The following is a 42762-nucleotide window of genomic DNA, read 5'->3' as shown; positions in this document are numbered from 1 at the left end:
CCGTGCCCGAGGCCGCGTTCACGCACGAGCGCAGGTGTTCCTCGCGCTGTGCCTCCGAGTAGTCGTCGCGATCACCAATGATGAACGAGGAGACAACCCCGGCCGCGAGATACTCACTGCATGAGACGGTTTCTATGACACGCTCTTCTCCCGAATTATCTCTCATATTCCACCTCATCGATACATATCTGAAGCAGCTCAGCGTTCGTTTCAGCCTCCAAGTGCACCGTCGCCACCTGTATATCCTTGTAGAGACTGTCATCGACCTCAGCGCGGAACTGTCTCATTGGTTCAGCTGGTTATATAATCTCTCCAAGCATGAAACTTATGTCTAGAACAGATCGAATAGATTGCATTAATCGAATACTTACTACGAGTAGGATGATTCGAATGATGAGATCGGCGGACGGATCAGCAACTAACGCCTCAAGGAAGCAAACGAGATCCGCATGCAAATCAACCAGCAACGGTGAAATTCATGTATAGGCCGCTTATCAGTAACTTTGTTTTCCAGCCTTCGGGAGAGGATGGCTTGTACCACAGAGGCGGTTTCACACCTGCAAACAGCTACTGAACCTTGAGTTCAGATAATACCTGGTTGGCAACTCTCTTGCATTCACCGCATTCGATTATTAGTGGCACCAATGTTTGGGGTGCTCAACTCCAGTACGAGGTCGAGGTCGAAGAACCGGACCCCCGGTTCGCGAAAATGCTCCAGCAGGCCATCGGCGGGGCCGAGGGCGAGATGCGCGTCGCGCTCCAGTACATGTTCCAGGCGTTCGCGGTGCCCGCAGACAAAATGGAATACCGACAACTGCTGATGGAGACCGCTACCGAGGAACTCGGTCATATCGAAATGCTCGCGACGGCCGTCGCGAAGAACCTTCAGGACGCCCCCGCGGGGCTGATCGAGGAAGCCCGTGGCGATCCAGTTATCGCTTCGATGCTCGACACTGGCCAGCCCCGACAGGCGCTCTCAGCGGGTCTCCACGCGATGCCCGTCGACTCGAACGGTGTGCCCTTCAACGGTGGCTACGTCGTCGCGAGCGGCAACCTCGCGGCCGACATGTACGCGAACGTCATGGCTGAGTCCACTGGCAGATTGCTTGCCACTCGACTCTACGAGATGACTGACGACCCTGGCATGAAGGACATGCTGTCGTATCTCATCGCTCGGGACACCATGCACCAGAACCAGTGGCACGCCGCGCTCGATACCATGGACGATCACGTTCCCGTCCCCAACAGCTTCCCCCAAGAAAAGGAAAACCAGGAGTACAACTACGAGTTCATGTCCACCTACAGGGACTCCCGACCCGACCCCGAACAGCGTTGGACCCAGGGTGAGTCGCCTGATGGTGAGGGCGAATTCTCCTACGGCGACCAGCCCGGTGGCGGCATGCCCGACCTCGATGAGGTCATCGAGGCCATGCATAACGAAATCAACTGAGGCTCAAACCCTCGAAGGCGACTTTCGGAATCTATAGGATCCTTACCCCTCGAATAGCGTGAACAGATAATACTACAACATCATGAATCCAATATCTGGTCTCAAGGAAGGAGTTGTGGGCGGAGCTTTCGCAACAGTCGTAATGACACTGTTTCGTGCACCGACCGCTCGGTCGTTGCCACCAACAGCTGAATTTATCGCTCTACTCACCGGTGGCGACCCCGAAGAGTATCACCTGTCTTCACTGTCTCTCCACTGGCTGTACGGAACGTTAGGTGGTGTCCTGTTTAGCCTCCTCTTCGGGGAGCGCGTCAACGAGACGAGCGAGCCGGAAACCGTCGGATTACTTGCTGGGGCCATATACGGGACCGTTTTATCTCTTTTCGGTGAGCAGGTTGTTCTCCGGGACGTGCTTGGGATGGACCTCGAAACGGACGAGTCAGCGATTTTCCACACTGGACATCTCATTTATGGATTGGCACTAGGAGCCTGGGTCGGCTCACGCCACGAGTGAAAATTGCGAGATTAAGGAGCTGTCTTAGGCTTCGAGTTCGTCCTGGGCCTTCTCGGTGAGGTCGGTCTGCTCGATGTAGCTCGCTATCGAGAGGATCGTCGGTGCCCAGAGCCCAACGAAGATCCCCTGCGTTCGCTTGCCCTGTATGTAGAACAGGTACAGCGAGTAGAGCACGGAAAGTCCCGCCGCCACGATTGCTCCGGTTGATGCTTTTTCTTCTGAGTCCATCTGTTGGTCTGCCATCGGCAAGAATGAAAAGGCCTTAGAGAACATTATTAGATAGCTTGCAGATGTGACATAAAAGGGGGTGGGAGTGATAGGGGTTCGATACGATTCATTAGGTGAGCTACTCACGGATAGGTATTCCCGGAAACGGTCACGTTCGCCGTTCCAACGGTCGTCCCATTGACTGTGTTCGTTGCGATGATTTGAGAAGAGCCCATCGGAAGTGGGAGCGTAACGCTCGTCTGTCCCGCATCAAGCGATGTCGTATAGAATGAACTCCCATTGGCCGTGACAACCGAGAGGTCCGTTACTCCTTCACTCGTAGTCGCCCCTGGCGCGAGAGTGACCGACGTCTGGAGTGAGGATGTTCCCCAAGAGTCGCCCGTCGAAATACTCTCGAAAACCGCTGGATCCGTCGTCGTCGAATCAAGCGTCGGTTGTGTCGTTATACAGCCTCCACACGCAACTGCTATTGCGAGCAGGACAAGAACGCTCCTGCGTCGGTAGTTTCCCGTCATTGTCTTACGGTTTCGACCACGTTGGTTTCATTCCTCCGACTACAGATCGCTGATTCAGCGGCTAATACATGTGGAGCGGCCTATATTGCCGGCACAGATGTGAAGACACAAAACCCTCTCTTCCTGATGGTGATCCACATGACCACGGACCAACCATCGGAGTATGAATACTACACGCTTCGCCCACCGCGAGAAGCGACCAAGAAAGAGGCGAGCGACCCTATTCAGGAACTCAACCAACTCGGAGCGGAGGGTTGGGAACTCGTCAGTACTATCGAATACACTGGTGGAGGCACCAAGTTTCTCGTCCTCAAGCGGCCACGCGGGGAATCAACGGATTCTCAATGAGCGACGCCGCCGATACTATCGATACCCAAGAGGAAGATACTGAGCTCGACCAGGAGAGCACCGAGGACATTGGGACTGCGAACACAATGCGCGAGCGCTCGGGAGAGAGCCGTCTCAAAGTCTGGCTGTTCCTCAGCGGTCACCGATTAGCCGTAACGAGCCTGCTGGGCCTTTTGATCTTCGGGGTGTTCGTCCTCGGTGGGACTTACTTCTACCAATATCTCCTTACCGACGCCTTGACTGCGGATACCATTGAGACGCTGTTCTCGACGATGATCTCGGCGATCATCACCGGCGTCACGCTTGTGTTGACGATCACTCAAATCGTAATTAGCCAAGAGAATGGTCCACTCGGCGAGCAGCGTGAGCGCATGAGTAATACCATGGACTTCCGGGACTACACCGAAGAACTCACCGGAGCCCCCTCACCCGCTGACCCATCGGCATTCCTTCGAGCGCTGATCCTCGAAAGTAAGGACCGCGCCGAAAAGCTTCGAGAAGCCGTGGCTAGTAGCGACAATGAGGATCTCCGAGGCGAGGTGGACGAATTCACCAACAGCCTGATCGAGAACGCCGATACGGTCTCAAGCGAACTCGAAGACCAGTCATTCGGGTCATATACCGTCCTCTCCGGTGCGCTCAACTACAACTACAGTTGGAAGGTATTCCAAACCGAACGCATTGCTGACGACTACCAGGACGACGCTTCCGAGGAAACCTTCCAGGCGCTCGACGAGCTCAAGACAATACTCACGATGTTCGGGCCAGCTCGCGAGCACATCAAGACCCTCTACTTCGAGTGGGAGCTCATCAGCCTCTCCCAAAACATCCTCTACCTCTCAGTGCCGGCGCTGATCGTTGCCGGGTTCATGACGACCTTCCTCGGTGGAAGTTCGCTCTCGGGGGTCGTCCTCGGGGTCTCGGTGCTCGTCTGGGTGACCTCCATCGCGTTCGTCGTCACCTGCCTGCCCTTCCTCCTCCTAATCTCCTACATTGCACGCGTGGCGACGATCGCAAAACGTACCCTCGCTATCGGGCCATTCATCCTGCGGAGCTCCCAGCGCTGAGAACTAACTCAATAAAAAATATACGAAATACTCGGCAGGACGAAGCCTTCCTCGAAACTCCTCACTGAGATTGGCTATATGTCTACCGTGTGCTACTAATCAAGACTATCGTTTCTATCGAATCGAATTGCCGGCTCTCAACGAAACAGCAACATAGTTACCCCAACGAGCCAAGAACCGCTATATCATATGAGGCGATGTCGCTTGGGCTTTCGAGAACGATGATTTCGAATTCCCAGGTCGAACCCGCAGCGACATCGTATGTGCTATCGAGATATCGACCCAGCTGGTCACCGTCGCTGTTGTAGACCCGTGCACGAACCTCGATCAGTTTGACCGACTGGCGGCTGGTGTTTTCGACACTCCCCTGCACCACTGCACCTCGATAATCATCCCGAACGGACATTTCATGATCTCGAAGTTCCAAGGCATCAAGCTCAACTGCGTAACTATCACTTTCGAGCTGGGCACGAGCCGCTGCGGCGTTCGCTGCACTCGCGTTCGATGTGTTCGCGCCGCTGGTCGTCGGGAGGTCGACGTCTTCTCTCTCCTGATAATTCGCCTTCCCATTCCCAGTGCTACATCCGGCAACTCCGAACGAAACACCTGCGCCGAGGAGGCCAAGCACTCGACGCCGACTGAGCGAGCGGTGACCGGTCTTCGTAGGTCGGTTCATTGGTTCTCACCAGTCCCGATCTCATCGGATCGTTGTGACTTTCGGAGAATGAACGGGCCGATGGCGAGCGTTCGCTGGGCAATCGTACCAAGCCGGAGGATGTACGCTACGAGCAAGAAAAACGGCAGAGATGCGATGGCAACCGCCGCACTGATGGCGAACACGAGATTCGCAATTCCCAGCGTCGATCCAACAAACGAGTTTGGGTCGAAATACACCAGTCCCAATATTGTGATTGCGAGGGCAGGAATACCGGCATAGAGCATGTTTCGCGAGAAATCCACCAGCTCTCGCCTGAAATAGAGCGTCTTGAAGTGTTCACGAGCCGGGGCGAAGAGAGTCAATACCTGAATGAGCTCGTCGAATGCATCCCGCTCACTCTCGCTTATCGATTCTGCGTGTTCGGAACGAAGCCGTCGTGCCGAGTATATTTTCCATGAATAGTCATAGTTCAAGATCGCTGGGATCACCTCAAATCCGCCGAACTGTGCATCAGAGAGTTGATCCTCGGCCTCGTCTGCCTGTATTCGTATCTGGTCACTGAGTGCCGTCACGCTGTCGCGGAATTCGTCATCGGAATTGCCCTTTGTTGCTTCTTGAAGGCTGTCCGCCCGGTCCCTGCTCAACCGCATGAACACCTGCATAAACGAGGCAGGTTCGGGAGGAACGACTGATCCAGTGAGCTCCTCGATATATTGACGAAAGCTCATTGCATCCGACATCTCCTTGCGCTTTTCGCCGAGTGGCCCGAGTTCGCGAGAGAGAACCAGTTGGTTGAGTGTGACAACCAATGTGATTCCTGTGATGATCGACATAATAAACACCTGAAACAACCGCTCGATGTGGGTTCCGTTGCGGATAGTCATTCGTAGAGGATAGACGTTGACGACACTGACAGCCACCAATACGACAAAGAGACCGACCGTCAATAGCCCCGCGATGAGGGTTCGGTCTGCAGTGAGCAACACCCAGAGTCGAAGCCGACCGCCACCAGTTCGTTCGCGTATCGTAGATTCTGGTCCGGTGTCACTCATAGCCATATGCATTCTTTGAGAGTGACTGACTCTGATATCACATTGGTGATTTCGTCTGGCAGCTTGAAGTCAGCAGAAGGTGTTGTGATGGTCCCTATCAATAGAGAAAGCGATTAGGAATAGTGCTTGCTCCTGAAAGCACTCTGTTCAGCGGTTCAAAAATAGCAGGGTTCAAATGGGTTATCGGACTTTTCTTTAAACACCCTAGTTCTTCAACACCGTCGGTAGCGCGGAGTCCCCTTCCTCAAGGAGCGAGCGAGTAGGGAGGGGAGGAGAGCGTTCGTATAGCTGGGCACAAACACCGGAACCGCAAGACTTAGGCCTTGATAACCCGTATCTTCGGACAACCACCGACGGGCACCAGACAGCCCCGTAAGGGGTGCCCGGCCACGTTTCCGAGTGGCCAAGGACGGGTTATCTCGGCGGTGGCGGGCACCAGTCACCGTGCCCCCGAAGGACGGAACGACGACGACCGAACACCTTCCCGAACGCGGTGTGGGACGGAAGGCATGAAGGTCCGAGGACACGTCCAATTAAATTGCCGCTGCTGGCCGACCGCACCAGCAAACAAGGGCGAAGGACGCTACAAAGCCTCCAACGTCCGCCATGCAAGCCCCAGCCTCAACGAGCGCGTCAGCGCGAGTAGGCCGGGGTCGGTGACAACCTCATAAACGTTAGAAGCCTATCCCACCGGTGAGGTATCATTTTGTTTGCCATGTTACGAACGGGACGAACAACGCCACAGCTCTCACACATTAACAGTTGACTCTCAGTTAGTTCTATATTCGTTATAAGGGAATGGACACGAAGGGTGGTGGTTGGATGATGTCAGAGAAGTTTGGAACTCTAAACCGCCCTCCAATTCCAAAACTCTCTGTCCCTCCGCGCCTCATTGGATAATCTACACGCAAAGGAAAGAACGGAAGACATGGATAGTAATGGAGGTCGACTGTTCTTCGACCAATAATAGAATATCCCTCGGAATCAGTGCTGCGAGTTATTCTCTCGAGAGGAGCCTGACTCCAGTATCACTGGCAACCTCCGTGATTTCGAGTTGGAGTCTTCGGTTGTTGGCGTTACCAGTTTGGAGGTCGTAGCTCCCACGAACGGAAACATCGTTTTCGTCTGCCTTTGCAACGAGCTGGTGGAGTTGCTGTTCGAATTCATTGCCGTCCATGAATGGTACCATATAGAGGAACAAACCCGTCTGAGTTCAGATCCTGTTGAATCCGAACGCGAGTGGCGTCAGCCCTCGAACGAGGAGACAAACGAATACATGGCAGTGTCTTGTCCGGTGAGGGTGGCGAGTCGGAGAATCGAGGACGCGAGCACGACGATTGGCGCAAGCCCGATAGTGACGATAAACGGGATGGCAACTGCGAGCACCGCAGGAGCAATCGACGCCCGCGTCGGGGCGGTGAACAGGAGCATGAACCCAATCGTGCCGAGAAGCGCCGGCAAGCCGATGTAGAGCAACCGTCGTGACAGACTGGTCAGCTCGGACTGGATGTAGGTTGTCTTGAATATCCGTCGGGCAATGCCAATGTGCTCTATCATGTTTCTGGTGCGTTCGATGGTGTCGCCGGTCGCCTCCGGCAGTTGCTCGCCGTGTTCGTACTGGAGTCGCCAGATCGTCTCGATGTAGCGCTCGTAATCCGCGCTGAGCGTCGTGAACAGCGCGAAGATGAGGCCCGCGTCCGATTCTTCCAAGAGTTCGACGATGCCGACGATGTGGTCGTGGAGGTCCGAGAACGTCTCGTCGAACTCCCGCTCGACGTGCTCATCGTCGAGCGTCCACTCGTGGTCTTCGAGGGAGCGAAGGTCCTGCTGGAGGCTGCGAAAGAGCAACAGGAAGAACTCCGCCGGTCTGACCGGTGTAACGGGCTGGTGAATGGTCTCACGGACCTTCTCCCGGTAGCTGCGCATGCTGTTCATCTCGTCGTCGATGTCGCTTGGTGATTCTAGGTGGCGCGTCAGGATGAGCTGGTTGAGCGAGACGACGATCGTAATGAGCGTGATGTTCCCGGAGGTGAGGGCGAAGAGCAGATACAGCGTCGCCGTCTGATCACGGAGCGGAACGAGTCCGCTCGTGACGCCACCCCAGAATCCCACGAAAAGGACGAGCAGGGTCACGCCGGCGATGAGGAGTCGGTTGCCGCTGAGAAGCAGCCACCAGCGAGGATGGTTCCGCAGATCGTGCCACTCCATCTCGACGTAGAACTTCGTGTCTTTCCATTTTTGTCTCACACCGTTGCTGTGCGCGGAAACGATAAATGGTGCTTCTCTGCTTGAGCAGGCTTTATGCTCCACCGGCTGGAGACCGGTGAGCGAATGCGAGAAATATCGCTCACCAACCACAATTATGTCGGTTCTCTTTCTATAGTGATTTCTCTCCTTTCGGTGGCTTCGATAGCCTGCGCGACGAAATCGTCGATATCTACCCCTTGGTGTAGCATTCGAATCGCTCTTGTTCGATTTCGGGTGCTGGCGAGTCAGGTGCGAGTGACCGACAGGCCGCAGCCACGGTCACTCTCTCGAACGTACCGACCTCCTTGGCGCGTTCGGGAAGCATCACCGTAGCGATGCTACTGGCCGGTTCGTCGTGGGATAGTTTGCCCGCCTAAGTGAATGGCTCGGCAGTTGCTCAGTGTTGCTGCTCGGTCATATCGACAGGCTCGAACAACGAGTCGAACTCGTTCGGGAACTGCTCGCGGGCGTCGTCGAGTTCGCTGCCGCTTACCGCCTCACCGAGGACCGTCATCACACCCCGAATGTAGATCTCGATAGTGGGAGCGGTGATGTCGCTTTGGGTCGCAATCCGAGCGCCGACCCGTTCGACGAACTCGTCGGGTGAGAACTCCTCGGCTTCCGCGTTCTTGCTCAGCAGTACGTCGTCGATGTGAGCGGGCAGTTGGGAAGCGATGTTTTCGGCTTCGCCTTCGGTGATGCGCTGGCCGAACACGCCGAGCACTGCGCTGGTGATCGTGTACGCTTGATCGCGCGACTCGAGACCTGTACGTTGCTGGACGGCGTCAAGGAATTCGTCTTCTTGCATGAGTACATCACTGGCACGAGGCGTCGTGCCGTGGCGTGGCAGTAGCTTCGTCACTTGGTTCAATCTTGAGCTTTAAATAGCAGACCAGCAGACTTCCTGTCGTTGATAAGGAGGGGCTCATGGACCAGCTGGACTGTGGAGCCAAGTGCATCCGCATCGTCTGTTTGACTAATGAGACCGAACAGGATCAGCACCAAATGACAACCGAACAACAAACAGCGCTGACCGAGGCAGCGAAAGCAGGCTATTATGAGATTCCACGTTCCGCTACTGCAGTCGAAGTCGCGGAACAGCTTGGGATATCGCATCAAGCGCTCTCCGAGCGCCTTCGACGTGCGCACAGCCAACTAGTGGATACTCATCTTCGTATCGATGACGGAACTGACTCCCACGAAGGAGGTGAATAGATGGCCAAATCAGATCTAGAGAGAAAGGATGAGATCATAAAGGAGTGTAGAGTGTGTGGTGAGCCGGCTCTTGTCGCCTATCTCGAGAATGGGCTGTGTCCCACCTGCCAAAACTCGGGTTAGTGAAAGACTCTTGGGAGGAGTGGTCTTCTCTGGAGTGACTCTGTCGGTAGTCCAGCCTGTTCATCCAGACGCAACTGCGGGGTCAGTCTCATCAGTTCCACCTGCGAGCTCAACATCAAGGCGAACCCGACAGTGAGTAACGTAGGGACGTTTTGTCTGGCCCTCGTTGACGACGAAGATGAGGCCATACCGATCGAGCACTCCCCCATCGTCGTGAACCGGGCGGTAATCGCGGTCGAGAGCATCCGCGAGCGCGGTGATTGCCGAGTGTTTCATCGTTATGGGCGTTGTCGTAACGCACGATTTCGCCTTCTTCAAGGTGGTAGTACTGGAAGCGACAGAACCACCCGCCAGGATAGCCTGCATCGAGAATCGCGAACATCCTATGGAGGGTTGTCGTCTTCTCTCAGCATCTCCTGTTCGCACCGTTCGCACGCATGCAACAAGTACTCGCCATCAATTGGTGACACTGTGTACCAGTCATGTCCAAAAATGATACAGCGAATGTTCACTTCGATCCCTCCTTAGAACTTCGTGGCACTCACTGTAAATCTTCTTTGAATATTCCAAGATAACAGTCTTCTTAATTGTTCAAATGATAACTACTGAAAAACAGATTCCTACGGACCGCTGATGGAGCCCTGATTCGCACCGAATTCATCAAGTCGGCGGCACGTCCGCCGTTCGTTTCGCGTGCCGCCCGCTGAACTCTCGTTCGCTGGATGATCGCGCTCACGAGGTCGTTGCGAAGTAGTAGGGTGCAACTTGGGTCATCACGTTTTTGTATACCGTATCTTCAACAGTACGAACCGCCTTTCGGCCCGCTGAATCGGTCGTCTCAAGAATATGAGAGGCCTTAGGTGGACTGAGTACTGACATCGGGGCGTGATTGATGACCGATATCGGGAACAACAGAGAGTCATCAGAACTAGAACATCTATTCGGAAACTAGTCTCTAATCAGATCAGACCAATCTCCAGACATTCGAAATGTCACTGATAGAGCCTCATCTTTCGGAGCGGGTTCTGCAGGCGGGAACGCCCACTCCAGATGGAAACGGGACGAACGTCTCTGATGTTATTTCGAATCCAGAACTCGGACCAGTCGGCGCATTCCTTCACAGTCTGAATGTTCCCTATTACAAAGTAGTGGGTGCGTTAATCACGTTCATTGCTGCAGCATTCATCCTTTACTCACTCGGCCGGATTTTTGCAATTCCATTCGTCAATCGATTGCTCGACCGAAGGGGGCTCGATAACCACGAAAAACGCCCGCTTCTTCGATTAGGTAAGCTCCTGGTCGCGTTCATCAGCATCGGAATTGCGTTCCGAGTTGCGGGCTATCAGGGGCTTCTTACCTCATTAGCGGCGATTGGAGCTGCTGCAACACTCGCTATTGGGTTTGCACTACAAAACACCCTCTCGAACTTCGTTGCGGGCGTATTTATCTATACAGATCGTCCGTTCCGAATCGGCGACTGGATCGAGTGGGAGCACGGAGCGTATGCGGGTGTCGTCGAAGACATCTCCTTCCGAGTCACCAGAGTATGTACCTTCGACAACGAGGTCCTCACCGTGCCGAATTCAGTACTAACCAGCGACGTGATCAAGAATCCAGTTAAGAAGGGCGAACTCCGACTTCAGTTCACGTTTGGAATCGGATATGACGACGACATCGAACGTGCAACCGAGATTATCGTTGAGGAAGCCCAGAAACATCCGGATATCCTTGATGACCCCGCCCCGACTGTTCGAATGAGTACTGATGGAGCGCTTGCGGACTCCTACGTTGGCCTCACTTCCCGATTCTGGATCGCGGACCCGAACCGAGCAGACTTCCTGAAAACTCGCGGCGAGTATGTGACTAGTGTCAAGCAGCGCTTCGATGAGGCCGGTATCGATATCCCCTATCCCCAAGCCGATCTCTCCGGAGCGTTCAAAATCAACCGAACATCCCAATTGAACGAGTGAACTATCCTTCTATCTTCTTTCAGCGAGAGAATCCCGCCGTTCTCCGGCGGGCGTGAATCACGTAAGCTGTGCCGGATGTTCACATTCACCGTGGATACCGCCCGCTTGTACGCCCTGCCGCCCAAGACGGGAGTGTCGGAGGCGGCACGCCCGCCTTCAATCGGACAGTTTCCGACGACCCCACCGAGTCGTCGAACGACCTTCGGCGATACGTGGGCGCGAGGGGGGTCGCGTGGCCATATATACTCAGTCGAGACGTAGTCGCCAGTACTAGTTAAGGCTGCACGCGCCACCGCCCACCGACCTCATTTCGGCTGTAGTCAGTGAATTCTCCGTTGATGAAGGTTGTCACTCGACCGTTCTCCTCACTAAGCGTAATCGTCGCGACAACATCGTCTCGGACAGAGGTATCGAGCGCATTCATGTGTCGAGATCCCATCCAGTCTTCGTAGCCGACTCCTTCACCAGTCCGAGCTCTGAGTTCTTGACTACTTAGGTCCTTGACACGGACCATCTGCTCTAAGAGTGCACCGTCAATGCTAGCGACAACCGCACCATCCATTGTTCCTGAGACGGTTGATGCTGCTCGATAAAACTCCTCACTGTTCCCGAAGATGTTTTGGCAAGTTTCAATTGGCCACCGGTTCCGCCCCATTGGATCAGCATACTCCTCAACGGAAGTCCCGGAGACAATCACGAGATAAAACCCAGGTCCTTTGACGTGCTCTTCGCCCCATCGGTCAAATTCGAAACTGAGAGTTTCGAGGCAGTAGCGAACGATATCGATCATTTCCTCTATCTGTTGGTGATGTGCGTAACCGATATCCAGCGTATTAGAGTTATCCGGACTCTCAGTGTCGATCTCGTTTCGTTCGCGATTGGTTTCGGTATTCATAGTTTGATGTTTACTTAGCTACTATTCTGGCTTAGAGATTCTGATGGGACTGCACACTAGCTGATCCGACTATCATAGAAGACGGCCTGGATTCGAGATCGTTTGTTTCTGAGAGATACTTAGTCTCAGCTCTGCTGTTGGCCCTGAATATTGTCCGGAGCCGTCTTCGGTGCATTTTCTGGTCGCTTTTTCTGATTGGTTCCGCGCATGCTTCGCTGGAGCGGAATTGGTATACCGCCATCCGTTTCGATCCAATCAAACAGGCGGTCGTGCATTACTTTGAGGAGTTTCTTGTGTTTCTTCTCGTTGATGAGGTTGTGTTGTTCAAGTGGGTCAGCTTTGAGGTCGTATAGTTCGTTCTTGACTGGGCCGTAGTACCAGATATATTTATATTGGCCTTCGCGCGTGCTAAACATTGTAGGATGTCGAGGAGCTCCGCCCCAGAACGATTCATAGAAAGGTTCCTCGCTCTTGTTCATCGTTCCCTCAGCGAGCGCTGGCAGGAACGATTCGCCGCTCATATAATCGGGCATTGAGCGCCCGGCTTGCGCGAGAATCGTCGGTGCAATGTCGATATTCGAAACATGCTCGTCGACAACTGTTCCGGGTTCGATCATGCCTGGTGCGTACGCAAGCAGCGGCACGCGAAGTGATGTCTCGTAGGCAGTCTGCTTCCCGATCAGTCCGTGCTCGCCGAGTGTGTAGCCGTGATCGGCCATGTATAACATCAGTGTCGAATCAGCTAGTCCCGACTCATTGAGTCGGTCCATTACTGCACCGATGCTTTCGTCAAGTGCTAGCAGTGTTTCGCTGTATCGGCGGTATAGCTCATCAAAGCTAAACCGACCACCAAAAACATAGTTCACACCGCGTGGACCATCGCGTTGGCTTTTCACCCAATCAGGTTTCCCAGCATAGTTCTTCTGCGTGTTCGCCATCGTTTTTGGATACTTGATGGGTGCGTTTGCGTATCGAGTTCGATGGCGTGGTGCTGGCCGGAATTGCAAATGGGGAGCCTTATGTGAGAGATACAGGAAAAACGGTTTGTCGCTATCCCGGTTTTTGAGCCATTTTTCGGCGTACTCAGTCAAGATGTCGGTAATGTAGCCCTTCCGCCTCACCTGATTTCCATTGATATTGAGCGTCGGATTGAAATACGATCCTTGCCCCTTGAAGCTGACCCAATGGTCGAACCCGGGGCGCGGTTGCGCATTCTCCTTATGGTAGGTATGCCATTTGCCAATGAATGCAGTCTCGTAGCCTGCGTCTTGGAGATGTTTAGGGAAGAACGGAACGTGGTCTGTTTTCGTATGCTGGTTATCGATGACACCGTGCTCGTGAGCGTACTGTCCAGTGAGAATCGAAGCACGACTTGGCGCACAGAGGGGCGTGTTGACCGAGGCGTTCCGGAGGTGTGCCCCGTTCTTCGCCATGCGGTCCATGTTTGGTGTCTCCAAGAACTCCGGCGTCCCCGGTTCGTCCATGAAACTCATAAAGTCGTACCGATGGTCGTCGCTAAGCACGAACACGATGTTACGCTGTTCACTCGTCGAATCCCTACTTGATAGTAAGCTCAGATTCGAATTGCAGCCGCTGAGTAGTCCAGTAGCTCCCACTCCACCGACCGCTTTGAGAGCGTTTCGACGGTGAAGACCCTGCTCTGAATGCTCCGTCGAGTGGTCGGTCATGGTTGGTACCAAGATGACCGAGATGAGTCGTCTTTCGTTTTTTGAAGTTGTATCATATCATACTGGCGTGAGCAAATTCAGCGCCGATCGTCTCGGTACTGGGTTTGTTGAGGTACGGTTCGAGGGCTTGGTAGTTGTCCCACCCGCCGATCTCCATCACGACGCGTGGATTCATTCGCTCACGAACAAGGCACGAATGGGCGAAATAGCAGAGAGGTCGTGAGAAGTCACCTTCCGAAAGTCGTCGTTGCCCGTGCGATTAGCTGCTCTCGTCGCGGCGGTCTTCACGATCCGCTGGACGGTCCTGGGGGTCGCATCGACCACGGGGTCCGACTGAGCGGTGTTCTCGGCCCGCTGATAGCGGTGCGAATCGCGCTCGACCTCGCTCGAGCACCGCGTCGGGTATAGCACTTCAATGAACATATCCAAGCGCTCAATCGTGAGAGCTAGTTTTCCTTTCGGCGACCCACTACCACGTCCGGGTTTTCTCTCAGCGACACCCTGTTGTTTCCGCAGGTGCCGAAGCGTCTTACCAAACGTTGAATCGAAACCATCGTTCTGATGTTAGGTAAGAATACGCGAATTAGTCGGCAACCGGTGAGAACATCGAGAATCAGGCAACTGCGATCACCTACTCTCCGTGTTCAGGGAGATGATCCTCAATCATTCGAGGCAACCCGGCCTCTCCAGTCTCGTATGTGCCTTGAAAGCCAGAAGTTTAGTCACAGATATTTACCTCGGTCTTTTGTAGCTAAATCGTTTCATGTAGCCATTTTTTGTACTTCCTCTTAGTGTCTCCCAATGGGTGATGCCATGCAACGGGACACTGGTGCCGGTCTGAACAAGAACGTACAGACCTGCAAGAAATGCGGGAAGGGAATGTCCTCTCCCTATATTAGTAACGGCGTCTGTTACCACTGTCGTATAGACTGCTGGTAGAAGAGTCGTTGCACCGCGTTTTCATCACCTCTTTCAAGATGCTCTTGACTACCCAGCGACGGGTATGCTGGATGGTACAGTTGAACAGAAAGCGGGCTTCGTGACCTAACTCGACCGGAGCGCAGATGACCGCGAGAGAGCATGCACTCGACGGTGAATTCCTGAGACCTATTTCTACCGAAGGGCTAGTCTGCAAACATGGTGTCTTCGCTCCCAGCCTCAGTTTCCGAGTACGTGATCAAGCACCGAGACGCAACACCCGATGAGGTGCTTCGAGAGTGTGGATTAGATGAATCCCAGCGAGAGCAGGTGAAGGTCTATCTTGCTGATACCCGCTATACGCTCTACAAAGATGTCGAGGGGAACGACGCCGATGACCTCCGATGGGACTCTGTCACTTGGGAGGATGTCGCTAACTGGACTATCCCCTAGAACCCTAATGTTGAGATACTTGAGTTGATGGCACTCCCCCTTCCAGTCCCCTGACGAAAGTCACCCTTGATCGACGGGTTCTCTTTAGCTTGTGTGTGTGGTTCACCCGTATTCTGCCAGCCCTTCAGCTCCCACCCTAAACTGTGAGATCTCACGATGCAAAGTATACATTAGAGTACGTCGGTCGGTATGATGAGGTTCGTGTGAGTGATGTAAGTGGATGCTCGAAAGCAATTCATGACTAGCTCTCAATCTCTGTTGTATGGCTGAAAACGCCCTGTTGGTTCGATATGAGCGATTCGAAGGGTGGATTCAGGAACTCCCGCCTCTCCAACGTGGTTTCGCACTAGGCAGTATCTGGTTTCTCGTTTGGTTCGGAATGAGTCTCTGGCTCGGTGGCTCTCCACTCTGGTCCACAATAATTCAGGCAGTAGTTGGTGCAGTCGTGTTTGGTAGCCTAGGATACTGGCGGCACCGATAGCCTCCTTCGCTCATTTTGCACACGGGAGCCGAAAAGCGTCTCTAAGTGGGTGACTCGCTCGGAACAACATATAAAGAGCATCGGCGCTGGGTCGTTCGTGGCCCAATTCAGTGTGAGTTAGCGCCTTTGAGCGAGCAATTTTGCATACGGTTTCGTCGATTCTGTGTGCAAAATGAGGAGCGGCATTCTGGGTTCGTGCAACCCCGTCTAGTCGCGGTGAAAACACTGCTTCAAGAGTCCTTGTTGTACGATAGTTTGATAATGACACACTCGATGTGAGATATATGGTCGATTCATTGAGGGATTTTGTATACATCAACGAAGAGAGTCTCAACAGCAACCTATCATCTCTGGGAAGAGGAGTGCTTGAGGAAATTACCGAAGAATCTGGCGCTGAAGCTGAAACGAGTGGTGGCGGATCAATAAACCTCCCCAGCTTCTTTCGCGCCTCTGGAAGTCACAGTCGGCTAAATACAGAGAATGTAACCTCGACAATGAGGGTATTAGCTCCATATCGATTTCAATCGCTTGAATCGCTCGTTGAAAGCGAGGATATTCCTGTATTCGATGGAACAAGTGGTGGCGATCCTTCTCGGGGAGATACTATCCGTTTAGAGGGTGAGGTAAGTTCCATGTCTCTATTCAAGCTTGAGTCCGCCTTGAACGCGTTCACCGAACTTCTTGGAGGAGACACAATTGAAACTCTGAGTGAGGTCGGCGATGAAAATCTACCAGATAATCTCTCATCCCAGCAGCTAGAGCAGATAAATCAAGTGCAGCAGTTAGTGAGCCAGTTTACAGGTTCCGCGGTCCCCCTCAGAATGGATATCAATGGGTACCCAATTGCGGTACCACTAGAACGAGAATTCATGCGAACGTCTCCTGAAGAAGAGTTTCTATCAGATCGTAAATACACGGTCTTTGGTCGTGTCGAGAATAAAGTCTCGTCAGGAGAAACATGGGATCCCGTAAACCTAACTCGAATCGTCGATAAATACGCACCACAAGAAGGTTCTGGGGCTGAATTCCGGGCCAATATGACGTCTTGGGCATCTCAGGTGAATATCTCTTTAGAGCAAGATGACATGCTTATTAAGGGTCCAGCAAGTGTTGTTAGTCCTATCGCGATGTATTGGTAAGCAGTGATTGCGACCACGCCGCCAGAGAGTCCCGGCCCTCCGGGCCGGCCAAAGCCCGACCGCGTCCCCACCCTCCGCGGTCCTGCTCGCGCCCACAGGGCGCTGTGCGGGCTTTCGCAGACAGAAAGGGATCTAAATGGCACGAGTGCTTCAACAACTAACCTGACCGTGCGACCGCTGACTTTCCACGCTTTCACTAACTGCCAGCCGGTTCGATTCTCACCTAACAGTAGAACGAGACTGTCAGTGTAACGTTTGGTAAGAAGCTCCGGAACCTGCGGAAACGGTGGTGTCGCCGAAAGGAAGATCAGAGCTCTTGATCGGGCAAACACTCTCGTTTTGAAAAGAAAGTCGATGGCTTCGGAATCGGACTACTCTCGTTCGATCTGAGAATTGATGATTTTGTTCTGCTGGGCTGACCACTCTCGGTCGGGGTGAGTTCTGACGTACTCGGCCCACTGCTTGACGAACGCGCGTCGCTCGGCAATGTTCTCGCGCTGTTGGTCTCTAAGTTCGTCCACGTTCGTCATAAGCGTCAGTCACCTCCAGTTCAGGGAGGATTCCGGTCGATAGTACTGACCCGACAGCAGAGGATGATTTTTCCGAGGACATTGGCGTACTTTCTGCCACCCGACGTTTGACTTATAGCTACCCCTACTTCCCGCCAGTCTGGTGGAAAACTATAGTTTCAGGCCATGTGACAAACTACATGAGCCGGGCTGTCGCCTTTGCTTTGGCAACCCCGACATTGAGTTGTCGGGGTTCGAAACGAGTGAACGGGAACCGGCGCGAGAGAGCCTGAATGGCGATCGATGTGTGCGACGATGACGCGGTTATCCTACAATCCAGACAATACTCTTGGCTGTAGTTCTCACTCCCAAATCTCAAGTCAGTGGCTGAGCATGTTAGTAGCGGAAATACTACTCGTGGGTTCCCTCAAATTTGAAATGTCCGGATCATTCAGGAGTAACTTCCCGGTCACGACTACAACATTTATGGGCATATTCTAGAAGGCTAACAATCTTATCCGGGTGGTCCACGCCCTCTAAACGTCCCATTCTAAGTCCAATATGTTCTTTGGTAACGTTAGGGCAGTCCTGAATGTTCTGTGCGCAACCTTGTTTTATTACGTTGACAATCTCTCCGCTGGGTTTCTCCGCCTCGTCGACCGAATTAAAATGATTCACCTTCCAGTCGTTCCCATCTCCACGGGGCCAGTGTTCTTCAGCAAGACGTTTCAAATCATCTTTTCTCCACACGTCCTCTAATTCCTTGTCACCGATCCAAACAAGCTCTGGTTCCGAACCACCAGCCTCGTACATATCCTCTAGAACGGGTTCGAGAGTTTCATCTGATGTTTTTCGGTCTTTCGCATCCGTGTCAAGGATAACGAACGTTTGAGCCCGGCCCGCTTCCTGAAGGCGTTCAAGGGTTCTAACGATGTGGCCGCATCCTTGGCAATCCCAGACTTGTATTCCATCCTCTACTAAGGTAGATCCGGTTACCTTATGGTATATTTCGTTAATATAGTTGTATTCGGTCGCCCCTTCAACAACGATCATCGCTCGCTCAAGATAGACCCAACTGGCTGATAGACCTAACCCAGTCATAATATTCCCCATAAGCTCCCCAGCCTCTGCTTCGTCTCTCGTGAGTAGCGGAGATCTTTCTTCTTCCAAGTCGACTTCATCAGGGAGATATACTACTTCATGGAGAGGGGTTGCGTCGACCATAATCAAACTGTGCGTCGAGACAATGCATTGGGAGAGATAGCTTTCTTCATCAGGGATGTCATTTCGGAGAAGACTGATCAATCTCCGTTGGACGTCGAAGTGAAGGCGGTGATCGGGTTCATCCATTGTTCGAATGACCGATTGCTTTCCATCGTTGGTCTCTGTACTCCACTCAAGCATTGAGAGAGCTGACCGGGCAGTCGTACCACCGCCCAGTTCCTGGAGAGGAATTGATTCACCATTGCGACTAAGGACAATATTAGAAAAATCAGCACCGTTAACGAAGCTCCAGTCAGGATCGACTGTTATTTCCTCTATACCAGGAAGATAACGGTTCATCCTGCCAGAGAGGCTTTCGAGACGTTCATTGAGCGCCTCTGTCGCTCGTTGTTCGATCTCGAGAAGCTCATCAATTCGTCTCGGTTCATCAGCGTCGTCGTCCAAGTGGAGGAAAGATTCGGTCTCTTGGCGAAGTAGCTTTGAAAGCAATTTCTGTGGACTATCCACATCTTCTGTATCGATTTGCTCGGTTGCTGGAGCAAAGCTACGGAACTCTTGCTTTCTACAAGAGACCCAACCAAATTCGGTATCCTCTGGGTTTTGGAGGAACTCAGCTTTCAACTCCTCGTATTGCTTTTTTCGCTTTTCAGCATTACTACCCGGATTGTATCCGTATTCCTCTAGGATCTCCTTCTCCGTCTGCGCGTAATAGTCCCATTCGTGGAGACGTTCGTCTTCTGGAACTCTCTCTCTAAGATAGTAGTTCGGGGTTTCTAAATTCGCATCTTCTTCAGTGTCCCCTGTTATTTCCCATTCGATTCTGAGTCCTGCAGCATCACCGTTGTTAAGATTGGAACGGTCAACCAAGTCTTCTGGCGGGTTCTGGATAATAGCTTCAACTGATGCGTTCGGTGCCCTCCTTGTCATTTTTGTCTCATCTCGGCGCACCTGCTGCAAATCTAGATTAGAATGACCACATACCGTCTGTAAGGCTTCTAAGGCTGTTGTCTTCCCTGCATCATTGGGGCCAACAAGAAGCGTAAATGGATTCATATGGAGTGTAATATCCTCGAATCTCCCGATATTCTCAAGCGAAAGACTAGAAACGTAGGTTCGTTCCTCAGTCATCTTTGCTCCCTTCGAATTTTTCTAGAATTCCTTTGTTCACACCCAGCATTGAGTAGATAGCTTGGGCGCTCAGCATACGAATTGACTCGGAATCGGCTTGGTGGATATCTGATCCACTGGCTGACACTGTGGAACTGGAGACTGTCCAATGTTCTCTAATTTGTCCGACCTGGGCCTGTTTTCCTACAAAGCTTGATTTGCTTAGGAGCGATTCGTGGCTGTCGATAATCTCGTTGAGAGCGAAATTAGGGGCTCTCTGACTACTTATTGAAGGAATCTCAGTGAGTGTCATGAAAAGATCATGGATTTGGGTGACTCTACCCCTATCATATGCAAATTGGAAAGGCTGTATTGAGTAACCATTGTGGGTTCTACCTCATGGTGATGACTACACATGCAGACGGTCAGTACTTAACACTGGAGGTTTGATTTGGACTCTCAGAGTAAGAAACAAATCCGTAGCGATGCGACTTCAGAATTTGACAACTCAGTAATATCTCATGTTCGCCTAATCGCTTACTCACGCTGATTTATTTGTGCTGCAACGGTGACTTTGTGGGCGACCATTAGAGGTGGTTTTAGAGTCTACTGTTCAGGCACACTGTCCAAATGAGCGGGTTGATTCCGTAAATTATTGCAAACTCGAAGCCAGCGGTTGCTCAACTAGACAGTGAGTGCAAGAGAACTACAGACAAGTGACACGTCGACGACTGCAGCACCTCATCCTCCGCGGAAGGCATCATCCAGCAGGTGTGGCACTTGAGGTTGCCATCTCCGCTTGTACGAGCGCGACGAGCTCGTCCTCAGCGGTGTCAGCATCAACGGCTTCGAGCTCGCCACTGTCAGCGGCGGCGGTTTCGGGGGGTCGTCACGCGGCGAGTCGCGTCCCTTGAGGTCTTTTCGCGTCTCGTCGAGCCCTTCGATCGTTGCCACCTGATCCGCAACCTGCTGGTCGAACTGGTCCTGAAGGTCGTTCGCGACGCCGGGATTCTTCACGCCAGCGTCGCTCATGTGGTCGTCCCTCCGTCAGCGGGGTTCAGCGCAGCATACCTGGGTAGTTGACGTAAAAATCGCCCTCTCCCCACCCGGTCATCGACACCGACTAAGGGGGGGTCGGAGGGATCGAGTTCCGGTGCGACGAGCTTCACGTCCGAAAAGCGATTCAGGATCTCCGAGTCCACCACGATGTCGACGTTCTCGTAGTCGGGCTCGGTGCAGGAAACCCACCACTGTTTCCGGAGTTGTTGGAGGAGCTCTCGACCTGGAGTCGAGAGACCTCGCCGTATTTCGAGGCAGAGAAGAACGGGCCGTCGTTCACCGCAATCCGAACTCAGTCAAGATATTGGAGTCGATGCTCTCGTGAACGCCGTCGTACTTGTAGGAGTCCCGACCACCGTTCGCGTGACCCTTGACGGTAGTGCCGTGAATCGAGTCGTGGTCGTTGATACTTGCGTTCCGAGCGCTCGATTTTCTTGAGTCCTCGCGAGCTATGAGTCTGTATTGATTCGGACCGTCGCCGCCTTCGTCTTCGATGTAACCGTGTATGTCATTTTGGGAGTCGTGCCACGGTTTCGAGTTTATTTCAGGATGATATGTCATGAGCCAGCCTTGTGAACTGGTTCACCACACGAATTGGGGTCTGTGAACCGCGATGCGACAAGCGCATAGCGGCGCACAGGAAGTTCACCCACAGCTAATGAACCTTAACTTACACTACACAGCACAAGCTAAAATTCGTAGGAGATCAAGGGAGGTGGGATACCTCTCTGATAGCGGTCCATTTCAGGCCCCTCCTGTGGGGGATCGTGTGGTGAACTTGTTCACAACCTCGTGGTCCTGTGAACTCTCCTGGAGGACGTCCACGTTGACTCGGAGTGCCTTCTTCTTCTCGCGGTGTCCTTTGTGGGTCGGGACGCTCTCGGCCTTCTGGAGCGACGCCCACTCCGCACGGTCGTCCTCTGCGAGGTCGTCGATGAGGTCGTACGCGTAGCGTCGTGAGCAGTCGACGCAGCCCTGCATCTCGCCGGCATCGACGAGCACCTTCGTAGAGTTCGCGTCGGACTTTCGCATCGCGAACGTCGCGATCGCGGTGATCTTCTCGTCCTTCGAGGTCTTCTTGCCGCCGACGTCGGCAATCGCGCTCAGTTGCTCACCGTGCGCCGACACCGCGGTCTGGACGTCTTCGAGCTGCTTCTCAATTGACGACATCCGCTGGTTCGTCTCGGCACCTCGTTTCCCGGTGAGCTCTCGGAGGTCCTCGACCGCGTCTTCAAGCTCTCGAACTCGGTCTTCCAGTTCGGAGCGCGTCATGTCCTCGACCAGGGCGGACGTCTCGGTCATGGCAGGCCCACCCGGTCCTCAGCAAGCTCGTAGATCTCACCAACACGATGGAGCCGGCCGCAAGCCTGGTCGGTGAGTTCTCGATTGATACCGATCACGTTGGCGACCGCGTAGACGTCGTCGAGAGGGACACCACTCGGCGCGTCTTCGTCTTCGCCCTCGACACCGTCGAGGAACACGATCACGCGCTTGATGTTCGCGGCAACCGCCTCTCCTGGTGAAGAGGTCGTATCGTACCCGTAGAGGTCGCGTTCGAGGTCCGACACTCGATCTGCGAGCTCGCGCTCACTCATCGACGTCGGCCTCCTTGGTATTCTCGACGAGTTCCTTGACCTCCTCGTCGACGTGCTCTCTCGGCTTGTCGCCGCTGCTGGCCTCTGGAGGACTCTCTCGTGGATATTCGTCCTCGTCGGCCTGCCGACCGGCGTCGAGCGCGTCGCCGACGAACCTGACCCTGTCGTCGACGCCTTCGAGCTCGTAGAGCTTCCGGCGGGCTGTGCTCCCGCAGGTGATTTCCCCGCTCTCGACGTCCAGCGCACCGCTATCTTGGTGTTGTGGATTCTTCGAATTAGGACTCATGACATCCCCCGCTCCGCGATCGACACTCGTTTCGTCGGGGCTGAATCGGCCAGCTCGACGGCGCAACTATCAACGGTGCACCGGTAGACCTCGCACGACCAGGTTCCGCAGCTCGTACAGCGCCGGCGAAACCCGTCGTCGACGGTGGAGCGAGCGCTCTCGGTGCGCTCTCGGTCGGCACTCACGCCGACTCACCCTCTTTTGTATCGTCGATGTGGCTATAGTCAGCTGTCGAAGACGTGTCTCTCCAGGAGCGATTACAGCCGCGACAGAGATATCGGTCCTCGCTGATGGGGATTGCGCCGTGCGTCCCACAGTGCGAGCACGCACCCAGGGGTGCGCGTCCGGAGACCGCCATCACGCAACACCTCTGTGAGCGCCGCTGCTACAGGTTTGGACTATGTAAGAAAGATGACTAGTCCCACCAGGATTCGAACCTGGGTCGAAGCCCCCAGAAGGCTTCAGGATTGGCCGCTACCCCATGGGACTGTACCCGTCACTTGTGCAAGTCGCTATTTATCCTTGTTGGAAACGACCGCGGACCAACTCTCACTCCTACCGAGGTCGCCGTCGAAACGCCGGTAGAATCATCCGTCCAGCAGTGCGAGCACGGACGATGGACACGCTTCGACTCGTCGGCGGGGCGGTCGTCGCGTATCTCGGATTCGTCTTCCTCCTCGGTACGGTCACCGTGCTGCCCAGCGCGCTCGCCGACCTCGCCTCGTTCGCCGTGGCGAACGCGAGCGAACCGGTGGTCCTCCTGAATATCGTCCTTCTGGCTTTGACTCTCGTCATCGTCGCGCTCGCCCGGCGCGAACGGTAGCTCCCGCCGACTTCGATGGCTACTTGCACTCCACCCTCCGAACGCGACCATGTACATCGGGCGCTTCGTCGTCGTCGGGCCTGGAGTGGGGGCCTATCGGGTCTCCTCGCGGTCGTTCCCCAACCGGAAGGTCATCGAACGTGAAGGCGATCTCACCGTCGTCCCCACCAGCGAAGCCGAGGCAACCGACAACCCCTACGTCTCGTACAACTGCGTGCGTCCCACCGACTCGGGGGTCGTCGTCGGCAACGGCTCGCACACCGACCCGATCGCCGAAAAACTCGGGCTCGGCTACCCCGCACGCGACGCGATCGCCCTCTCGCTGCTCGCGCTCGACTTCGAGAAGGACGACTACGACACGCCTCGCGTGGCGGGCGTCGTCGGCGCGGACGAGAGTTATGTCGGTATCGTCCGCCGTGACGCACTCGTCGTCGAACGGGTCACCGAACCGACGCTCGTGGCGACCTACGAGAAGGATCGTCCCGAGTCGTTCGAGTTCGCGGTCGAGGGTGCCGAGGAAGCGGCACGGACCGCGTACGACCTCGACTTCGAACACCCAGTCTGTGCGGTTGGCGTCGCAGTGAGCGACGACGGCATCGAGACGGCGGTCGAGAACGGGAACTGACTACTGGGTTTCGAGCGCGAGCGACGCGAGCAGGGCTTCGAGCTGGAGGCGCTCGTTCGCGCCCTGGGAGATCCGATAGTCGGTCTCACCAACGCGTTCGAGCAAGCGGACGGTCGCGCGGTCGTCGAGGTCGAACGACCACGCCGAGCGGTGGAGCTGGTCGATGACGTCGCCCCCGCCGAGGCCCGCCTCGGTGAGGAGGTCGTCGAGCTTGGCGCGCGCGGCCGTGAAGTCGCCATCGAGCGCGGTCGTCACCATCGTCTCTATCTGTTCGGGGCGGACCGCGGCCGTGATCGCGTAGACGGCCTCCTCGTCGACCGTCTCGCCCGTGGTCGCGGCGGCCTGGAGCCCGTTGATGGCTTTTCGCATGTCGCCGTCGGCGGCGTAGACCAGCGCGTCGACGCCCTCGTCGGTGACCTCGATACCCTCCTCCTCGGCGATCCGGCGGACGTACTCCGCGACCGAGTCCCCGTCGAGCGGCCCGAACCGGAAGACCGCACACCGGGACTGGATCGGGTCGATGATCTGATTCGAGTAGTTACACGAGAGGATAAATCTCGTATTGTTCGCGAACTGCTCCATCGTCCGGCGGAGCGCCGACTGCGCGTCGCTCGTGAGCGCGTCGGCCTCGTCGAGGAAGATGATTCGATAGTCGTAGCCGCCGAAGCTCGCCCGCGCGAAGTTCTTGATCCGGTCGCGAACCACGTCGATCCCGCGCTCGTCGCTCGCGTTGAGTTCGAGGAAGTTCTCGCGCCAGTCGTCGCCGTAGACCTCGCGGGCGATCGCCATCGCGGAGGTGGTCTTGCCGACGCCCGCCGGCCCGGTGAACAGGAGGTGCGGGAGGTCGTCCTGGGCGACGTAGCTTTCGAGCCGACCCACGATGTCCGCGTGGCCGGCGACCGCCGAGAGCGTCTGCGGGCGGTACTTCTCGATCCAGATCTCGCCCCGGCCACGGGCCTCGGCCTCGCTCATGCGTGGGGGACGGCCGGGCCACCCTTAAGCCACCCGAGACGCCACCGCCGCTCGACAGCCTCAAGCCCGCCCGTCCACAGGACCGGGTATGGTTCGGGTCGACGTCGTCGGCGGTGACACCCACGAGGTACCCTTCGACGACCACGAAACCTACGCCGACCTGCTCGCCGCCGTCGGACTGAATCGTCACGAGGCCACGGTGCTGGTCGACGACCGACCGGTGCCCGACGACGGCACCGTCGAGGCCGACTCGGTACGGGTGCTCCGGCTCGTCAAGGGTGGGTGAGGGGATGGAAGTTCGCTCCGCCCGGCCCGCCGAACTCCCCGACGTGATGAGCGTGCTCGACGGCGCGTTGCTCGCGGTGGACGCCGACCGGGTCGGCGAGCGGATCACGGAGGGAGGGGTGCTGGTCGCGACGGTCGACGGTCGGGTTCTCGGGGCGTGCGTCCTCGCCGACGACGAAATAGACGCGATCGCGGTCCGGCGGTCACGCCGCGGCCAAGGTATCGGCACTCGACTGGTCGACGTCGCAGCGGACGCCGTCGACGGACCGCTCGTCGTCGAGTTCGACCGCCGGATTCGGCCCTTCTACGACGCGCTCGGCTTCGTCTCCCGACCGACCGCCGACCCCGACCGACTCCGGGGCCGGTGCGAGCGCTGAAACTCGGTGCTGCAGATGGTCCGTGCCCGGATCCCTCTTAAACCACATATCGCGATACGAAATTGCCGCCTCGAACGGTTCCACGGGTTCCGTGTTCGGCTCTCTACGAACCACCGGCTCGACCAGACGGTATAACCGGATACGGACCCGATCCCTCGGCCGATGGACTTCGTCGAAAAATATCAGACGGTACTCGTTCTCGTCGCCATCGTCGGTGGCCTCGCACTCGGACAGGTTCCCGGCGTCGCCCCCGTCGCCGACCGGCTGATCCTCCCGTTCCTGATGGTGATGCTGTTCGCCGCGTTCACCGGTGTTCCACTCTCCCGACTCCGGGAAGCGTTCGAAAATCGACGGGTTGTGGGGTCGAGTCTCCTGGTCAATTTCGTCTGGAGTCCGCTACTGGCGGTGGGGCTCGGCGCGCTCTTCCTTCGTACCCACCCTGCCCTCTGGGTCGGACTCATCATGCTGTTGGTGACGCCATGCACGGATTGGTATCTCGTCTTCACCGACATCGCGGACGGGGACATCCCACTGGCGACCTCCGTTCTCCCGTACAATCTCGTTCTCCAGTTGATACTGCTTCCACTCTACCTGTACGTCTTCGCGGGCGAACTGGTCGCGTTGCCGATGGCGCTGTTGGTCGAAAGCGTCGTTCTCGTGCTCATCGTGCCGCTTCTGGTCGGTGGGGTTGTTCGGCGGGTGTTGACCCGACGAAAGGGACAGCAGTGGTTCACACAGCAGTTCCTGCCGAGGTTGAGTCCGCTCCAGATCGTCTTCCTCGGTCTCGCCATCGGCGCGATGTTCGCCTCGCAGGGAGCGGTGGTCCTCGAAAACCCCGGATTGCTCGCCCTTCTCGCCGTTCCCGTGCTCGTCTTCTATGCGACCAATCTCGGCATCGGGTTCGGCGTCGGACGGCTGCTCTCGTTCTCCTACGAGGAGATGGTCTGTTTCAACAACACGATCCTCTCACGGAACTCACCGACGGCCCTCGCGATCGCCGTCGTCGCGTTCCCGGACGAACCGCTCATCCCACTCGCGCTGGTCATCGGGCCGCTGTTGGAACTTCCGCTGTTGGGCGTCGTCGCGCAGGTCCATCGAGCGATCCGGGACCGCGAGTGGTGGCCGTTTGATCCGGCGACGCTGTTCACCAGAGGATGAACGAAGCCTGGCCCCCCGCGACCCCACCTACGAGTACGTGACGTTGAGCTCGATGACGTTGACCGTCTCCAGCACCTTCCGCGGGAGCTCCTCGGTGAAGCGCTCGTCCTGGATCCGGTTCGAGGGACCGGAGACGCTCAGCGCACCCAGGATCCGGTCGTCAGTGCTCAGGATCGGGGCGGCGACGCAGTGGAGCCCTGCGAGGCGTTCCTCGTCGTCGAACGCGACGCCCGCCTCGCGTATCTCCGCCAGCTCGTCGTCGAGTTCGTCGCGGTCGGTGACAGTTCGCGAGGTCGCCGGTGCCAGGCCGTGCTGGTCGACGATCTCGTCGACGCGTTCGGGCGGGAGGTAGGCCAGGATCGCCTTGCCGAGCGCCGTAGTGTGGAGCGGTACGCGCGTTCCGACGTGGGCTTCGACCTGGACTGCGTCCTCCCCGCGCGCCCGATAGAGGTAGGAGCCGCGGCCGTGTTCCTCGACCATCAGGTTCGCCAGCTCGCCCGTCGATTCGGCGAGCCGGTCGGTTTCGGGTTTCGCGATCTCGTAGATGTCGAGCTCCGAGCGGGCGTAGGCTCCGTATTCGAGGAACTGGATCCCGACCCGGTAGGAGGACCCCTCCTTCACCACGAACTCCTCCTGGACCAGCGTGCTCAGGTAGTTGTGAACCGTGCTCTTCGGGATATCGAGGTGGGCCGCCAGTTCGGAGACGCCGGCCCCGTTCAACGTCTTGAGGGCGTCGACGATCCTGAACGCGGTCTCGACCGACTTCACCGCGTATCGGGCTTGCTTCCCCATACTACTGATACCGTGTTCTGCAGAGATGAACCCCTCGCTCGGCGACGTGGACCACCGAGCCTCGTCAACGAATATCGGTGCGTTTCCCGACGGTCGAGCCCGTTCAGCGGACGGTGTAGCCGCCGTCGAACGAGACGATCTCCCCGTTCATGAACGAGGACGCCTCGCTCGCGAGGAACACCGCGACTGGACCGAGCTCCGTTGGTTTCCCGAGCCGGCCCATCGGGGTGTACTCCCGCCAGGTCTCGGCCATCTCCGGGTCCTCTTCGAGGACGTCCTCGACGAGGTCAGTTTTCATATAGCCCGGCGCGATGGAGTTCACTCGGACCCCACGGTCCCCCCACTCGGAGGCGAGCGAGCGGGTCACCATGATCACGCCGGCCTTCGAGGCGTTGTAGGCGATCTGGGGCTGGGGGTGGTTCGCGACGAGCCCCGACATCGAGGAGATGTTGACGATGGTTCCCGACCCGCGCTCCAGCATGTGGCGACCGACGTGCTTCGAACAGAGGAAGACGCCGGTGAGGTTCACGTCCATCGTCGCCTGCCACTCGTCGACGGGCATCTCCTCCGCGGGAGTGTTCGAGACGATGCCGGCGTTGTTGAGCAGGATGTCGATTCCACCCAATCGGTCCACGACGGTCTCGGTCATCGCCTCGACCTCGGCCTCGTCGCTCACGTCGGCCGTGACCGACGTGGTCTCGACACCCAGCTCGGCGATCTCGTCGGCGGCCCGTTCGGCCGTCTCGCTGTCCACGTCGACGATGGCGACGTCCGCCCCCGCCTCGGCGTAGGCGGTCGCCATGACGTTGCCGAGCCCGCGACCGGCACCCGTGACGACCGCGCGCTGTCCCTCCAGCGAGAACTCGTCAAGCACTGACATAGTTGCGGTTCGACGGCCCGCCGCAAATAGCCATCGAAGGTTCGGAATCCGACGGGTCCGAAAGGACCAATGGCGACGGGGCTCCATCCCGAGAGGAACATGGATACCGACCTCAGCGGACGGACGGCGCTCGTGACCGGCGCGGGCCGGGGGAACGGCCGAGCGATCGCCCGCGACCTCGCCGCCCACGGCGCGTCGGTCGTGGTCAACGACCTCGAAGCGGAACCCGCCGAAGAGACGGTCGAGCTCGTCACCGACGCGGGCGGCGAGGCGGTCGCCGTCACCGCCGACGTCAGCGACGCGGACGAGGTCGATGCGATGGTCGCCGAGGGCGTCGACGAGTTGGGAAGTATCGACATCCTGGTCAACAACGCCGGCGTCGGCGACGCGGGCCCGTTCCTCGAAAAGGACGACGACAGCCGTTTCCAGCTCAACCTCGACGTCCACCTCTGGGGGTCGATCAACTGCATCAACGCCGTGGTCGACGACATGGTCGAGGCGGGCTACGGGAAAGTGGTCAACATCACCTCGATCCACACCAAGAACGGCGTCGGGATGTCCCCCGAGTATGACGTCGGGAAGTTCTCGGCGCTCGGGCTCACCAAGAGCCTCGCGCTCGAACTCGGTCGGGAAGGGGTGCGAGTCAACGCCGTCGCGCCGGGCTGGGCGAACACCCGGATGGTCGAGGACTTCTCGGAGGAGACCCACGAGCAGATAACGGAGCTCAACCCGCTCGGTCGGTACGCCGAGTCGGAGGAGGTCGCCGACGCCGTGACCTTCCTCTCCTCGCCGGCCTCGGACTACGTCAACGGCCACGAACTCCGTGTCGACGGCGGCCAGGTCCCCATCGACAACTGGAAGTACGACAACCGATAGGTCCGCGGGCTTCGACGCGATCCCTTCTCACTCGGGTTCGAAACGGGGAACCGGCGACGCGTGTGCGCGGCTCATCGGGAACCGAACGCCGCTGGCCACGACTCCAGGGCCTCCCTCGCCGCGCCAGTAGTGCTCCCCACGTGCAGGATCCGATAGCCGTCCGCGATCTTCTCCTCTACGTCGTTCTCGCCGAACCCGAGACCACCGATGGTCACGTCCGCCTCGCGGGCCGCCTCGACCACTCTGTCCACGGCTTCCTGCACGTCCGGATGGGCGACTTCGCCGGGATGGCCCATCGCGACGGCGAGATCGAGCGGGCCGACGAAGACGAAGTCGAGTTCCGGAACGGCGAGGATCCCCTCGATGTCGTCGACGGCGGCCGGTTCCTCGATGGTGACCCCGACCATGATCTCGCGGTCCTCGGTCTCGACGTATTCCTCGGCCCCGCCCCAGCGACTGGCCCGTGGGTTCGCGAACCCACGGCCGCCGGGGTCGCCGTCGTAGGTGAATCGGGCGGCCTTCACCGCTCTCTCGACGTCCGCAGCGCTTTCGACGTGCGAGATGAACACGTTGCGAACCCCGGTGTCGAGCACCTTGTGCACCGTCGCCGGGTCGGGTTCCGGGATCCGAACGAGGAGTTCGGTATCGGCGGCGTCGGCGGCCCGGAGCAGGTGAGCGAGCGAGGCTGCGTCCGTGGGGGCCGGACCGGCGTGTTCGAGGTCCTGCCAGACGAAGTCGAACCCCATCTCGCCGTATATCTCGACCATCTCCGGGCTGTAGAGGTCGTCGAGCACCCCGAGCGCGGGCTCGTCGTTCTCGATGACCGCTCGGAGACCGTTCTCCCGTGAGGGATGGACGGCTGAATCGACTGTCATAGGCGCTCCGTAGGCGCTCCTCGTGGATAAGCGTTAGATCAGTTCGAACGGGATGTCTTCAACTGGACCGAGGCTCCGCCGAAACCACCATCCGATCCTCGGGTACTCGTTCCGAATTGATATCGTCGCATGTGATATATCGAGGACTGGGCGCTCACCGGGGAATCGCGTCGCTCAGGGCGATTTGCTTGTGAAAAGAGCGGATCCGCTCTAGACCAGCGGTTCGACGAGGTCGCGACCCGCGTCGAGCAACTCCGCGACCCGCTCCTCGCTCTCGGCCTCGGCGTAGACCCGGAGGACGGGTTCGGTGCCACTGGGGCGGACGAGGAGCCAGGCACCGCTGTCGAGCACGATCTTGAAGCCGTCTTCGGTGACGACGTTCGCGACGTCCGCACCCGCCACGCTGTCGGGCAGCGCGCCGTCGAGGTCCGCGAGCACCCGTTCCTTCTCGCTCTCGGGACACTCGACGCTGACCTTCGACTGGTGGATCTCGCCGTGTTCGTCGAGGAGTCGGTCCACACGGTCGTCGAGCGGTTCCTCGGCCTCGGCGGCCGCCGCGAGCAGCGCCATCAACACGCCGTCCTTCTCGCGGACGTGGTTTCGCACCGAGAAGCCACCCGACTCCTCGCCGCCCATCAGGGCGTCCACGTCGGCCATCGCCTCGGCGACCCACTTGAACCCGACCTGAGTCTCGACCACTTCCTCGTCGTGGGCTTCGGCCACCCGGTCGATCAGGAACGTGGTCGAGACCGTGCGTACCGCGGGTCCCGAGTTGGCTTCGAGCAGGAAGTCGTAGAGCGCGGCGAAGAAGAGGTTCTCGTCGAGGTAGCCCCGTTTCGGCGTGACGAGCGCGAGCCGGTCGGAGTCGCCGTCGTTGGCGATCCCGAGCGCCGCGTCGCCGTTTCGTACCGTCTCGGTGAGCTCCCCGAGGGTCTCGGCGCTCGGCTCCGGCGGGGTGCCGCCGAACTCGGGCCGGCGCTCACATCGCAGCCGGTCAACCGTCGCACCCGCCCGCGAGAGGAGGTCGTCGGTGACGCCGCGCCCGCTCCCGCACATCGCGTCGTAGGCCACCGGAAGGCCGTCGAGGTCGATATCACTCCCGTCACCGGCGTAGTCGGCCACGAGGTCGAGGGCGTGCTCGGCGTGCGGCTCCATGAACTCGACTTCCTCGACCGTTCCCCACTCCTCCTCGGGCAGCGGGTCGGGTTCGGCGAGGTTCGACTCGATCGCGTCCGTCACCACGGGCAGCGCGGGTGCGCCGTCGTCGGGGATGAACTTCACGCCGTTGTACTCCGAGGGGTTGTGCGAGGCGGTCACCATCAGCCCGCCCGACAGCCCTCGCTCGGCGATCGCCCACGCCAGCAGCGGCGTCGGGCGGTCGCGGTCGGGGAGGAGGACGTCGAACCCGTTGGCGGCGAGGGTTCGGGAGAGTTCCTCGGCGAACCCGCGCGAGGTCTCGCGGGCGTCGTAACAGATCCCGACTGGATCGTCGTGGCCCGCCTCGCGGAGGGTGGTGGCGACGGCCTGGCCGACCATCCGAACCCGTGGCGTCGTGAAGACGTCGAGGGTCGCACGCCAGCCGTCGGTGCCGAAGGAGATCGCGTTCATACAAGCCCCTCTCAGCCCCGTCTCAAAAGGTCGTCGCCCGCTCGTCACAGAGTTCGAGCTTTTCGGCGCGCGAGAGCGACTTGATCTCGTACTCGCGCGACATAGCCGGCCCCCGTTCGTCGAACGTCTCGACGTGCTGGAGGTTTACGGGCGTTCGACCACGGGTGTACTTCGCGCCCTCGCCCGCGTTGTGTTCGTCGACCCGGCGCTCGACGTCGGTGGTGTACCCAGTGTAGAGGCTCTCGTCGGCGCACTCGACGATGTAGACGTGGTGGCTCATCGGATGATGTCGGCGCGTTCGCGGGCGACCTCGGCGATGCCGGCGTTCGCCGAACAGCCGGGGCAGGCGAACAGACGACCGTACTCGTCGGCGAAGACACGCCCGAAGCGTTCGGGGACGTGCCCGCCGCAGTGATCACGGGCTGGTATGTGTGATGTGTTGACAGTGGTGCTGACAGCGGGTGATCGATGGGTACGGTATGGTATATATTCTTCCCGGGCGTTCGTAGCCCGTACACGACCGCGACTCATTCCCGGCGGGCGGCGTCGAGCGCTCGCGCCACGAGGCCCGCCTGTGCCCCCGCGACGAACCCCGCGTCGATGTTGACGACCGAGAGCACCGTACACGACTGGAGGAGGCCTGCGAGTGCGGCCTCGCCGTCGCCACCGTGGCCGTAGCCAGAGGCGACGGGGAGCCCGATGAGCGGCACGTCGACCAGCCCCGCGACCACCGTCGGCAGCGCGCCCTCGCGGCCGGCGGCGACCACGAGCACGTCGGCCTCGCGCAGGCCGTCGAGTTCGTCGATCAGCCTGTGGATCCCGGCGACGCCGACGTCGTCGTACCGCTCGACCGTCGCCCCCATCGCCGCGACGACCGCCGCCGCCTCGCCCGCCGGTCCGGCGTCCACCGTTCCCGCGGTGACGATACCGACAACCGCGTCGAGCGCTGGCACCTCGGCGTCCGCCGCGCGGGCCGTGAGCACGCGGGTGTGGTCGTCGTACTCGACCGTCGCCGCGGGGAACTCCTCTGCAAGTCGATCGGTCACCGCCTCGGCGGACCGGGGATCGACCCGCGTCGCCAGCCCACGGCCCGTGGTCTCGACCGCGAGCGCGACCAGTTCGGCGACCGCGTCCGGCGGTTTTCCCTCGGCGAACACCGCTTCCGGGACCCCGTTCCGCGACTCGCGGGCGGCGTCGAATCGGCCGTTCTCGCCTGTCGCGTAGCCCGCAAGGCGGGATTCGGCCTCGGCGACCGAGATCTCGCCCGCCGCGAGCGCGCGGAGCGTCTCGTGCATGGACGGGGTCCGTGCCCGACCCACAACTCACCATCGACTCGGACCGGGGGGTCGACGGCGCACGAACCCGCCCGAGAAGCCCGATAACGAGCGATTATGGCAACCTTTATAAATCATCCTTCGGAAGTGGGGCGTGTATGGCAGACCTGATCGTCAAAGCCGCCGTCAAGGATGAGCTGAGTGAAATGAACGTCTCGTCGGACTTCTACGACGCGCTCGACGAGGAAGTCTCGGAGCTGCTCGCCGACGCCGCACGGCGCGCCGACGAGAACGACCGAAAGACCGTTCAGCCGCGCGACCTGTAAGGTTCGACCGCTTCAATTTTTCGTCGCCACGTCGAGAGCGACGGCGCTATCCTACGCCGCCGAGCCGTCTGCTCCCTCGGGGAGGTCGACGGTGAACGTGTGGGTTCCCGACGTGAGGGTCCGCGTCTCGCTGTCGACGAACGTCTGCTTCGCCTCGGTCGCGGGGCTCCAGCCCGGCCCGATCTTCTCGTAGCTCGCGAGCGTCAGACCGACCGGTTCACCCTCGGAAACGGTCACCGTCACCGTCGCGGTGCCGTTCTCCACGGTGATATCCTCGCTCTCGATCCGGTCGGCCACCGACTCGTTCTCGATGAACTCGCCGTCCGAGACGCGCGTGATGCCGTCGTCGGTGTCACCGTGGGCGAACCGAAGCAATCTATCAGAGGTGTAGTAGCCCTCGTCGCTCCGGAGCTCCTCGATCGGCTCGCCCGTCACGAGGTCGACCTGGTAGTAGGCGGCATCGTCGGGTGCGAGGTCGAGGAAGCCGAGCGATTCGCGTTCGGCGTTCGTGAGCACGCCGTCGTCGAGCGCCTCGCTCAGCGCGACGAGTTCGCTCTCGGAGAGCCCGTCCGCGATGGCGTCGGCGACCGCCCCGCGATCCTCGTCGGTGAGGCCGTCACCGGCGAGCGCGTCGGTGATCGCGGTCCGCTGGTCGGCCGACAGCCCGCTCGCGGCGAGCGCCGACGCGACCCCGTCGATCTGTTCGTCGGAGAGCCCGCTACCCGCGAGCGCGTCGCGCGCGGCCTGCTCGTTCGCCGTTTGGTCGCCCTCGTCGCCCGCGCCGGCGGTTTCGTTCGTGGTGCTCCCGTTCGTCACGGAATCGTTCTCATCTGCTGCAGAGTCGTTCCCGCCCGCCGCGGTCGTCGTGGCAGCAGTCTGCGTCGTGGTTCCGGCGGTCGTCTCGGTCGCGGTTCCGCTCGTCGCCGTCGTGTCCGTCTCCGTCGATTCGGTTGCTGTCGTGTCCGTCTCCGCCGATTCGGTCGCCGTCGTGTCCGTCTCCGTCGATTCGGTTGCTGTCGTGTCCGTCTCCGCCGATTCGGTCGCCGTCGTGTCAGTCCCCGTCGATTCGGTTGCTGTCGTCCCGCTCACCGTCGTCGTCCGGGTTTCGGTCGCTGTTCCGGTGGTCGAAGTCCCCGTCGATTCGGTTGCGGTCGACGTATCGGTCGTGGTTCCTGTCGTTTCGGTCGCTGTCGGCCCGGTCGTCGTCTCCGTGGCCGTTCCCGTCTCGGTTGTCGTTGTCCCGGTCGTGGAGGTGGTCGTCGCCGTTTCGGTTTCCGTCGAAGTCGCCGTCTCAGTCGTCGTTGCCGTCGGGGTTCCGGTCGTGGAGGTTGCCGTCGACGTGGCGGTTGTGGTCTCCGTCGTTTCGGTTGCTGTCGGTCCGGTCGTCGTCACGGTCGCCGTCGACGTTCCAGTCGTGGTTTCGTTCGGTGTTTCGGTTGCCGTGGTAGTTTCGGTTGCCGTGGTGGTTTCAGTTGCCGTTTCGGTGGCTGTTTCCGTTTCCGTGGTGGTCTCCGTTCCGCCATCGACCTGGAGCGTCGCGCCCTCGGTTCCGGTCACGGTGTAAACGACGCCATCGGAGTCGCTGATCTCGGTCACGTCGACCGAGAGATCCGTCGATCCGGCGGTGTTTCCTTCGACAGTGACGGTGGCGATCGTGACGCCGTTCGGATCGTCACCGAGCGCGTTGGCGAAGTAGTTCGCCTCGAACGACGCCGTAGAGCCGTCGCTGGCAATATCTGTGTCACTGTTCGCTGGCGTCCCCGCGAGCGAGACGTCCGTGATCGACCCGATCGACGGGTCGTCGATGCTGACGCTCGCATCCGTGGTGCCAATACCCTCGTCGGTGTTCTCGACGACGACCGCGTAGGTGGTCGTCTCGCCCGATTCGACGCTCCGGTCCGTCGGCGACAGCGAAACCGTCGTGTCGCCGGCCGCGCTGGCCGTGAACGTCACTGCGGCCCCAGCCGATACGAGAAGGAGTGCCGCGAGCGCGATGCTAACGATAGATTTCCGCCGTCGGTGTAGCTTCGGAATCATTGGTGTCTTGTCTGGGTCAGTTGCCGACCGATTCGCTGTAGAGCGCCTGGGTGTCGGCCAGCGTCACGCTACCGTCACCGTTGAAATCGAACGCGGTGTTCCCTTTGAGGGAATCGAGGTTGTCGTAGAGCGCCTGTGCGTCCGCCTGCGTCACGCTTCCATCGCCGTTGACGTCCTCGTACTTCCCATCGCCGTCGGGGTCGGTCGGCGGCTCCGTCGCGTTGCCGACCGGTGCGGGACCACTGCTCCCGTCGAGCTCGACCTCGTCGGGCTGGTTCACGTCACCGTCCTCCCGCGTCGTCTCGGTTCCGACCACTGCGTTGGCGTCGACCGAGCCGCCGACCGCGTTCTCGGAGACGTTGGCCTGGGGCTCGAAGTAGACCGAGATGACCGACGAGTCGTTCGTCCGGTTCAAGTTCTGGGCGTCGACCTCGGTGCCGTTGGCGTCGTAGAAGTTGAAGCCGCTGGTGTCACCGGGTTCCGTGATCTCCTCGTCGAACTCGAAGCGGAGTTGGTCCGTGCCGCCCGGCGAGACCGACACCAGGTCGGGGTTCGCGGTGTTGCCGTCGTTCGAGACGTCGGCCGCCTGCTTCGGGTTCGTCGGTGGGTTCTGCTCGCCGACCGCCGCGACGGTGCCGGCGTCGACGAACCCACGGGCGACGTCCGATCGGGTGACGTTCTCGGCGAACGCCACGGTCACCGTCTTCGTCCCGTTGCCCGCGACGACCTCACCCTGGCCGTCGTAGAGCTGGTTCCCGATGGTCGTGCTGTCGACCGGCACGAGCTGGAAGTTGCCCGCGCCACCCACGATGTCGACCGGCTGGTCGAAGGTGAAGTTCACGAACGTCTGCTGGCCGTTGATCGAGGCCAGGTTCCCGGTGCAGAAGCCGTCGATGGCTTCGAGGTCGGGCGCGGCGGTCGGCCCGGAGCCGTTCGCTACTGTGGTACCGTTCCCACACTGGATCGACTCGTTCCCGGTGAGCTCGACCTCGTCGGGCTGGTTGACGTCGCCGTCCTCGCGAGCGGTGTCCGTTCCGACCACGGCATTGCCATCGACCGAGCCACCGACCGCGGCCGTCGAGACGTTGGCTCCCTCCTCGAAGGAGACCGAGAGCACGCTCGGGTCGTCGGTCGTCGCGACCTCCTGGGCGTCGGTCTCGGTCCCGGTGCCGTCGTAGAAGTTGAACCCGCTGGTGTCGCCCACCTCGCCGACCTCCTCGTCGAACTCGTAGAGCAGCGCGCCGTCCGGGGCGCTACTCCGGGTGATGCTCACCAGGTCGGGGTTCTCGGTGTTGCCGTCGTTGTTGAGGTCCGCGGCCTGCTTCGGGTTGAGGGTCGTATCGTTCTCGCCCTGCGTCCGGACGGTGTTGGCGTCGACGAACCCGCGCGCGATGGTCGAGGGGTCGATACGGCCGTCGAACGGCACCGTGAGGGAGGTGGTGTTCGTCCGCTCCCCGACGATCTCGTTGTTGCCGTCGTAGGTCTGGCCCCCGTCGATCGGGACGAGCTGGAAGTTGCCCGCGCCGCCCTGGGTGTTCACCGGTTCGTCGAAGTCGAACTCGACCAGCGTCTGACAGTTGGTGTCTTCGGGGTTCTGCCGGTAGGTGACGTTGTCTATCTGGACGAGGTCGGGCGCGGCGGTCGGGCCGCTCGCGTTGCCGGCGTCGCCGGTGTCGTCCGTGCCGCTTCCGCCGCACTTGCTGAACGCGGGCGGGGACTCGTTGCTCACCGTCACCCCGTCGAGCGAGTTCGTCCGGTCACTGTCGCTCGTGTTCGAGACCGTTCCCTCGGTCACCGACGCGCCGACGACCTCCGAGACGTCGTACTGGTCGAACGTGACGCTCACGAGTTTCGGGGTGGCGAGCGAGTCGGTCGCCACGCTGCTCCCCATCGTCGTCGCGTTCTCGGCGTAGGCTTCGAACCCGCCGTCGCTCTCGACACTGACGGGTTCGTCGAAGGCGTAGATCAGGCTATTGGTGCTCTCGTTGACGGTGACGTTCACGAGGTCCGGGTCGGCGGAGTTGCCGTCGTTCGAGACGTCGGCCGCCTGGGTCGGGTTGTTCGTCTCGTCGCCCTCGCCCGCCACTTTGACGGTGTTCTTCTTCACCACGCCGCGGGCGATGTCGCTCTCGGTCAGTTGTCCGCTGTACTCGACCGAGAGGTTCGCCGTCCCGTTGCCACCGACGTTCTGTCCGCCGACGTCCGTGCTCCCGTCGGTCGGGACGAGTCTGAAGTTCCCGCCGCTGCTCGTGAGGTCCACCTCCTCGTCGAAGCTGAACGTCACGTTCGTCGTGTTGGTGGCGGCGTCGTACTCGAACCCATCGACCGACTGGAGGTCGGGTGCCTGGGTCGTGCCGCTCGCCTGGCCGGTGACGCCGCCGGCGAGCGCGCCGAGGGCGACGACCATCGCGACCGCGACGGCGAGAATAGCTATCGACTGTCTCGATCGTAACTGAAACTCCATCTTATGTCGAAGACAAAGACGGTGTATATAATGCTTCCCCGTGGCCGATCATTTGTGAACCGTTCCCGAACGGAGACGAAACGGCCGCCCGGCGACTCCCGTGAGCGTCCATCAGGCGGCGTTTTTTTGGTCGGGTCGCGCGTTCGCCCGGTATGTTCGGTACCAGCGGCATTCGGGGTCCGGTCGGCACCGAGGTCACCGCGGAGCTCGCACTCGCGCTCGGGCGCGCACTCGGGGTCGATACCGACCGCGTCGTGGTGGGACACGATCCACGCGAGAGCGGGTCGTTTCTGGTCGACGCACTGACGGCGGGGCTGCGCGAGTCGGGTACCGACGTCCTCGACGCGGGGCTCGCCGCCACCCCGACCGTCGCGCGTGCGGTCGGGTGGCACGACGCCGACGCGGGCGTCTCGGTGACCGCGAGCCACAACCCCGCACCCGACAACGGCCTCAAGCTCTGGCAGCCCAGTGGGCAAGCCTTCACGGGCGAGGACCAGGACCGCATCGCCGAGCGCATCCGCGAGGGGGCGTTCGAGCCGGCGGACTGGGACGACCTCGGCGACCGCATCGAGATCGACGCGGGCGAGCGCCACGTCGAGGCGCTCCGCGAAGCGGTCCCGATCGACGACCCGCCCTCGGTGGTCGTCGACCTCGGGAACGGCGCGGGCGGGGTCAGCGTGGCCGCGCTCACCGCGCTCGGCTGCGAGGTCGAGACCCTCAACGCCCAGCCCGACGGCGCGTTTCCGGGTCGGCCCTCCGAACCGACGAGTGAAAACTGCGAGTCGCTCCGGGCGCTGGTCGAGACCACCGACGCAGAAGTGGGGATCGCCCACGACGGCGACGCCGACCGGCTTCGGGCCGCCACCGGCGAGGGCGCGTACCTCTCGGGCGACGTGCTCCTCGCGCTGTTCGCGCGCGAGGCGGTCCGCGAGAGCGAGGTCGAGAATCCCGAGGTCGCCGCGCCCGTCGACACCAGCCTCGCGGTCGCGGACGCGCTCGAACCCCTGGGAGCCACGGTGACCTACACGCGCGTGGGCGACGGCTTCGTCGCCGAACGGGCGACCGACCCCGACGTCGTCTTCGGTGGGGAGCCCTCCGGCGCGTGGATCTGGCCGAACCAGACGCTGTGTCCCGACGGCCCGCTCGCGGCCTGCCGGCTGGCCGCACTCGCCGCCGAGCGCTCGCTCGACGACCGGGTGGCCGAGATCGAGACCTACCCGATAGCGCGCGAGAGCATCGAGGTCGCCGACAAAACCGGAGTGATGGAACGGGTCGCCGAGGACGTCGACGAGGCGTTCGAGGAGGTGCGAACCCTCGACGGCGTCCGGGCCGACCTCGACGAGGGCTGGTTCCTGATCCGGGCGAGCGGGACCCAGCCGCTGGTTCGGATCACCGCCGAGGCTCGGAGCCAGGAGGCCTGTACGTCCGCCTTCGAGAAAGCGAGCGGGTTCGTCGAGAACGCCCGCCGAGAATGAGTTCTAACTCCGCCGTGTCGAGCGCGCCTGTCTGACCTTCGCCCCGTCGCGGATCTTGTCCTCACACTGGGGACAGACACGTGGTTCGTCGATGCCGCTCGGGGTGAACACTCGCGCATAGGCCGCCGTCACGAACGCACCACAGTTCTGGCATTCCGGCATGGGCTGTGATTGTGTGGCATCCGTTATATAGACGACGGTCTCCCCGCCCCTATCGCCCGTCCACCGCACCGCCCTCGAAATCATCACGAACACGACGATCTTCCGCGGCGGTGGCCGCGGTGCGGAGCGGTCGGCGCGCGGCCTCCGCGCCGCCCGCCGGGCGGCGCGAAACGCCCGTGCGAGGGATGAGCACCACAGGGAGTGAGCGGCGCGAGGTTCGACTGAAAGGAGAACCTCGGTTGCGAACGGCGAACGAAGTGAGCCGTGAGCCGAACGACCGAGGAGCGCAGTCGGCTGGGGAGGCTCGTGGCCGTCGCGGGGCGGTAGAGGATCGTACCGCGAGCGACCGGAGGGAGCGAGCGGCCTTTTTCGTCCAGGTTTTTCGAGGAGTGGTAGCCGACCGGCGGGAGGCTACCCAACGAAGAAAAAGGTGGGCGCGGGAGGCTCGTGGCCCTTGCGGGGCGGTGCGGTCCCTCGTTTGCATCGGGTATTGCCATCGACGGATCAGCTGGTGAGCAAACAAGCGAAACCGAGACGTGAAACGAGTATCCGAGTCAGTGCTACTCGAACTTCTCCAGCAGCCGTTCGTAGAAGACCTCGTTCTCGTCCGTCGCGTCCTCGGTCGCGAGCTTCTCGACGATAAGCTCGGGCGTCGAGCGCGCGAGGCTGTCCTTCTTCGGCGAGCGCTCGACCTGGAGTTCGCCGTCCACGAGGCCGACCGCCTCGATGCCGTCCACGGGAACCTCGAACCCGGCGGCCTCGCGGATCTCGCCGGCGAGGTGGGAGACGAACACACCAGTCGTTTCGCCGTCGAGCGCTTCGAGGATCCCGGCGATGATCACCGCCGACGCGCCGGGTTCGGTGATGCTCTCGAGTTCGTCGACCAGGACCAATCGTTTCCGCCCGCCCGCGACGAGGTCGCCGAACTCCCGGAGGGTGGCCTCGAACGCGCCGGCGTCGAGGGTGCCCTGAGTCTTGGCCTGGTAGTGGAGCGCCTCGTAGCGCTCGATCCGGACCTCGTCGGCGGGTACGGGCAGCCCCATGTGGGCGAGGACCGCGACGAGCGCGAGGAGGTCGAGGGTCGAGGTTTTCCCACCGGAGTTGACCCCCGAGAGCAGCGTCGGACCCGCCACGGCGTAGTCCACGGGTTCGACCGCCTCGAAGGCGCAGTCGAGCAGCGGCGAGCGCCCGCCCTCGATCGCCACGCCGTGACCGCCGAACTCGGGGAGGACGCAGTCGAAGTCGTCGGCGAAGCGCGCCACCGCGAGTTCGCGGTCGCGCCCGAGCGCCGCCCCGACGAGGTCGTCACAGCCCGCCCGGAGGTCGGCGAGCTCGGTCGCGAGGTCGCGTTTCAGCCGGGTCGCCCGGCGGTCGCGGGCGGCGGTGAGGTCCTCGCGGAGGCGGTTGACGGTCCCCTCGTCGTGTTCGACCGGGAACGTCGGCTCCTCGGGGAACGCGCGGGTGGCGAGTTCGGCCTCCCCGCTGTCGAGCTGCAGCGAGTCCACGAGGTGGTCGCGGGCGGCGTCGATCGCGGCGGCGTGTTCGTCGGCGAGCTCGCGCGAGAGCAGCGAGTCCACGCCCGCGCCCTGCTCGACGAGCGAGAGGAGATCCGCACCCTCGATGGTGACGTCCCGCTCCTCGATCGCCTCGCGAAGCCGGTCGTTGGCGACGCTCTCGGCGGTGGAGACCGCCGCGTCGAGGTCGTCGACCGCCCGCCCGAGCCTATCGAGCTCCTCGTCGCCGACGACGGTGCCCTCCTCGGTGAGGCCCGCGAGCGCCTCGTCGAGCCTCGCGAGGTCCACCGGTGAATCGAGGTCGGTTGCGCGGTGGACCCTGGCGGCGGCCTGGAGGCGCTCGCGGTTGTGGGCGAAAAAGGAGAGCACCCGCTCGGGGACCACTTCCTCCGGGGTTTCGAGCGCGTCCGGTCTGACCTGGACGTCGCCGGCGATGTCGACACCGGCGAAGGCCTCGTCGAGCGCGATCACCGTGGAGTAGCCCTTGGCGAGGTCGGCGAGCCCACGGGTGTCCTCGACGACCTCGACCGAGAGCTCGGGGAATTCGTCCTGGGCGGCGGCGTGGGTTTCGGCGTCGGCGGTCGCGAGGCAGCGGTCGCGGATCCGGTCCCTGGGTGGGTCGTCGAGCGGTGCGACCCCGTCGAGCGCGTCCAGCACGTCCTGACGGGGCTCGCGCTCCATCGCGGTCGCGACCCACTCGCGGACCTCCGTCACCCGCGACTCGCTGCCGGTCGGATAGAGGGTTTCGAGGCGGTGGGCCGCGTGGTCGGTCACCGCCCGCTCCTGGAGGAGCGAGAGGGCGTCGCGGTAGATCTCGCGGGCGCGGTCGGTGGCGAGGAACTCCCCGGCGTCGTCGTGTTCGTCGCGGATGGCGGCGCGGGCGATGGCGGCCGCCCGGCCGGTCGAGATGCCGGGTGCGCGCGCGAGCGCCACGACGTCGCCCTCGCTGAGGGCGCGTTCGGGGTCGTCGAGCGCCGCGAGCCGCTCCGCGGTCTTCGCACCCACCCCCACAATGGATTCGAACTCCATCGCATCCGTCGAGTCGCGCCGGGGAGAAAAACCAACCGGGGTGCGGGGACAACGCGTTTTTGTCCGCTGGTCACGAGGAACGGCCATGAACACGGAGGCAAAGGCCGCCGCCGTCCGAGAATCGCTCGCCGAGCGCGACGGCGTGCTCGTCGCCTTCTCGGGCGGGGTGGACTCGAGCGTGGTCGCGGCGCTCGCCCACGACGCGCTCGGGGACGACGCGGTGGCGTGTACCGCCAAGAGCGAGACGCTCCCCGAAGCGGAGCTCGACGACGCGAAACGCGTGGCCGAGGAGATCGGGATCGACCACGCGCTCGCCGAGTTCTCGGAGCTCAGTAGTCAGGAATTCGTCGAGAACGACGGCGAGCGGTGCTATCACTGCCGGACGATGCGGCTCTCGGCGATGTTCGACGCCGCGCGCGAGCGCGGGATCGAGACGGTCTGTGACGGCACCAACGCCTCCGATCCAGGC

At 60.1% G+C, this 42762-nt stretch carries 45 protein-coding genes, 1 tRNA gene and 2 pseudogenes (1 of these 48 cut by a window edge); 17 read left to right on the top strand and 31 right to left on the bottom strand.

What is annotated here, in order from left to right:
* The 3 genes and pseudogenes from GT355_RS11450 to GT355_RS11440 form a co-directional block, all read left to right on the top strand.
* Positions 1-124, top strand: a pseudogene (locus tag GT355_RS11450) (IS5/IS1182 family transposase); the annotation flags it as partial.
* Between the two features lie 507 nt (positions 125-631).
* On the top strand, positions 632-1450 hold the full coding sequence (locus GT355_RS11445) for a manganese catalase family protein (RefSeq protein WP_160134762.1): 819 nt from the start codon (positions 632-634) through the stop codon (positions 1448-1450).
* Positions 1451-1592: 142 nt separating this feature from the next.
* On the top strand, positions 1593-1964 hold the full coding sequence (locus GT355_RS11440; RefSeq protein WP_240145792.1) for a hypothetical protein: 372 nt from the start codon (positions 1593-1595) through the stop codon (positions 1962-1964).
* 24 nt (positions 1965-1988) lie between these two features.
* Here the strand turns inward: GT355_RS11440 and GT355_RS11435 are convergent, their stop codons facing one another.
* Both GT355_RS11435 and GT355_RS11430 read right to left on the bottom strand, forming a co-directional pair.
* Entirely contained in the window at positions 1989-2207 is a 219-nt protein-coding gene (locus GT355_RS11435) for a hypothetical protein (RefSeq protein ID WP_160134747.1), read from the bottom strand.
* Between the two features lie 107 nt (positions 2208-2314).
* Positions 2315-2707: a hypothetical protein gene (locus GT355_RS11430; RefSeq protein WP_160134746.1), complete on the bottom strand. Its 393-nt coding sequence runs from the start codon at positions 2705-2707 to the stop codon at positions 2315-2317.
* Between the two features lie 138 nt (positions 2708-2845).
* On the opposite strand from GT355_RS11430, the gene GT355_RS18265 reads away from it, so the two are divergent.
* Together GT355_RS18265 and GT355_RS11420 are read left to right on the top strand one after the other, a co-directional pair.
* Positions 2846-3055 carry a Sp36 family protein gene (locus tag GT355_RS18265; protein WP_160134745.1) on the top strand — a complete coding sequence of 70 codons (210 nt, stop codon included), beginning with the start codon at positions 2846-2848 and terminating at the stop codon, positions 3053-3055.
* Positions 3052-4122 carry a DUF7972 family membrane protein gene (locus GT355_RS11420; RefSeq protein WP_160134744.1) on the top strand — a complete coding sequence of 357 codons (1071 nt, stop codon included), beginning with the start codon at positions 3052-3054 and terminating at the stop codon, positions 4120-4122. The genes GT355_RS18265 and GT355_RS11420 overlap by 4 nt, the downstream gene beginning before the upstream one ends.
* 157 nt (positions 4123-4279) lie before the next feature.
* Here the strand turns inward: GT355_RS11420 and GT355_RS11415 are convergent, their stop codons facing one another.
* The 5 genes from GT355_RS11415 to GT355_RS11395 form a co-directional block, all read right to left on the bottom strand.
* Positions 4280-4750 carry an FxLYD domain-containing protein gene (locus tag GT355_RS11415; RefSeq protein WP_240145791.1) on the bottom strand — a complete coding sequence of 157 codons (471 nt, stop codon included), beginning with the start codon at positions 4748-4750 and terminating at the stop codon, positions 4280-4282.
* 44 nt (positions 4751-4794) lie between these two features.
* Positions 4795-5832, bottom strand: coding sequence for a DUF7972 family membrane protein (locus GT355_RS11410; RefSeq protein WP_160134742.1), 1038 nt, complete (start codon positions 5830-5832; stop codon positions 4795-4797).
* Between the two features lie 997 nt (positions 5833-6829).
* Positions 6830-7021, bottom strand: coding sequence for a hypothetical protein (locus GT355_RS11405; RefSeq protein WP_160134741.1), 192 nt, complete (start codon positions 7019-7021; stop codon positions 6830-6832).
* A 56-nt stretch (positions 7022-7077) separates the two neighbouring features.
* Complete coding sequence (locus GT355_RS11400) at positions 7078-8142, bottom strand: DUF7972 family membrane protein (protein WP_160134740.1); 1065 nt, start codon at positions 8140-8142, stop codon at positions 7078-7080.
* A 334-nt stretch (positions 8143-8476) separates the two neighbouring features.
* The gene (locus GT355_RS11395; RefSeq protein ID WP_160134739.1) at positions 8477-8887 is read right to left on the bottom strand and encodes a DUF2267 domain-containing protein; all 411 of its coding nucleotides are present in this window, start codon (positions 8885-8887) and stop codon (positions 8477-8479) included.
* 119 nt (positions 8888-9006) lie between these two features.
* Between GT355_RS11395 and GT355_RS11390 the strand changes: the two genes are divergently transcribed.
* Positions 9007-9294 carry a helix-turn-helix domain-containing protein gene (locus GT355_RS11390; protein WP_160134738.1) on the top strand — a complete coding sequence of 96 codons (288 nt, stop codon included), beginning with the start codon at positions 9007-9009 and terminating at the stop codon, positions 9292-9294.
* A 183-nt stretch (positions 9295-9477) separates the two neighbouring features.
* Here GT355_RS11390 and GT355_RS11385 read toward each other — a convergent pair whose 3' ends face one another.
* Entirely contained in the window at positions 9478-9783 is a 306-nt protein-coding gene (locus GT355_RS11385; RefSeq protein ID WP_240145790.1) for an HVO_A0114 family putative DNA-binding protein, read from the bottom strand.
* A gap of 349 nt (positions 9784-10132) precedes the next feature.
* Positions 10133-10251 (bottom strand): annotated as a pseudogene (locus GT355_RS18260) (DUF5828 family protein); the annotation flags it as partial.
* 155 nt (positions 10252-10406) lie between these two features.
* Here GT355_RS18260 and GT355_RS11375 point away from each other — a divergent pair.
* Positions 10407-11387 (top strand): mechanosensitive ion channel family protein, encoded by a 981-nt coding sequence (locus tag GT355_RS11375; RefSeq protein ID WP_160134736.1) that lies wholly within the window; start codon positions 10407-10409, stop codon positions 11385-11387.
* A 274-nt stretch (positions 11388-11661) separates the two neighbouring features.
* On the opposite strand, the gene GT355_RS11370 is transcribed toward GT355_RS11375, so the two are convergent.
* The 3 genes from GT355_RS11370 to GT355_RS18470 form a co-directional block, all read right to left on the bottom strand.
* Entirely contained in the window at positions 11662-12282 is a 621-nt protein-coding gene (locus GT355_RS11370; RefSeq protein WP_205250442.1) for a hypothetical protein, read from the bottom strand.
* 125 nt (positions 12283-12407) lie between these two features.
* Positions 12408-13970, bottom strand: a complete 1563-nt coding sequence (locus tag GT355_RS11365; protein WP_160134735.1) for a sulfatase family protein — start codon at positions 13968-13970, stop codon at positions 12408-12410.
* Between the two features lie 52 nt (positions 13971-14022).
* Positions 14023-14145, bottom strand: coding sequence for a hypothetical protein (locus GT355_RS18470; RefSeq protein ID WP_275690151.1), 123 nt, complete (start codon positions 14143-14145; stop codon positions 14023-14025).
* Positions 14146-16106: 1961 nt separating this feature from the next.
* On the opposite strand from GT355_RS18470, the gene GT355_RS11360 reads away from it, so the two are divergent.
* Positions 16107-16961 (top strand): DUF6414 family protein, encoded by an 855-nt coding sequence (locus GT355_RS11360; protein WP_160134734.1) that lies wholly within the window; start codon positions 16107-16109, stop codon positions 16959-16961.
* A 371-nt stretch (positions 16962-17332) separates the two neighbouring features.
* Here the strand turns inward: GT355_RS11360 and GT355_RS11355 are convergent, their stop codons facing one another.
* From GT355_RS11355 to GT355_RS11320, 7 genes are all read right to left on the bottom strand, one after another.
* Entirely contained in the window at positions 17333-17482 is a 150-nt protein-coding gene (locus GT355_RS11355; RefSeq protein ID WP_205250441.1) for a DUF8150 family protein, read from the bottom strand.
* Positions 17483-17917: 435 nt separating this feature from the next.
* Positions 17918-19822, bottom strand: coding sequence for an AAA family ATPase (locus GT355_RS11350; protein ID WP_160134732.1), 1905 nt, complete (start codon positions 19820-19822; stop codon positions 17918-17920).
* 720 nt (positions 19823-20542) lie between these two features.
* The gene (locus GT355_RS11345) at positions 20543-20833 is read right to left on the bottom strand and encodes a hypothetical protein (protein ID WP_240145788.1); all 291 of its coding nucleotides are present in this window, start codon (positions 20831-20833) and stop codon (positions 20543-20545) included.
* A 771-nt stretch (positions 20834-21604) separates the two neighbouring features.
* Positions 21605-22162 carry a hypothetical protein gene (locus GT355_RS11335; RefSeq protein WP_240145787.1) on the bottom strand — a complete coding sequence of 186 codons (558 nt, stop codon included), beginning with the start codon at positions 22160-22162 and terminating at the stop codon, positions 21605-21607.
* Entirely contained in the window at positions 22159-22428 is a 270-nt protein-coding gene (locus tag GT355_RS11330; protein WP_240145786.1) for a hypothetical protein, read from the bottom strand. Before GT355_RS11330 ends, GT355_RS11335 begins: the two co-directional genes overlap by 4 nt.
* Before the next feature lie 19 nt (positions 22429-22447).
* On the bottom strand, positions 22448-22741 hold the full coding sequence (locus GT355_RS11325; RefSeq protein ID WP_240145785.1) for a hypothetical protein: 294 nt from the start codon (positions 22739-22741) through the stop codon (positions 22448-22450).
* A 416-nt stretch (positions 22742-23157) separates the two neighbouring features.
* A tRNA-Gln gene (locus GT355_RS11320) sits at positions 23158-23230 on the bottom strand.
* A 127-nt stretch (positions 23231-23357) separates the two neighbouring features.
* Between GT355_RS11320 and GT355_RS11315 the strand changes: the two genes are divergently transcribed.
* Both GT355_RS11315 and GT355_RS11310 read left to right on the top strand, forming a co-directional pair.
* Positions 23358-23564, top strand: a complete 207-nt coding sequence (locus tag GT355_RS11315) for a hypothetical protein (protein ID WP_160134730.1) — start codon at positions 23358-23360, stop codon at positions 23562-23564.
* A 49-nt stretch (positions 23565-23613) separates the two neighbouring features.
* A complete protein-coding gene (locus tag GT355_RS11310; RefSeq protein WP_160134729.1) occupies positions 23614-24189 on the top strand; it encodes an IMP cyclohydrolase in 576 nt (191 codons plus the stop codon).
* Here the strand turns inward: GT355_RS11310 and GT355_RS11305 are convergent, their stop codons facing one another.
* On the bottom strand, positions 24190-25161 hold the full coding sequence (locus GT355_RS11305; RefSeq protein WP_160134728.1) for a replication factor C small subunit: 972 nt from the start codon (positions 25159-25161) through the stop codon (positions 24190-24192).
* 88 nt (positions 25162-25249) lie between these two features.
* Here GT355_RS11305 and samp2 point away from each other — a divergent pair, with 88 nt between their 5' ends.
* The 3 genes from samp2 (at position 25250) to GT355_RS11290 (ending at position 26981) form a co-directional block, all read left to right on the top strand.
* Entirely contained in the window at positions 25250-25447 is a 198-nt protein-coding gene (gene samp2, locus GT355_RS11300) for a ubiquitin-like small modifier protein SAMP2 (RefSeq protein WP_120073333.1), read from the top strand.
* A gap of 4 nt (positions 25448-25451) precedes the next feature.
* Complete coding sequence (locus GT355_RS11295) at positions 25452-25823, top strand: GNAT family N-acetyltransferase (RefSeq protein WP_160134727.1); 372 nt, start codon at positions 25452-25454, stop codon at positions 25821-25823.
* Positions 25824-25985: 162 nt separating this feature from the next.
* On the top strand, positions 25986-26981 hold the full coding sequence (locus tag GT355_RS11290; protein ID WP_160134726.1) for an arsenic resistance protein: 996 nt from the start codon (positions 25986-25988) through the stop codon (positions 26979-26981).
* Between the two features lie 27 nt (positions 26982-27008).
* Here GT355_RS11290 and GT355_RS11285 read toward each other — a convergent pair whose 3' ends face one another.
* Both GT355_RS11285 and GT355_RS11280 read right to left on the bottom strand, forming a co-directional pair.
* Positions 27009-27773 (bottom strand): IclR family transcriptional regulator, encoded by a 765-nt coding sequence (locus GT355_RS11285; protein WP_160134725.1) that lies wholly within the window; start codon positions 27771-27773, stop codon positions 27009-27011.
* Positions 27774-27876: 103 nt separating this feature from the next.
* A complete protein-coding gene (locus tag GT355_RS11280) occupies positions 27877-28653 on the bottom strand; it encodes an SDR family NAD(P)-dependent oxidoreductase (protein ID WP_160134724.1) in 777 nt (258 codons plus the stop codon).
* Between the two features lie 69 nt (positions 28654-28722).
* Here GT355_RS11280 and GT355_RS11275 point away from each other — a divergent pair, with 69 nt between their 5' ends.
* Positions 28723-29529 carry an SDR family NAD(P)-dependent oxidoreductase gene (locus tag GT355_RS11275; RefSeq protein ID WP_240145784.1) on the top strand — a complete coding sequence of 269 codons (807 nt, stop codon included), beginning with the start codon at positions 28723-28725 and terminating at the stop codon, positions 29527-29529.
* A 71-nt stretch (positions 29530-29600) separates the two neighbouring features.
* On the opposite strand, the gene GT355_RS11270 is transcribed toward GT355_RS11275, so the two are convergent.
* The 5 genes from GT355_RS11270 to larB form a co-directional block, all read right to left on the bottom strand.
* Positions 29601-30404: an HpcH/HpaI aldolase family protein gene (locus GT355_RS11270; RefSeq protein ID WP_160134722.1), complete on the bottom strand. Its 804-nt coding sequence runs from the start codon at positions 30402-30404 to the stop codon at positions 29601-29603.
* Positions 30405-30614: 210 nt separating this feature from the next.
* A complete protein-coding gene (locus GT355_RS11265; protein ID WP_160134721.1) occupies positions 30615-32012 on the bottom strand; it encodes a phosphoglucomutase/phosphomannomutase family protein in 1398 nt (465 codons plus the stop codon).
* Positions 32013-32034: 22 nt separating this feature from the next.
* Positions 32035-32292 (bottom strand): GIY-YIG nuclease family protein, encoded by a 258-nt coding sequence (locus tag GT355_RS11260; RefSeq protein ID WP_160134720.1) that lies wholly within the window; start codon positions 32290-32292, stop codon positions 32035-32037.
* Entirely contained in the window at positions 32289-32441 is a 153-nt protein-coding gene (locus GT355_RS18555; protein WP_420825966.1) for a DUF7563 family protein, read from the bottom strand. The genes GT355_RS11260 and GT355_RS18555 overlap by 4 nt, the downstream gene beginning before the upstream one ends.
* Positions 32442-32539: 98 nt before the next feature.
* Positions 32540-33307 carry a nickel pincer cofactor biosynthesis protein LarB gene (larB, locus tag GT355_RS11250; RefSeq protein ID WP_160134718.1) on the bottom strand — a complete coding sequence of 256 codons (768 nt, stop codon included), beginning with the start codon at positions 33305-33307 and terminating at the stop codon, positions 32540-32542.
* A gap of 137 nt (positions 33308-33444) precedes the next feature.
* Here larB and GT355_RS11245 point away from each other — a divergent pair, with 137 nt between their 5' ends.
* A complete protein-coding gene (locus GT355_RS11245; RefSeq protein WP_007690701.1) occupies positions 33445-33612 on the top strand; it encodes a hypothetical protein in 168 nt (55 codons plus the stop codon).
* 51 nt (positions 33613-33663) lie between these two features.
* Here GT355_RS11245 and GT355_RS11240 read toward each other — a convergent pair whose 3' ends face one another.
* Entirely contained in the window at positions 33664-35565 is a 1902-nt protein-coding gene (locus GT355_RS11240) for a hypothetical protein (protein ID WP_160134717.1), read from the bottom strand.
* 100 nt (positions 35566-35665) lie between these two features.
* Positions 35666-38113 carry a dockerin type I domain-containing protein gene (locus tag GT355_RS11235; RefSeq protein WP_160134716.1) on the bottom strand — a complete coding sequence of 816 codons (2448 nt, stop codon included), beginning with the start codon at positions 38111-38113 and terminating at the stop codon, positions 35666-35668.
* 152 nt (positions 38114-38265) lie between these two features.
* On the opposite strand from GT355_RS11235, the gene glmM reads away from it, so the two are divergent.
* Positions 38266-39588: a phosphoglucosamine mutase gene (gene glmM, locus GT355_RS11230; protein ID WP_160134715.1), complete on the top strand. Its 1323-nt coding sequence runs from the start codon at positions 38266-38268 to the stop codon at positions 39586-39588.
* A 3-nt stretch (positions 39589-39591) separates the two neighbouring features.
* Here the strand turns inward: glmM and GT355_RS18040 are convergent, their stop codons facing one another.
* On the bottom strand, positions 39592-39750 hold the full coding sequence (locus GT355_RS18040) for a DUF7563 family protein (RefSeq protein ID WP_007690694.1): 159 nt from the start codon (positions 39748-39750) through the stop codon (positions 39592-39594).
* Positions 39751-40310: 560 nt separating this feature from the next.
* Positions 40311-42293 carry a MutS2 family protein gene (locus GT355_RS11225; RefSeq protein WP_160134714.1) on the bottom strand — a complete coding sequence of 661 codons (1983 nt, stop codon included), beginning with the start codon at positions 42291-42293 and terminating at the stop codon, positions 40311-40313.
* Between the two features lie 85 nt (positions 42294-42378).
* Here GT355_RS11225 and larE point away from each other — a divergent pair, with 85 nt between their 5' ends.
* A protein-coding gene (gene larE / locus GT355_RS11220) for an ATP-dependent sacrificial sulfur transferase LarE (protein WP_120073311.1) crosses the window boundary here: on the top strand, positions 42379-42762 show its start. It continues 465 nt past the right edge of the window; 384 of the gene's 849 nt are visible here — the first part of the coding sequence; the start codon lies at positions 42379-42381; the stop codon falls past the right edge of the window.

It is taken from the genome of Halococcus salsus (assembly GCF_009900715.1).
GTDB classification, from domain to species: domain Archaea; phylum Halobacteriota; class Halobacteria; order Halobacteriales; family Halococcaceae; genus Halococcus; species Halococcus salsus.
Note: the sequence above shows the minus strand (reverse complement) of the source record. Positions and strands in the feature narration are given on the sequence as shown.

Bases quoted from the DNA above. Each gene is read 5' to 3' on its own strand.
- GT355_RS11275 (WP_240145784.1), top strand. From the start codon at position 28,723: ATGGCGACGGGGCTCCATCCCGAGAGGAACATGGATACCGACCTCAGC.
- GT355_RS11430 (WP_160134746.1), bottom strand. From the start codon at position 2,707: ATGACGGGAAACTACCGACGCAGGAGCGTTCTTGTCCTGCTCGCAATA.
- GT355_RS11345 (WP_240145788.1), bottom strand. From the start codon at position 20,833: ATGAGCGACGCTGGCGTGAAGAATCCCGGCGTCGCGAACGACCTTCAG.
- GT355_RS11420 (WP_160134744.1), top strand. From the start codon at position 3,052: ATGAGCGACGCCGCCGATACTATCGATACCCAAGAGGAAGATACTGAG.
- GT355_RS11365 (WP_160134735.1), bottom strand. From the start codon at position 13,970: ATGACCGACCACTCGACGGAGCATTCAGAGCAGGGTCTTCACCGTCGA.
- larB (WP_160134718.1), bottom strand. From the start codon at position 33,307: ATGCACGAGACGCTCCGCGCGCTCGCGGCGGGCGAGATCTCGGTCGCC.
- GT355_RS11350 (WP_160134732.1), bottom strand. From the start codon at position 19,822: ATGACTGAGGAACGAACCTACGTTTCTAGTCTTTCGCTTGAGAATATC.
- GT355_RS18040 (WP_007690694.1), bottom strand. From the start codon at position 39,750: ATGCCGGAATGCCAGAACTGTGGTGCGTTCGTGACGGCGGCCTATGCG.
- GT355_RS11435 (WP_160134747.1), bottom strand. From the start codon at position 2,207: ATGGCAGACCAACAGATGGACTCAGAAGAAAAAGCATCAACCGGAGCA.
- GT355_RS11390 (WP_160134738.1), top strand. From the start codon at position 9,007: ATGGACCAGCTGGACTGTGGAGCCAAGTGCATCCGCATCGTCTGTTTG.
- GT355_RS11310 (WP_160134729.1), top strand. From the start codon at position 23,614: ATGTACATCGGGCGCTTCGTCGTCGTCGGGCCTGGAGTGGGGGCCTAT.
- GT355_RS11290 (WP_160134726.1), top strand. From the start codon at position 25,986: ATGGACTTCGTCGAAAAATATCAGACGGTACTCGTTCTCGTCGCCATC.
- GT355_RS11315 (WP_160134730.1), top strand. From the start codon at position 23,358: ATGGACACGCTTCGACTCGTCGGCGGGGCGGTCGTCGCGTATCTCGGA.
- GT355_RS11225 (WP_160134714.1), bottom strand. From the start codon at position 42,293: ATGGAGTTCGAATCCATTGTGGGGGTGGGTGCGAAGACCGCGGAGCGG.
- GT355_RS11245 (WP_007690701.1), top strand. From the start codon at position 33,445: ATGGCAGACCTGATCGTCAAAGCCGCCGTCAAGGATGAGCTGAGTGAA.
- GT355_RS11360 (WP_160134734.1), top strand. From the start codon at position 16,107: ATGGTCGATTCATTGAGGGATTTTGTATACATCAACGAAGAGAGTCTC.
- GT355_RS11440 (WP_240145792.1), top strand. From the start codon at position 1,593: ATGACACTGTTTCGTGCACCGACCGCTCGGTCGTTGCCACCAACAGCT.
- GT355_RS11295 (WP_160134727.1), top strand. From the start codon at position 25,452: ATGGAAGTTCGCTCCGCCCGGCCCGCCGAACTCCCCGACGTGATGAGC.
- samp2 (WP_120073333.1), top strand. From the start codon at position 25,250: ATGGTTCGGGTCGACGTCGTCGGCGGTGACACCCACGAGGTACCCTTC.
- GT355_RS11410 (WP_160134742.1), bottom strand. From the start codon at position 5,832: ATGAGTGACACCGGACCAGAATCTACGATACGCGAACGAACTGGTGGC.
- GT355_RS11280 (WP_160134724.1), bottom strand. From the start codon at position 28,653: ATGTCAGTGCTTGACGAGTTCTCGCTGGAGGGACAGCGCGCGGTCGTC.
- GT355_RS11370 (WP_205250442.1), bottom strand. From the start codon at position 12,282: ATGAATACCGAAACCAATCGCGAACGAAACGAGATCGACACTGAGAGT.
- GT355_RS11305 (WP_160134728.1), bottom strand. From the start codon at position 25,161: ATGAGCGAGGCCGAGGCCCGTGGCCGGGGCGAGATCTGGATCGAGAAG.
- GT355_RS18470 (WP_275690151.1), bottom strand. From the start codon at position 14,145: ATGAATCCACGCGTCGTGATGGAGATCGGCGGGTGGGACAACTACCAA.
- GT355_RS11335 (WP_240145787.1), bottom strand. From the start codon at position 22,162: ATGACCGAGACGTCCGCCCTGGTCGAGGACATGACGCGCTCCGAACTG.
- GT355_RS11325 (WP_240145785.1), bottom strand. From the start codon at position 22,741: ATGAGTCCTAATTCGAAGAATCCACAACACCAAGATAGCGGTGCGCTG.
- GT355_RS11260 (WP_160134720.1), bottom strand. From the start codon at position 32,292: ATGAGCCACCACGTCTACATCGTCGAGTGCGCCGACGAGAGCCTCTAC.
- GT355_RS11285 (WP_160134725.1), bottom strand. From the start codon at position 27,773: ATGGGGAAGCAAGCCCGATACGCGGTGAAGTCGGTCGAGACCGCGTTC.
- GT355_RS11385 (WP_240145790.1), bottom strand. From the start codon at position 9,783: ATGCAGGCTATCCTGGCGGGTGGTTCTGTCGCTTCCAGTACTACCACC.
- GT355_RS11270 (WP_160134722.1), bottom strand. From the start codon at position 30,404: ATGACAGTCGATTCAGCCGTCCATCCCTCACGGGAGAACGGTCTCCGA.
- GT355_RS11405 (WP_160134741.1), bottom strand. From the start codon at position 7,021: ATGGTACCATTCATGGACGGCAATGAATTCGAACAGCAACTCCACCAG.
- GT355_RS11235 (WP_160134716.1), bottom strand. From the start codon at position 38,113: ATGGAGTTTCAGTTACGATCGAGACAGTCGATAGCTATTCTCGCCGTC.
- glmM (WP_160134715.1), top strand. From the start codon at position 38,266: ATGTTCGGTACCAGCGGCATTCGGGGTCCGGTCGGCACCGAGGTCACC.
- GT355_RS11375 (WP_160134736.1), top strand. From the start codon at position 10,407: ATGTCACTGATAGAGCCTCATCTTTCGGAGCGGGTTCTGCAGGCGGGA.
- GT355_RS18265 (WP_160134745.1), top strand. From the start codon at position 2,846: ATGACCACGGACCAACCATCGGAGTATGAATACTACACGCTTCGCCCA.
- GT355_RS11395 (WP_160134739.1), bottom strand. From the start codon at position 8,887: ATGCAAGAAGACGAATTCCTTGACGCCGTCCAGCAACGTACAGGTCTC.
- GT355_RS11265 (WP_160134721.1), bottom strand. From the start codon at position 32,012: ATGAACGCGATCTCCTTCGGCACCGACGGCTGGCGTGCGACCCTCGAC.